We start from the raw sequence: 55,733 nt of genomic DNA on the forward strand, positions 1-55,733 counted from the left end.
ATCGTCCGGAGTGGCCCCGGCGGCTTCCAGCGCGGCCCTGAAGTTACGAAAGGCCTGCTCGGCCTGCGCTTCATGGTCTCCAGGTCCGACGAGCTCGCCGTCGGAGTCGAGCGCGATCTGCCCGGCGATCGCGATGAAGCGGGTGCCCGTGCCGATCGCCGCGTGGGTGTAGAGGCCCTGGATCGGGGGCGTGAGAACATCCGGGTTCACTCGTTGAATTGGCATTGCGTCTCCACTCTTGTTTCAGGGTCGGCGCACACACGTCGGCATCTCCGTCACTCCAGGACGTCGGGTTCCTCGTCCACCACGAGTCCGGCGAGGAGGTTGAAGTTGTGCCGCGCCATGTTGGCGTTGCTGAACTGCCGGTGAGCCAGAGTCACTTCCTCGTCGCTCATGATCCGCGGCTGTCCCGCCGCGTCGGCCAGCAGTTGCATCTGGCAGGCCCGGTCCATCGTGATGAACCACCAGGCCGCCTCCTCGACGGACCGGCCCACGGTGAGCAACCCGTGATGGCGCAGGATCGCGGCCCTGCTGTCTCCGAGCCGGTCGGCGATGCGCACGCCCTCCGCCTGCTCCAGCACGAGGCCCTTGTACTCGTCGAAGAGCACGTGGTCCCCGGCGAAGGCGCACGATTCCTGGACGATCGGGTCGAGCAGCTTGTTCAGCGAGGCGAACGCCCGGCCGTGGATCGTATGAGCGTGCGCGACGGCGACCACGTCGGGGCGCGCGTGGTGAATCGAGGAGTGGATCCAGAAGGCGGCCTTGTTGGTGCGGCGATCGCCCTCGATCACCTGGCCCTGCTCGTCGATGAGCAGCAGATCGCTCACCCGGATCTTCGAGAAGTGCACGGCGTACGGGTTGACCCAGAACCGGTCGGGGAACTCCGGGTCGCGTGCCGTGATGTGTCCTGCGATGCCTTCGTCGAACCCGTACCGCGCGAAGACGCGGAAGGCGATCGCAAGCTGTTCCTTGCGGTGCCGGCGTTCGGACTCGACCGAACCCTTCACGTCCGACAACTGCGGTATGTCGAGCTCACCGATGCTGTCCAGATCCTCTGCGCCGGCGCTCTCAGTCGACACGGACATGTGCTCATGCCTCCCTGATCGGTGCTGTTGGGCCTCCTTCAGCGTGCGCCGGGCAAACCAGGGAAGTCAACCCGTGAGGCAAATTCATATGCCTCACGGGCAAATATCGTGCCGTGCTTCCGCCGCATCCGAGGTTACGGGAAAGGTGGCGAGACGCCCGATGCGGCTCGTCGGAGTTGCTGGATCAGGCTCGGCCGTCCCGGCGCCAAGCACCCAGCACCATCAAGGTCTTTGTCCCGATCACCGGCCCTGAGCGGCGCAGCCGGTCGATGACATCCCGCAGATGCTGGACGCCGGACACGCGGACCCGGACCAGCGCGTCTGGGTCCCCGGCCACCGTGAAGACCTCGAGGACCTCCGTGACGCTGGTGGCCGCCATGGTGATCATCTCGACCTTCACGTCCCCCGCGAACCTCAGCTCGACGAACGCCTCGAAGCTGGACCCGAGCTTGCCGTGATCCAGGATGACCGTGTAGCCCGCGATCACCCCGACCCGTTCGAGGCGGTCGATGCGCCGCTTCACGGCGGAGGGGGACAGGCTGACCTGCTCCGCGATCTCCGTGACCGTCCGCCTGCCGTCCTGCACCAGCAGGTCGATGATCATCGTGTCGACGCTGTCGACGTGCTCGGTATCCGGCATGGTCGCACCTCACTCGCGAGCAGGTTCTTTGCGTAGAACCTTGATCCGACTCAATAAAGTTTGCGTGCACAACAAGATCTCAGCAGGTTAATTGCACCATGGGGAGCGAGCTGTCGACTGTGGTCACCCACGAGGACGTGACCGACAGGAGAGGGCCCAGCAGTGAAAGTAGAACGCGAACTGCCATCCCGCGAGGCCAATGACCTGCTGGAACTGGTCACGGACGTCGCGGACAAGGAACTGGGGCCACGGGCCGCCGAGTTCGAGGACGAGGGCCGGTTCCCGCGCGACGTTTTCGGTCTCCTGGGCGAGATCGGGCTGCTGACTCTGCCGTTCAGTGAGGACGTCGGCGGCGGGGGCCAGCCCTACACGGTCTACCTACAGGTGCTGGAAGAGATCGCCGCGCGTTGGGCCGCGGTGGCCGTCGGCATGAGTGTGCACACGCTGTCCTGTCACCCGGTGACCACGTTCGGCACCGAGGCGCAGCGGGCCGAACTCCTGCCGCGGATGCTGAGCGGCGAAGCCCTGGGCGCGTACTCCCTGTCCGAAGCCCACGCGGGTTCCGATCCCGGGGCGCTGCGCGCGTCCGCCGCGCAAGCGCCGCACGGCTGGACCGCACGGGGCACGAAGGCCTGGGTCACCCATGCCGGTCAGGCCGACTTCTACACCGTGTTCCTGCGGACCTCCCCTGACGAGAGCGGGGGCATCTCCTGCTTCCATGTCGACGCCGACACGGCAGGGCTTGTCGCGGGGACACCGGAACGCAAGATGGGTCTACGCAGCTCGACCACTGCTGAGATGCACTTCGAGGATGCGGTCATCCCCGAGGACAGACTCGTGGGCGCCCCTGGCCAGGGACTGCAGATCGCCCTGTCGGCTCTCGACGCGGGCCGGCTCGGGATCGCCGCGGTCGCCGTCGGCATCGCGCAGGCCGCGCTGGACTACGCCGTCGACTACGCCCAGGAGCGGCAGACGTTCGGGCGACCGATCATCGACCACCAAGGCGTCGGATTCCTGCTGGCCGACATGGCCGCCAGGACCGAAGCCGCCCGGGCGACCTACCTGGTCGCCGCACGCCGCAAGGACAACGGGCAGCCGTACACCCGGCAGGCCAGTATCGCCAAGCTGATCGCGACCGATACGGCGATGGCGGTCACGACCGATGCGGTGCAGGTGCTCGGCGGCGCGGGATACGTGCTCGACCACCCGGTGGAACGGTTCATGCGGGAAGCGAAGATCACGCAGATCTTCGAAGGCACCAACCAGATCCAGCGCCTCGTGATCAGCCGTCAACTCGCGGGTTCCGCACGCTGACCATCGCCGCGGCGCCAACGCCTTCGTGCCTTCATGTGAGGAGAACTGCCATGCAGTATCGCGATGCCGTAGCCGTCGTCTCCGGCGGCGCTTCCGGCCTCGGGCGTGCTGTGGCCGAGAGGTTGCACGGGCAGGGAGCCACCGTGGTGGTGCTGGACCTGCCCACCGGAGCGGGCCGTGAGTTCGCCGACCACCTCGGCAGCCCGGCGCATTTCGCAGCGGCCGATGTCACGGACGCATCCGAGGTGCGGGCCGCGTTCGCCGCGGCCGCTGAACTCGGCCCGCTGCGGGTGGCCGTCAACTGCGCCGGAGTGGCCACACCTGGGCGGATCATCGGCAGCCGGGGTGTGCTCCCGCTCGACCAGTTCCGCCGCGTGGTGGACATCAACCTCGTAGGGACCTTCAACGTCCTCAGCAACGCCGCGGCGGTGATGGCGGGCAACGACCCCGTCGACGGCGACCGCGGGATCATCGTCTGTACCTCCTCCATCGCCGCCTACGACGGACAGATCGGGCAGGCCGCCTACGCCGCGAGCAAGGGCGGCGTCGCATCGCTCACGTTGTCCGCCGCACGGGACCTGGCGGACAAGGGCATCCGCGTGGTCACCGTCGCGCCCGGCCTGTTCGACACCCCGCTCATGGCAGGACTGCCGGAGCGGGCGCGTGCGGCCCTGGAGGCCTCAGTGACCCACCCCTCCAGGCTGGGTGCGCCGGACGAGTACGGCGCGCTGGTCGAGCACATCATCGACAACCCCATGCTCAACGGCTGCGTGATCCGCCTCGACGGAGCGCTCCGTATGGCACCGCGCTGACAGGCAGCGGTGATTGCTGTCCAGCCATCCGCCGGCGCCCTGATCGGCGGCGCATCCGAAACGCGAGCATCCGAATCGAGAGCCGCCATGCCACGTAAGCAAGCCAAGACGACCGAGGGCGCCCAACCCGCCGACGGTCCGATCCAGTTCCTCTCCCCCGAGGGTGTGCTCGGGCCCGACAGCAGACTCGAACTCCCTTCCGCGATCGATCTGCCCGCGCTCTACCGGGACATGGCGCTGGTACGCCGCCTGGATTCCGAGGCGATCGCGCTACAGCGTCAGGGGGAACTGGGCCTGTGGCCTTCACTGCGCGGTCAGGAGGCGGCCCAGGTCGGTGCGGCCTATGCGCTGGCCGAGCAGGACATGGTGTTCCCCACCTACCGTGAGCACGGCGTGGCCTGGTGCCGCGGACTCGATCCGGTGTCGCTCCTCGGCCTCTTCCGCGGTTCGACACTGGGCGGTTGGAACCCGTACGAGCGTCGCTTCAACCTCTACACCCTGGTCATCGGCGCACAGACCCTGCATGGGGTCGGCTACGCCATGGGCCTGGTCCGAGACGACGTGATCGGCTCCGGGGACGACACACGCGACACCGCCGTACTGGTCTTCCTCGGTGACGGAGCCCTGAGCGAGGGCGAGACCAACGAAGCGTTCCTCTGGGCCGCTGTCCAGAACCTCCCCGTGGTGTTCTTCTGCCAGAACAACCAGTGGGCCATCTCCGCTCCGTACAGCGTGCAGAGCCGTGTCCCCGTCGCTCAGCGCGCGGCCGGCTTCGGCTTTCCCGGCGTGCCCGTCGACGGCAACGACGTGCTGGCCTGTCTCGCGGCGACCCGTGCAGCGCTGGCACGTGCCCGGTCCGGCAGCGGGCCGACCCTGATCGAGGCGGTGACCTACCGGATCAACGCGCACACCACCGCCGACGACGCCACCCGTTACCGGCCGTCCGCCGAGACCGACGAGTGGATGGCCAAGGATCCGCTGGAGCGTCTGCGCCTGCACCTCACAGCGAGCGGCGAAGTGGACGAGGAGTACTTCGCCGATATCGAGCGACGAGAACAGGAACTGGCCGTACACCTGAGGGCTGGCTGCCGGTCACTGCCCGCGCCGGACAACGCGTCGCCCTTCGAGAACACCTACACGGACATGCCGGCCGAGCTCAGGCGCCAACTGGCCGAGCACGCGGAGTTCCTCGCCTCCGGCCAGGAGATCGGAGCCACTCGATGAGCATCTCCATGGTCAAGGCCCTCAACAACGGGCTCCGCAAAGCCCTGGCGGACGATCCCAAAGTCCTGCTGATGGGCGAGGACATCGGACGCCTCGGCGGGGTGTTCCGCGTAACCGACGGCTTGCAGAAGGAATTCGGAAGCCTGAGAGTCATCGACACCCCCCTCGGTGAGGCAGGCATCGTCGGCTCCGCCATCGGTCTCGCCCTGCGCGGATACCGCCCGGTGTGCGAGATCCAGTTCGACGGCTTCGTCTACCCGGCCGTCAACCAGATCATCAGCCAGCTCGCGAAGCTCCGGCACCGCTCGGGCGGTGTGATCACCCTGCCCGTGGTCATCCGCATCCCGTTCGGCGGCGGCATCGGCTCCATCGAGCACCACTCGGAATCACCCGAGGCCTACTTCGCCCACACCCCCGGACTCAAGGTCGTCACCTGTTCCAACCCGCAGGACGCGTACGACATGATCCGCCAGGCCGTGGACGACGACGATCCGGTGATCTTCCTCGAACCCAAGCGGCACTACTGGACCAAGGGCGAGGTCACCGACGGGACGCCGGCGCCGTTCGCCCGAGCCTGCGTGCTGCGGAGCGGCACCGACGCCACCCTCATCGCGTACGGCCCCATGGTGCCGGCAGCTCTCGAAGCAGCCGATGCCGCTGCCGAAGAGGGCCGCAGCGTCGAGGTCATCGACCTGCGCAGCCTGTCACCGCTGGACCTGGACACCGTACGGGAGTCGGTCCACCGCACCGGCCGGGCCCTGGTCACCCATGAGGCCTCCCTGTCCCACGGGTTCGGGGCGGAGCTGGCCGCGCGGATTCAGCAGGAGGAGTTCCACTTCCTCGAAGCGCCGGTGCTCCGGATCACCGGATATGACACCCCGTACCCGCCGAGCCGTCTTGAGGCGGACTGGCTTCCGGGGGTCGACCGGATCCTCGACGCCCTTGACCTCAGCATGAGTTACTAGAGAGGAGGTGCGGGTCACCGTGTCGAAAGAGCAAGTTTTCCTGCTGCCCGATGTCGGCGAGGGCCTTACCGAGGCCGAGATTCTCCAATGGGCAGTGCGGGTGGGCGACTCCGTGGAGATCAACCAGATCCTCGTCGAGGTGGAAACGGCCAAGGCCGCCGTCGAACTGCCTTCCCCGTATGCGGGTGTTGTTGGGACGCTGCACGCGCCGGACGGGGAGACCCTGCCCGTGGGCGAACCCCTCATCACCATCCTCGGTGACGCCAGCGACACTCCCGATGCCACGGATCCTCCGGCCGCATACACGGACATGGCAACGGCCTCCGACCGGGAGGCGCTGCTGGTGGGGTACGGACCGCAGGAGGGCGGTGGTCGCCGCAGACGCCGTCGGCCCGGGGCTCCGCCGTCGCCGACCCCCGTCCAGGCACCGGCCACAGAGCGGACAGCGGCCAAGCCTCCCGTCCGTAAACTCGCCAAGGACCTGGGCGTCGACATCACGACCGTCACACCCACAGGCCCGGTGGGCACCGTCACCCGCGACGATGTGCGTCGGGCAGCGGAGGCCGGGCTCGTGGCGGCGGCAGCTCCGAAGCCCAGGACGCCGGAGCCTGCGGCCGAGACCCGCATCCCGATTCGCGGCGTCCGCAAGCACACCGCGGCCGCCATGGTCGCTTCCGCGTTCACGGCACCGCACGTCACCGAGTTCATGACGGTCGACATCACCGCGACCATGCGGCTTCGGGACACGGTGGCCGCCCGCCGCGAGTTCCGTGAACTGCGCGTCACGCCCCTGCTGTTCCTGGCACGGGCACTCCTGCTGGCCTTGCGCAACACCCCCGAAGCGAACGCCAGTTGGGACGGTTCGACGCAGGAGATCGTGCTCAAGCACTACGTCAACCTGGGCATCGCCGCCGCGACCGGGCGAGGGCTCATCGTCCCCAACATCAAGCACGCCGACCGGATGTCGCTGCGTGAACTCGCCGAAGCACTCGCCGCGCTCACCAGCACGGCCCGCGACGGCAGGACAACGCCCCAGTCGATGATGGACGGGACCATCACCATCACGAACGTCGGCGTGTTCGGTGTGGACACAGGAACGCCGATCCTGAACCCGGGTGAGGCGGCCATCCTGGCCTTGGGCGCCATCCGCCGCACCCCCTGGGTCGTGACCGACGCGTCGGGGACCGAGAAGATCGAGCCCCGGTGGGTCACTCAGCTGGCACTGTCCTTCGACCATCGACTCGTGGACGGCCAACAGGGCTCCCAGCTACTGGCCGACCTGGCCGCCGTCCTGCACGACCCCGGGCTGGCGATGCTCTGAAGCGGCATGAGTGCGCCGGACGCACAGGCTGCGTACGACCGCGTGGCACGTGACCTTGTAGCTCCTGCTGATAGAGGCGCAACCACACGAACGCGTCTGCCGACGCCAGTACTTGCTGCACGGCCCGCAGGCCCAGACGCACCAGTCGCGGTGGGAGGGCAGCGCAGCGAACAGCGCGCCTCCCGGCTGCGGACCGGCAACGCACCCCGCGCCATGGCGACCTGCCGCAACCTCGCCGTCGGCGCCCTGCGGCTGAACGGCGTCAAGAACATCGGCGGCGCCCTCCGCCGCAACGCGCGACACCCGCCGACCCCTCGAACTCTTCGGCCTCGCCTGACCACGAAACGGACGCCCGCTGACTACGCCTAAACCCCGGGACACACGGGGCTACGTGTGCACGGGACACGACTACGCCCGATACACCCGCTGACCTGACATGCGCATTTGGCTGCCACGGAGCTATATCCAGCGCCGTGGTCGTCGTTCGGGCTCATGCCGGCGCCTCCTCCTTGCCCGTGTCCGGCCCGTCCGGCATGGCTCAACGGGCGAGCTGACGCGGTCAGTTGACACCGCGTGAGGCCGGACGGGCGGAGCCGTATGACGGCCTCCACTGCGTTGGGCGTCTGCTGGCGCGCTTGCCGGCCGCCTGTCCCGGGCGTGGCGTGGGTTGTTCAGGGTGAGGAGGCGGGTTACTGAACAACTGGGCGGGCGCTGGAATCGGTGCAGCGGGGCACCAGCCGGCCGGCTCGGGTCCGGGTGCACCAGGGCGCCCGGGGCTCCGACGGCGCAGGAACTTCCCCGCCGTACCGTTTCCGACCCACCGAAAGGGCGATGACGTGAACCGTAACCGTACGGGCCGACAGACAGCCGCCATTCCTGTGACCACCGCCGGCATGCGCCGACGGGCCGCGACGACTGCCGTGACGCTGACCATGGCGGGCACACTCGGGTTCGGCCTGATGACGCCGGTGGCGTCCGCCGCCAACGGGCCCTGCTACGACGGGCGGTGCAAGACCACCGTGTCCGCGCCCAAGACCATCACGGTCAACAGCCGTACGTTCGGCTTCGGGAAGCTGAAGATCACCAGCATCAGCTCCCGGACCGTGAAGATGTCGGCCGCCGGCGGAAGCCTCACCGGCAGCACCAGCCCGGGCGGCACCGTCCAGTTCAACAACCTGAAGATCTGGGTGAAGTCGGTCTCCGGCAGCAAGGCCAAGCTCCAGCTCTTCCCCACGCGGTACTGAGCCTGCCATCGAATCCCGGCGCGGTCGTCCCGCGCCGGGATTCGCCGTTGCCCGGACGGCCAGGCCTCGCCCTCCCCCGCACTTCGAGACGTGGAGTAACCGAGCACGAGAGAAACGGCTGCTGTCCTGACGGTCAGGCGTGCGGGCTGTAGAGGCCGTGAGATCGCCGGTGATGACGGGCGCCTCGTCGGTCATTGCCGCAGCGAGGACGCTTCCCCGTCGGCCGGGCTTCCCGCAGAGTGCCCGTCAGGCGGGGAGCGGTCAGGGACGGCGCACGAGTGTCATCCCTCTCCGGTCCAGCTCCCCCTCACCCCGCCCCGAGTCCACACCAGCAAGCACCAACGGCCCAGCCCCGCCCAGGAGTCCAGCACTCTTCGGCCGCTTGCGCCTCATCGTGGCCGAAGCGTTCGTCCCGGACCAGACGGAGCCTCAGCGCGTACAGACGTACCGCTCGTCCTGAAACGAAGTGGCGTCGGAGCTGCTGCCGCCGTTGCGGATGCTCCATACGTTGTCGTCCTGGCTCGGATCGAAGAAGTCGACGTAGACGGAGAGGTTGTTGCGGTAGGACCCGACGTTGGTGATTCCGAAGTCGAGGAGGTTCCGGCAGTAGCCGTGCCGCTGAGTCATGTAAGCCATGTCGGTAAAGTTGCGGCCCTTGTACAGGCACAGCCATCCGGCACCGCACGGCTCGGCGGCGGATGCTGTCGGGGCGAGTACAACTCCGCCGGCCGTCATGGCGAGCAGCGTGAGCAACAGGGCTGGAAGTCTCAGCTTCCGAACGGGCATCTCCTTGGTTTGTCCTCGCGCCCTTTTTGCGAGACGGGCTATTGAGGGACTGATCAGAGGAAGCCGGGACGTACCGTGGGCCGGAATGTGTGCCGGGGCATCGCGCCGCCCTCGCCGGCGCCGTCCTCGCACCCTCAACGCCCCCTCCCGGGGACACCACGCCCGCGACGCCCGGCCGCGAACAGGCCGCTGCAAGGGCGCAGGCGGACCGTATGTCCCGGGCCGGGCGCACCCCGTGCACGGGAACCCCGTGGGCCGGCCCGTGCGTTTCCCGCAACACAATGTGCAGCTTGCCCACGCCATCCACGGAGGAGCCCGATACACCGTGACCCGCATACTTGTCATCGGCGGCGGGGTCGCCGGTACGACGGCGGCCCTGGCCCTGCACAAGGCCGGCTTCGACGTCTCCGTCTACGAGGCACACCCCGACTCGGCCGAGGACATCGGCGCCTTCCTCACCCTCGCGAGCAACGGCATGCGAGCCCTCGCGCAGATCGACGCCTCCAGCGCGGTCACCGGCACCGGCTTCCCGCTGACCTCGATGCGTGTCCTGGACGGTGCGGGCACCGAGGTCGCGCACAGGCCGCTCGGCGAGTCCGACAACCCCGTGCTCCGCTACCGGTGCCTGCGTCGCGGCGAACTCAACGCCGCGCTACAGGCCGAAGCCGTCCACCGGGGCATCACCATCCGGCACGGCGCCCCGCTCGCGTCCGTCCAGCACGGCACCGACCGCGTCACCGCACACTTCACCGACGGCAGCACGACCACGGGCGACCTGCTCATCGGCGCCGACGGCCTGAACTCCACCGTCCGCCGGACGATCGCCCCGGCCACACAGCCGCGCTACGCGGGCGAGTACGTGCTCTACGGCTACACCACTCACCTCTCTCTGGCCGAGGAGGCCGACGACGAACGCATCACCATGGTGCGCGGCAGCGCGGCCGCCTTCGGCTACGCGGTGTCGCCCGGCGGGCGGACGTACTGGTTCGCACGCGTGGCCGGAAAGCCCCTGGCCACCGATGACATCGCGCACGGCACCCACGGCCAGTGGCGCGACCTGCTGCTGGGGCTACTGCGCGATGACGCCACCCCGGCCGCCGGCATCGTCGCGGCCACCACCGACGACATCCTCGTCACCAACGCCACCGAGATACCGACGGGAGCACCCTGGCGCTCAGGACGGACGCTGGTCATCGGCGACGCCGCCCACGCGGCCTCTCCGGCAACCGGCCAAGGCGCCTCAATGGCCATGGAAGACGCCGTCATTCTTGCCAAAGCCCTGCGCGACACACCCGACACCGACACCGCACTGACCGTCTACGAGACACTCCGCCGCCCGCGCGCGGAACACAACACCAGCGTCAGCGGCAACATCTCCCGCGGCGTGCACACACCCTCCCGCACCGGTAGAACGCCCACGCCGCCGACCGGGGATGACGAACTGGCCCGCCTGCTGGAATGGAACCGGCCCATCGCAACGCCCGAGCCGTGAACGGCAGTTCCCAGGACAGATTCCTGATCAGACGGTGACCCGGCCGGATGACGAATCACGGACGGCCACCCTGCACCTGTTCGAGGTCTTCGCCGTGTCGCGGGCCGGTGGAGCCAGGCGTTTCACGCCCACCCAGGGGCACGTCATCCGCCCGCGGCGTCCTCGGCCTCCCAGCGCAGAAGGTCGCCCGGCTGGCACTTGAGCACCTCGCAGAGAGCGGCGAGCGTCGCGAAGCGAACCGCTTTGGCGCGGCCGTTCTTGAGTACGGCCAGGTTGGCGGGCGTGATCCCGACGCGGTCTGCGAGCTCGCCCACGGACATCTTCCGCCTGGCCAGCATCACGTCGATGTCGACGGCGATCGGCATCAGATCACCTCGTCCAACTCAGCCTGCATCTGCGCCGCTTCGACGTCGCGCGCGACGGCCTGGGCGAGCAGCATCCGCAGCACGAGCACGATGAGCGCGACCCCCAGGATGGCCATGGCAATCCCGCCCATGATGACGGTGACGCCCGGGTCGTCCCGTTGGCCCGGCGCATTGATGACCGTGACCGCGAACCACACGAGGGCAGCCGCCACGATCGCGCCGATCACGCCGTCCACGTACCGAAAGGCGGCGTGGGAGAACACGGTTCCGCGTCGCACCATCGTCACCAGCCGCCATACGCAGACCAGGGCGACCTGGACCGAGACCAAGCCCAGGATCGTGATCACGCGCAGCGGGGTCAGCGGGAGCGACCCGTCCTCCGGATCGCTCCCGCTGGCCAACGCCCACACCATGAATGCCTGTACGAGCACGGTGCCGGCGAGCACCACCACGAGCACGGCGCGCAGCGCACGCACTGTCAGCTTTCCCACAACCCATCCTCCCATCGAGTCACGATGGGAATCTATCGATTTTCGATAGGAGAAGCAAGGGGTGGGAAGCCCTGACCAACGACGGTCCGCCACCACGGCTGGCTGCCGTAAGCCGTGGTCAGCTGGTGGTGGAGGGTTCCGTGGCGTCGGCTTCTCGGGTGGCGGCCCAGGACGCGAGGAGGCGCAGGCCCTCATCGGAGGGTGAGCCGGGTTCGGCGGTGTAGATGGTGAGGGTGAGGCCGGGTTCGGCGGCCATCTCCAGGCCCTCGAAGGCGAGGGTGAGTTCGCCGACGGCCTGGTGGTGGAAGCGTTTGGTGCCGGTGCCGTGGTGGCGGACGTTGTGGGCGCCCCAGCGGGTGCGGAACTCGTCACTGCGGGTGGACAGTTCACCAACGAGGTCGTGGAGTTCCTTGTCGTGGGGATTGCGGCCGGCCTCGGTACGCAGGATGGCGACGGTGACGTCGGCGGCCTGGTCCCAGTCGGGGTAGAAGCGGCGGGAGGCAGGGTCGAGGAAGTTGAAGCGGGCGAGGTTCGCCTGGTTGAGGGGCGCGGCGTAGACGTCGGCGTTGAAGGCGCGGGCGAGCTGGTTGGTGGCGAGGAGGTCCAGGCGGCCGTTGCGGACGAATGCCGGGCCGGCGGTGATGGCGTCCAGCGTCCATTGCAGGCTGCGGTGGGGCGTCCACTGCCGGGTGGCGCGGCGTCGGGAGCGGGTGAGGGCGTCCGAGCCGTCGGCGGCCTGCGCCAGGTGGAGGAGGTGGGCGCGTTCGGCGTCGTCGAGCTGGAGGGCGCGGGCGACGGCTTCGAGGACGGCCGGAGAGACGCCGGCGAGGTTGCCGCGTTCGAGCTTGGCGTAGTACTCGACGCTCATGTCGGCGAGGGCGGCGACCTCGCTCCGGCGCAGGCCGGGCACGCGCCGTCGGCTGCCGGACGGCAGCCCCGCCTGCTCCGGGGTGATCTTTGCTCGGCGCGAGGTCAGGAACTCGCGGATCTCTTCACGGTTGTCCACGTCTCGACGGTAAGGCCGAGAGCCCCGAAGAGGGGTGTACCGCCGGTACACCCCTCACTGGTGCCTCGCTGTCCGCGCGAATAGGCGGTTACCTGGATGAAGAGGCATCCAGGTAGTTGCCCCAGCGGCAGCTCGCGGTATGCCCGAGCCCGGCCACGGAGGAGCGGAACGCTTCCCCTTCCGGGCAGGCAACGGCATCCGGCGCCATCCGGTACCACCGCGTACCGGGGCGCCTCAGCAAGTAAGGAATCCCCTCATGCGCGGCGCAATGATCCACGCCCCCGGCGACATCCGCTTCGAAACCCTGGAGGATCCGAAGATCCTCCACCCGACCGACGCGATCATCCGTACGGCCGTCACCTGCGTGTGCGGCTCCGACCTGTGGCCCTACCGCGGCCTGGAACCGACGGATGAGCCACATCCGATGGGGCACGAGTACGTCGGCTTCGTGGAGGAGGTCGGCTCCGCGGTCACGTCGGTCAAGCGGGGCCAGTTCGTCATCGGCTCCTTCGCCACCTCCGACAACACCTGCCCGAACTGCCGAAACGGCTTCCAGTCCAACTGCCTGCACCGCGAGTTCATGAGCACCTGCCAGGCGGACTACGTGCGCATCCCCAACGCGCAGGGCACTCTGATCGCCACCGACGAGATCCCTGATGAGCGGTTCTGGCCCGGGCTGCTGGCCGTCTCCGACGTCATGGGCACCGGCTGGTGGGCCGCCGACGCCGCCGAGGTGAAGCCCGGATCCACAGCCGTCGTGGTCGGCGACGGCGCCGTCGGCCTTTGCGCGGTGATCGCCGCGAAGGAGATCGGCGCCGAGCGGATCATCGCGATGAGCCGCCACGAGCCCCGGCAGAAGCTGGCCCGCGAGTTCGGCGCGACCAACATCATCACCGAGCGCGGCAAGGAGGGAGTGGCCCGGATCAAGGAGCTGACCGGCGGCATCGGCGCCGACAGCGTCCTGGAGTGCGTCGGTACCGCCCAGGCCATGCAGCAGGCCCTGCACTCCGCCCGGCCCGGCGGGAACGTCGGCTTCGTCGGCGTCCCCCACGAGGTCGCCGTCGACGGCCAGGAGCTGTTCTTCTCCCACGTCGGCCTGCGCGGCGGTCCCGCCCCCGTACGCCGCTACCTGCCCGACCTGATCGACCGCGTCCTGTCCGGCGCCATCGACCCGGGCAAGGTCTTCGACCTCACCCTCCCCCTGGACCAGGTCGCCGAGGGCTACAAGGCCATGGACGAGCGCCGCGCCATCAAGGCCCTCCTCACGCCCTGACCCAGCCCTCACCGCACACGGGACCGGCACCACACCGCGCGCCCCCGGTGCGCTCCCGCGAAAGACTCGTCATGACCACATTCGCTCTCATCGGGGCCGGCCCAGGCCTGGGTCTGGCCACCGCCCGCCGCTTCGGGAAGGCGGGGCACAGCGTCGCGCTCATCGCGCGCAACCCCGGCCGTCTCGACCAGCTCAAGAAGATCACCGACGAGCACGGCGCCTGACACGGACACGGCCCTCCCCGATACCGCCAAGGAACTGCAATGGAACACATCACCGAGACCCCCACGATCAAGGCCCCGGCCGAACGCTTCACCGGCGACGTCTACCTCAACATGATCGACGTACCCACCGAACCCGCCCGCCTCGCCTCCGCCCTGGTCCGCTTCACCCCCGGCGCACGCACCAACTGGCACTCCCACGCCAACGGCCAGACCCTCTACATCACCGACGGCGTGGGCCTGGTCGGCACCCGCGACGGCAACGTCGTACGCGTCGGCACCGGCCAGACCATCAAGTGCCCGACCGGTGAGGAGCATTGGCACGGAGCCACCGACACCACCCTCATGGCACACATCGCCATGGTCGTCGGCGACGGTACCGGTGACGGCACCACTTGGCTCGAACCCGTCACCGACGCGCAGTACGCCAACGCCCTGAACAACAACAGCTGACACCCAACACCTGCCCGATCCTGAACGACAGCGAGTCCGCATCCGCCGACCGCGCCCAAATCCACCGAACGCCGCCTGAGCCGTCTCTCCCCGTCCCGCGCAAAGGAGTTCCACGATGCACACGCGCACCCTCGGCCAGGGTCTTCAGGTCTCGGCGATCGGCCTGGGCTGCATGGGCATGTCCCAGAGCTACGGCCCCAATCCCGGAGACCGCGGCGACATGATCGGCGTGCTCCGCGCCGCCGTCGATCGCGGCATCACCTTCTTCGACACCGCCGAGGTCTACGGCCCCTACGCCAATGAGGAACTGGTGGGCGAGGCGCTGGCTCCCGTACGCGACCAGGTTGTGATCGCGACCAAGTTCGGCTGGCGCATCGAGAACGGTACGTCGGTCGGCCTCGACAGCCGTCCCGAACAGATCAGACGCGTCGCGGACGCCTCACTGCGCCGCCTGCGCACGGACACGATCGACCTCTTCTACCAGCACCGGGTCGATCCGGACGTGCCGATCGAGGATGTCGCGGGCGCGGTCGCGGAGCTCGTGAGGGCAGGCAAGGTACGGCACTTCGGCCTCTCCGAGGCGGGCGCGGCGACGATCCGCAGGGCGCACGCCGTGCACCCCGTCAGCGCCGTCCAGAGCGAGTACTCCCTGTGGACTCGCGACCCCGAGCCCGAGGTGCTGCCCACACTCACCGAACTCGGCATCGGATTCGTGCCGTTCAGCCCGCTCGGCAAGGGCTTCCTCACCGGCACCGTCGACACCACGACCGCGTTCGCCAAGGGTGACATCCGTACGACCATCCCGCGGTTCGACGAGGACAACCTCGCCGCAAACCGGGCCCTGGTGGACCACGTCGCCGCGCTCGCCCATACCCGCGGCGCCACCCCGGGGCAGGTCGCCCTGGCCTGGCTGCTCGCCCAGCAGCCCTGGATCGCGCCGATCCCCGGGACCCGCCGGGTCGAGCGCCTGACGGAGAACGCGGGCGCCGCGCAGGTCGCCCTGTCCGCCGACGACATCGCGGACCTCGACGCCACAGCGGCCCGCATCGGCGTGCACGGCAACCGCTACAACGAGATGCACATGGGCCTAGTGGGCAAGTGAGACGACCGCCTCCACTCGAACATTCCGCGCGGGCCCCTGAGACCGAGAAGCGCAAAACCAGTGTTCAGAGGCGTGTCTGATGACGCGACCGACGAGACCCTACAGCCAAGCTGTAGGGTCTCAAATTTCGTGTCCCGAAATCGACGCAGCGCTGATACGTGCAGGTCACACCTGTACCTCGTTCCCCTTGAAACGCCGAACGCCTGCAAGATCAAGCGGCCGCGCCGGGAACAGCCGGTAAGGCCTGCACGGTTGCATCGACCGAGGGACCGGCGCCGCACGGGCGGGGAACACGGAGACCGCAAGGTCGTCCGCCCCACCAGGATCCGGGCCCCAAGGTCGCGGTACGCCCGCCGCGCACTCGGACCAAGACATATTTCTGCAGGAGGACTGTTTCATGACTGACCGGCCCTTGACGCTCATGGCAGTACACGCCCACCCCGACGACGAGGCCACCGGAACCGGAGGGGTCCTCGCGCGGTACGCGGCGGAAGGCATCCGCACGGTTCTCGTGACGTGTACCGACGGCGGTTGCGGTGACGGACCGGGGGGTGTCAAGCCGGGCGATCCCGGGCACGATCCGGCGGCCGTCGCCTTGATGCGCCGTCAAGAACTCGAGGCGAGCTGCGAGGTCCTGAAGGTCAGCGATCTGGAGATGCTGGACTATGCCGACTCCGGGATGATGGGCTGGCCGAGCAACGACGCCCCCGGGTCCTTCTGGCAGACCCCCGTGGAGGAAGGCGCCGCCCGGCTTGCGGAACTCATGCGGCACTACCGACCCGATGTGGTCGTCACCTACGACGAGAACGGCTTCTACGGCCACCCCGACCACATCCAGGCCCACCGCATCACCATGGCGGCGCTGGAGATGACCGAGCTGACACCGAAGGTTTACTGGACGACGATGCCCCGCTCGGGGATGCAGCGGTTCGGCGAGATCATGCGCGAGTTTCATCCGGACATGCCGGAGCCGGATCCTGCCGAGGCCGCCGCGATGGCCGAGATCGGCCTCCCCGACGATGAGATCACCACGTGGGTGGACACCACCGCATTCAGCGGTCAGAAGTTCGATGCGCTGGCCGCACACGCCAGTCAGGGCGAGAACATCTTCTTCCTCAAGATGGGCAAGGAGAGGTTCGGCGAGTTGATGGGCATGGAGACCTTCGTACGTGTCAAGGACGCCACCGGCACGGCCGCACCCGAGAACGATCTCTTCGCCGGACTGCGCTGATCCGCCCGTCAGACCGGGGCCCGCCGAGGAAGCCATACGAAGCTGAGGCTCCGAGGACCGACACGCCCTGAGGAAGTCGGCCCTCGGGGCAGCAGCTCGGGTTGCGTTCGAGACGGTGCCCCAGTCCGGCGTTTCGCGTCCTATCGTGGGCAGCGGGCACGGGGTGGGTCTGGCGGGGCGCAGGCTGAGCCTCACGCCGGTGACGCACCGCCGTCCCTGGCGCACGCGCTCCGGTCATGGATTTCGACGCCGTCCCAGCTCCCCCACAGGTCGAAGTAGACGATCGCGTCGAGGATTGAGTAACGGAACGGGTTGGCTGCACCCTCCAGGCCCGATCAGCTGTCGTGGTGCCCGTTGTCGTGGTGACCGCTGTCGTGGAAGCCATCCGGGCCACCACCGTCAGACACACCTCCCTGTGAAACCGCAGGGGTCCTGTGCGAGTCCCAGGGCATGGGAGCGGCCAAGGCACCTGGGCCGAGGACGCTGCAGGCTGCTGTGACCAGGAATACGGCGGCAACTGAACGCTTGCGCGAACGCATCTGCTCTCCTTCGTGGACTGGATGAATGACAAGCCGCGTGAGATCGGCGGTGGTAACGCGGGTCGACGGTGGTCTCCGTCGACGTGTGAGGGCGGCTGACGGTACAAGCGGGCACGACGGGCAGCGACAGCGAGGTGGCAGCCGCGATCCAGATGCCATCAGGGCCCAACCGGCCGGCTTCGCCCGGCCCTTGGCGGGGCCGAGAAGGCTGGTGCTCCCTCGGTGTCGCGGTCCCGTTGTCCCTACGGTGTGGCGTGAACGTGGGCAGGAACCTTGCGTAAACCTTGCTTCCCTGGTCAGCGCGGGTCGGGTCGTGAAGCTCGCGGGGCGGCGCCCCGGTGCGCGGATGGTGCAGAGCGACGGCGGGGGAAGGGCCTGACGGAGTTCCCGCTGTTGGGCACGGCCGAGATACGGGGCGCGGACGGCACCCACGCAGGTCCGCAGCTGTGGCGCGATCCGGGCGGCTACCTGCTGGACGTGCCGACCGGCCAAAGAGATGTGCACCGGTTCCGTGTCGACGAACATGCAATTCCCAACCGGCTTGACGTATTCCGATATGGGAATACGATGGCTGTCATGGCACGAGCAGCGACGACGTCGGACGTCTTCAACGCGATCGCCGAGCCGCAGCGCCGGGACATCCTGGCGTTGCTGCGGGCGGGTGAGCGGCCGGTGACCGACCTGGCCCAGGAGCTGGGGATGAGTCAGCCGGGGGCGTCCAAGCACCTGCGGGTGCTCCGGGAGGTGGGGCTGGTGCGGGTCCGCGGGGCGGGCAAGCAGCGCCTCTACGGCCTGGACGCCCGAGGGCTGCGGCCGGTCCACGAGTGGGTCGGCGGATTCGAGCGGTTCTGGAACGAGAGTTTCGACCGGCTGGACACCTACGTGCAGGACCTCAAGCAGACACGCCAGGAGGAGTGACCGATGGCAGGGGCAAGGCGAGAAACGCGGGCGGAGCCGGCGACGGCCGACCGGGAGATCGTGATCTCCCGGGTCATCGACGCCCCGCGGGAGCTGGTGTTCGAGGCGTTCACCGAGGTCCGGCACCTGTCGCGGTGGTGGGGTCCGGAGGGGTTCACCACCACCACGCGGTCCTTCGAGTTCCGCGTCGGCAGGGAGTGGGACTTCGTGATGCACGGACCGGACGGGACGGACTACCAGGAGTGGATCTCCTGGACCGAGATCACCCCACCGGAGCGGATCGCGCTGCTGCACGGTGAGTCCCGCGACGACCCGAACGCCTTCGAGTCGGTCCTGACCTTCGCGCCGGACGGCGCGGCGACCCGGATCGTGATGCGCACGGTGTTCCTCACCAAGGAACAGCGCGACGAGGCGGTCGAGAAGTACCACGCGATCGAGGGCGGCCAGCAGACCCTGAGCAACCTGGCGGCCTACGTCACCGACCTCGCGCAGAAGGGGGCGAAGGGCTGATGGCCGGGAAGGTGTTCTTCAGCGTGTCGATGTCGCTGGACGGCTTCGTCGCGCCCGAGTCCGTGCCCGTTGAAGACGAGCTCTTCGCGCCCGAGAAGCAGGACGACCCGGACGTCCAGCGCTGGATGGCGCAGTGGATGGAACTGCATCAGTGGATCTTCCCGCTGCGGTTCTTCCGGGAGAACCTGAAGCTGGGCGAGGGCGGCGAGGAGGGCCGCGACAACGACATCGCGCGGGAGACGTTCGAGCGCACCGGTGCGAGCGTCATGGGCAAGCGCATGTTCGACCTCGGCGAGCAGTCATGGCCGGAGGAGGCACCCTTCCACACCCCGGTCTTCGTCGTGACCCACACCAAGCGTGACCCGTGGGAGCGGCCCGGCGGCACCACGTTCCACTTCGTCAACGACGGCATCGAGCACGCCCTCGACCAGGCCCGCGACGCCGCCGGCGACCGCGACGTCCGCATCGCCGGCGGCGGCGCGACGATCCTGGAGCACCTGAACGCCGGCCTGGTCGACGAGTTCTCGATCACGCTGTCACCGGTGCTTTTCGGCACCGGCACCCGCCTGTTCGAGGGCGTGGACGCGTCCAGGGTCGCGCTGGAGCCGGTCCGTTCGGAGCCGTCGTCGCGGGTGACGCACCTGACCTACGCCGTGCACCCACGGAGCCGATGATCCCGGGCAGCGGTACGGCGCGGACGGTATTGATCCAGTCCAACAGGTCAGCGCCGGTCCGCTGGCTGTGAGCATCTGGGCGAACCGCCGTAGGAGGCCATGGGTTTGCTCCCGCTCCGGACAGGCGTCGAGCACCGTCTTGAGCTGGCGATTCTCGTCCGGGCCACTGCAAGCGGCTGCGGGCCCAGTCTCGAGGGCTGCTGCAAGGCACCGAGCGACCCTGGCTGGCGCGGCGAGCGATGGCACGAAGCCCCATCCCCTCGCTCAACAGGCCCTGGATGAGGGCATGATGGGCGCGCATCCGCTCCGCCCGCCTCCCGCCAGGCAAAGCGAGTGAGTGCCGCTCAACGCCGGAGGCCGCGTCGGAGTCTTCCCCGGCGGCCGCCTGGTCCGGCTGCGGTGCGCTGGAGCGCAGACAGTCACGGTGCGCCGCGACTCACAAAGTTGCCTGGAACTGGCCCGCTTGGTGCTGATGGCCGAGCGCGGAAGTGCTGCGCGGTGGCTCACCAAGGTGGCTGGAGGCATGAGGATTTCCGCAACGCCGTTGGGTTGATGAGGCGCATGCAAGGATGTCGTCCGTGACCGGATCGTCTTCCTCGCCTGTCGTCGAGGGTGCGCCTCGCAACCACGGCCTGGGTCCCCGCGCCGCTGCCGTGCTTGTGTTCGGGTCCTCGGCCGCAGTCCTGGTGGTCGAGATCGTCGCTCTGCGGCTGCTGGCTCCCTACCTCGGCCTCACCCTCGAGACCAGCACCATGGTGATCGGCATCGCCCTCACCGCGATCGCCATCGGCTCGTGGCTGGGTGGGCGCATCGCCGACCAGGTCAATCCACGCCGGCTCATAGGCCCCTCGCTCGGGGTGTCAGGAGCGGTCGTCGCGCTCACCCCTGCCGTACTGCGCACGACTGCGGAGTGGGCACCAGCGATGCTCCTGTTGATCGCATCGCTGACCATCCTCGTGCCGGGCGCGCTGCTCTCCGCGGTGACGCCGATCGTGACCAAGTTGCGTCTTACCAGCCTCGCCGAGACCGGAACGGTTGTCGGCCGGCTGTCCGGCGTCGGCACCGTCGGCGCCATCGCCGGCACGGTCCTCACCGGTTTCGTCCTCGTGTCGCGGTTGCCGGTCAGCGGCATCCTGATCGGCCTCGGAACACTGCTGGTGGTCGGCTCGGCGCTGGTCGAGTGGCGAACGCGCGGGTGGAGCGGCACTCCTGCCCTGACACTCGTGGTCGTTGCCGGCGGCCTCGCCACCACGGTCGCGCCCGGTGGCTGCGACACGGAGACCAAGTACCACTGCGCACGGGTCGTCGCAGACCCCGACCGGGGCAGCGGCCGCACCCTCATTCTGGACGGCTTGCGGCACTCCTACGTCGATGTCGACGACCCGACCTTCCTCGAGTTCGAATATGTTCGCGCCATCGCGTCGGTCGTCGATGCCGCCTTTCCCAAAGGCGAGCCACTTGTTGCCCACCACTTGGGCGGCGGCGGGCTCACCCTTCCCCGCTACCTCGCGGCCACGCGGCCAGGGACGCGCAGCCTCGTGTCCGAGATCGACAGCGGGGTCGTACGCATCAACCGCGACCAACTCGGTCTGAGATCAGAAGCCGGTATAGACGTACGCACTGAGGACGGCAGGCTCGGCCTGCGGCGACTGGACGCCGACAGTCGTGACCTCGTCGTCGGCGACGCCTTCGGCGGCGTCAGCGTGCCGTGGCACCTCACGACGGTGGAATCGATGACTGACGTACGGCGGGTGCTCAACGAGGGCGGCCTGTACGTTGCCAACCTCATCGACCACGGTGGCATGGCCTTCGCACGAGCCGAAGCAGCCACCCTCAGCGAGACCTTCGAGTACGTCGCCCTCGTCGGCGATCCCGCCGATATCGGCCTCGACCCGACCGCCATCTCCGAGGGCGGCAATCTGGTGGTGCTCGCCTCCGACCGACCAGTCGACGTACGCGCGACCCAGGAACTGCTGGACACCCGGCAGGCCGGCTGGAAGATCGCCACCGGCGACGACCTCACCTCCTGGATCGGCGATGCCCGACTGCTCAGCGACGACTACGCACCCGTCGACCAACTCCTCCAGCCCTCCAGCACACGGAACGGCCAGTGACAGGACACACGTCCAAGCCACGTTCCCCGGGTATTCCATGCGTTCCGAGAGGGACACCCGGCCGAAACACGGCGCCCCTATCTTGATGTGAACCGATCGGTTCAACATCGAGGAGTCAAGGATGGACGTCAGCTCCGCAAGCTTCGTTCCACGCCGGGTATCCAGTGCCGAAGAGGCCCGTGAAGTGCTCGCTGCCGAAGGCGCGGTCATCGTGACCGGCCTCGCCGACGAGCGGTCCGCCGTCGCGTACGGCCGTGAGGTCATGGGCGACAAGGCGATCCGCATCGGTACGCAGTTCGAGGCCACCAAGGCGCACGGTGAGCGCGAGGCGGAACAGGTGGCCGCGCAGCCTGCCGACTCCCGTGGCCGCAAGCGCAGTTTCGCTCCGACCGAGGAGCGCATGGTCGCCCACAACGACGGCTTCGCGTTCGGCGACTACGCCCCCGACCACCTGTTCCTGTGGTGCGAGCGGCCGGCGGCCGTGGGCGGTGACTCCTTCCTCGTGGACACCTCCCGGCTGCTCGACCTCCTCGCCGCCGACCCGGAGTGGGCCGCCGTGGCGGAGTTCTGCCGCACCACCGACATCGACCACTCCGAGCCCAACTACCCGCAGGACACCTACGCACCGATCGCCCGAACCGTGTCCTCCGGACGTTTCCAGGGCCGCTACCACCCCTATCTCGCGCCGGTCGAGGGCCCTTCGGAGGACGAGCACATGGCCTTCGTACGCAAGTGGGAGGAGGCCGTGCTCGCGGCCCGGGACACCGGGCCGATGTTCCGGGTCGAGGCCGGCGAGATGATCTGCCTCGACAACTACCGTGTCCTGCACGGCCGGGACGGGCACAGCGATCCCGGGCGCCGCGTCTGCTCGATCTGGGGCTGGTCCAAGGACGCGGTCGCGATCCCGGACGGTCCGCTCGACATCGTCGTACCGAAGATACCCAAAACGCCGAAACTGCCTCTGAGCGCGTAACCGTCCGTCGAACGAGGAGTGGCCGAGGGCCGCGCCCGTCGGCGTCAGCCGGGCGAACGGCTGCTCGCCGCAGCCCCGGCTCTGGCGGCGAAGGCGGCGGCCGCCGCCGCGTTCACGCGCAGGGTCGCCGCGCGGTCCCCGGCAGTGAGCAGGTCCAGCTGGAGTCCGCGCCAGAGCGAGACCAGCTCGCGCGCCAGGTCGTCAGCCTGATCCGCCGGTACCCCCTCGGCACGCAGCGCGGTCGCGACGCGGCCGCGCCAGTTGGTGGCGACGGCGTCGAGGAAGGCGTCGAAGCGTCCGCGCTGATAGCCGGCGAGGCCCAGTACTTCGAAGAAGACGCGGTGGAAGGGGAGGTTCTCGTCCGCGGAGAGCAGCTCCCAGGCCGCCTCCAGACGGGTGCGCAGTGGCTGGTCGCGGTCGTCGAGCAGTTCGAAGATCCGTTCCAGGAGCGGGAAGCGGCCGCCCGCGTCGGTGAGAACCGCCGCGATCAGCTCCTCCTTCGACCCGAAGTAGTACAGCAGCATGCGGTTGTTGCTGCCGACGGCCTTGCCGATGCCGCGCAGCGACAGACCGGCGACACCGTGCGCCAGGATGTGGTCGGCGCTCAGGCGCAGCAGCCGCGTGCGCTCGGTCTCCTCCGGGGGCTGGGACATGGTTCGCACTTTATCCGGGCGCGATCCAATGAATCGAATGATCGGCAACCGGTGACCTGCCCAGGTGGAGTACGCCCGGGCAGCTCGCCCCAGTTGCCCGCCGGACGGCCGGCGTCCCTCACCCGGAGGGCCCGAATCGCCCGGACGAAGGGGCGTAACGGCCCGGCCCAGCTCCCGCAATGCCGGTGAAACGGTGCGGCCCTACCGTCCATGAACCGAATGGTTCATGAGCGAGGAGGGCCTGCATGGCCACCACGGGAATCAGTGAGTCCCCTCCCGAAGCAACGCCCCGGACCCCTCCCGCGGCGCTTGAACTGCGCGGAGTGACCAAGGAGTTCAGGCTCCGTCGATCACGTACCGTCACCGCGCTCGAGTCCGTGGACCTCACCGTCGGCAACGGCGAGTTCGTCGCACTCCTGGGACCGTCGGGCTGCGGCAAGTCCACGGTGCTGCGCATCTTCGCGGGCCTCGACACCCCCACACACGGCGAGGTGCTCGTCAACGATGGTGCCCCCGCCGACCTGGTGCGCGGCCACCGTCTGGGCATCGCCTTCCAGGAGCACGCGCTGCTGCCCTGGGCGACCGCCTACGACAATGTCGCGCTGCCCTTCCGGGTGGCGGGCCGCCCGGTGGACGCCGACCGGGTCAACATGTTGCTGAGCCTCGTCGGGCTCGACGGGTTCACCGACGCCCGGCCGCGGCAGCTCTCCGGCGGGATGCGTCAGCGCGTCGCCATCGCGCGGGCACTGGTGCTCCAGCCCGAAGTCCTGCTGCTCGACGAGCCGTTCGGGGCGCTGGACGCGGTGACCCGGCGCCGTATGAACTTCGAACTCGCCCGCATCTGGGCCGACCAGCAGATAACCACGCTGCTGGTCACGCACGACGTCGATGAGGCCGTGCTGCTAGCCGACCGGGTCGTCGTCCTCACCGGCCGGCCCGGCACCGTACGCCATATCGAGGACATCACGCTGCCGCGGCCCCGCGACAAGGCGCTGACCCGGGACCCGGAGTTCCATGACATCGTCGACCGGCTGACCGCGCTCCTCGACGAGGGGGCCGAGTGAACCGCGCCCGCAGCACTGTGCTCACCGTCGCCGGAACACTGCTGCTGCTCGCGGCCATGGAGGGCGTCGGGCGGCTCGGCGTCCTCGGTGAGAGCTGGCCCCCGCTGACGCAGGTCGTCGCAGCACTGGACGATCCGATCACCCGTGACCTGTTGGGCCGCGCACTCTCCGCGACCGCGACCGCCGCGGGCACCGGCTTCGTCGCGGGCACGCTCATCGCCCTGGTCGTCGCGATCGTCGGCGCCCTGCTGCCGCCGTTGCAGCCGGGGCTCGACCGGCTGGCCGCCGTCGTGCACGCCGTGCCGCTCATCGCGCTCGGCCCGCTGCTGATCACCACGGTCGGCCGGGACGGCACCCCCGCGGTCATCGCCGCGCTCGCCGCCGGTTTCGCGGTGTTGGTGGCCGCCACCTCCGGGCTCGGCGCGGCCGGTGCCGCCCACCGCGACGTGTTCCGCGCGCTGGGCGCCCCACGGCGAGTGACGCTCCGGCGTCTTCAACTCCCCGCCGCCGTCCCCCTGTTGGTCGACGGGCTCGCGCTCGCCGCACCGGCCGCGGTGCTCGGCGCGGTCGTCGGCGAATGGTTCGGCGCTCCGCGCGGTCTGGGCGTCCTGCTGGTCAGCTCGATGCAGAACTTCCAGACCGATCTGATGTGGGCCGCGGCCCTGTCCGCCGCCGCCATCTCCCTCACCGCGTACGCCGCCCTGGCCGGCCTGCGCGTGGCGGCCGCCCGGAGGTTCGCATGAGCAGCAGCGAAGGCGCGGTCGTCGAGGGCGCAACTGCGGGGCAGCACCCGGTCGTAGAAGGCGACAGGACGGCGCTCCGCGCCGACGCCGAAGACGGCGGCAAACAGCCCTGGCGCATCGTCCTTCGCACCCTGACCCGCCTGCTGTCCCGCTACTGGACCGTGCTCGCCCTCGTCGCCGCCTGGGCGCTATGGGTCCGCACCCAGCAGCTGAACCAGATCGTCGCGCCCACACCGGCCGCGGTCTTCGGTGACGTCCTCGGCCACCCGGGCGCCTACCTCCCCGACCTCGGCTGGACGCTTCTCAACGCGGCCGTGGGCCTCACTCTCGGCCTGGTCCTCGGGGTGACGGGCGCGCTGCTGGTGTGGGCCTCTCCCCTGCTGTCGGGGCTGATGACACCCATGGCCCTGATCATGCGCTCGGTCCCCGTCGTCGCGATGATCCCGGTGATCGCCAGGGTCGTCGGATTCGGCATCACCGCGGTGCTGACCGTCACCACCGTGGTCTCCTTCTTCCCCGTCTTCGTGATGGCCGGCTCGGGGCTGCGCGCCGCGCCCGCCGCCACCCGCGACGTCTTCACCGTCCTCGCCGCCACCCGCCTCACCCGGCTGCGGCTGCTCCTGCTGCCGCACGCCGTCCCGGCGGTCCTGGTCGGCCTCCGGCTCACCGCGTCCACCGCGGTTCTGTCCGCGATGCTCGCCGAGTACCTGCTCGGTACGCACGGCCTCGGCCTGCTCTTCGCCCAGTCCGTCACCTTCATGGACCCGGCCCGCGCCTGGGGCACCGCCCTGGTCGCCACCGTCGTCTCCGTTCTGTGCTTCGTCGGCGCCCGGGCCGCCGAACGCCTCGGCTCGGCCCGCTTCAGCTGATCAACCGTCATCACCCGGGCCGGACCCGGACCCGCTCCCCCTGCGGAACTCGTCGAAGTTGCGGAACCTGTGAAAGGAACCACCGTGGCACCACGCACCGATCCCGCCCGTCTGCCCCACCTCTCCCGTCGAAATCTCCTCCGTGCGGCGGGAGCCTCAGGGCTCGCTCTCGGTGCCGGCGGGCTGCTCAGCGCCTGCGGCGGCGATTCCGACACCGCCTCCTCGTCCGGATCGGGCGACGGCAAATCCACCACCGTGAAGGTCGCCCTCGGCTGGATCAAGAACGTCGAGTTCGCGGGATTCTGGCTCGCCGACGAGAAGGGCTACTACGCCGACGAGAACCTCACCGTCGACTTCCAGGCGGGCGGCCCCAACACCCCCGACCCCACGCAGTCCGTCTCCGCGGGCTCCGCGGACCTTGGCGTGCACGCCAACATGCAGACGCTGCTCCAGTCGATCCCCAAGGGCAACGACTTCTCCCTCCTCGGCGCCGTCTTCCAGACCAGCCCCGGCGGCCTGCTCTCCCTCGCCTCCGACCCGGTGAAGGAGCCGAAGGACCTGCTGGGCGCCAAAGTCCTCGGCCAGCAGGGCACCCAGCCCCTGATCGACGCGATCCTCACCAGTGCCGGGCTCAAGAAGTCGTACGACTTCACTCCTGTCGGGTACGACGTGAGCCCGCTCGTGCAGAAGCAGGGCAAGGCCTACACCTGCTTCCTCACCAACCAGCCGATCACCCTGGAAACCAAGTACGGGATGAAGAAGGGCAAAGACTACGACGTCGTCACCTACAGCGACCTCGGGCTGCCCTCGTACTCCTCGATCGTGTTCTGCAAGCGCACCATGCTGACCGGCAAGGCGGACGTCCTGGAGCGGTTCATGCGGGCCACCATCCGTGGCTGGCAGGACAACGCGAAGGACCCCGAGGAGGCGGCCAACCTGGCCGTCACCAAGTACGGCGTGGACCTCGGCCTCGAACTCAAGCAGCAGGTCCGGGAGAACGAACTCCAAATCCCCTTCACACAGAGCGCGCTGACCAAGAGCAAGGGGCTGTTGCGCATCGACGAGAGTCTGCTGGGCGGCGACATGTACGACGGGCTGAAGGCGGCCGGCGTCAAGGAACTGCCGGACGCGGCGAAGATCGTCGACCACTCCGTACTGGACGCGGTGTTCGGCAAGAAGGCCACGGTGTGACGGCCGAGGCCGTCGCCGGCGGCGCGGGGGCGACGGAGCCGTTGCCGGGGTTGGCAGCCCGGCCGCCGGCGTCAGGTGTGGCCGAGGGGACGGGATCGGCGGGAATGCCGGCGGCACTCCCCCGCGATCTCCGCCGGCTACCGAAGGCGCATCTCCATCTGCACCTGGAGGGCTCCATGCGGCCCGCCACTCTCGCCGATCTCGCGCGCCGGCACGGTGTGCCCGTGCCGGACATGAACGCGTACAGCGGCTTTGGCGAGTTCGGGCTGCGCTACGACGAGGCTGTGTCGCTCGTCCGGTGCGAGGACGACCTGCGACGGGTCGTGCGCGAGGTCGTGGAGGACGCGGCCACGGACGGAGCGGTGTGGCTGGAGCCGGCCGTCAACCCCGTGCGGTACGGGCGGGCCTTCGGCCGAAGCTCCGCCTACGTCCTCGACCTCCTGATCGACGAGGCGTGCGGCGCGGCGGCCCGGGCCGGCATCGGCTGCGGGCTCCTCGTCACCGCCCTGCGCCACCTCGACCCCCGCGAGGCCGTGGACCTGGCGCGGCTGGCGGCCACGCGCGCGGATGCCGGAGTGACCGGATTCGGGCTCGCCGCGGACGAATCGCTGCACCCGCCCGAGCCGTTCGCCGATGCGTTCGCGCTCGCCCGCGCCGCGGGGCTGATCGCGGCGCCGCACGCCGGCGAGCTCGCGGGTCCCGCCAGTGTGCGGGGCGCTCTGGACGCGCTGGGAGCCCAGCGCGTCCAGCACGGCGTACGAGCGATCGAGGACGCCGGTCTCGTGGCACGCCTTGCCGACGAGGGCATCGCTCTCGATGTCTGCCCCACGTCCAACTTCCGTCTGGGCATCGTCGATTCCGTCGCGGCCCACCCTCTGCCGCGGCTGCTCGACGCCGGTGTCCGCTGCACGCTCGCCGCCGACGACTCACTGCTCTTCGAGTCCGGTCTGCTCGACGAGTACGAATCGGCCCGTCGGGTGCTGGGACTCTCCGACGACTCCCTGGCCGGGATGGCCCGCAGTTCCCTGGAGGCGTCGGGAGCTCCGGAGGAGACCGTGCGGGCGGGGGTCGCAGGAATGGCGGCCTGGCTGACGGGAGTGGGCGCGGCCGGCCAGTAGGGACCTCCTCGATCCGGTCCCGGCTTCGCGTCGCGCTCAAGGCCTGGCGCTCCGTCCCCGTAGACACCCCGGCGACGTCGAAGGGGGACTCCGCCCCCGGCGAGCGCGGCGCCTGCAAGCTCCAACACCCGCCCATTCGGGAGGAGGGCGCAGTCGGCGCCGAACAGGTCCTTGGACGGCAGACTTACGCTGCCCGGGATGTGCCCGCGCCGCCCCCCGGTGGCGGCGCCCTCGGTACGACCTGGCCAGAGCTCCGCGTGCTGACCACCGACGACGGCAGACGAACCACGCCTTTGTCAGCGCCGCGGCATTCAGGCTGCTGCGGCTTCGAGGAAGGGGGATATGCGACGGTTGGCTCGCTCAGCTGACCGACTGGGCGGCCTTCTTGATCAGATCGGCGACGGCGGCCGGCTGCGAGACGTACACAGCGTGGCTGCCGGAGGACTCGACCGTGGTCGCGGCGGCTCGTTCGGCCATTGCCCGCTGGGCGGGCGGGGGGATCATGCGGTCGTCGGCAGCGACCAGGTACCAGCTCGGCTTGGTGCGCCACGCGGGCGCGGAGACGGTGCCCGCGAGCGCGTCGACGCCCCACGGGAGCTGGGAGTCCGCCATGAACGCCGCCTGGCTGGCGGGCAGGTCGCCGGCGAACGACGTGGCGAAGCGCTCACGGTCCAACAACAGGAAGCCGTCGACAGGCGGCAGGATCGGCGGCACCGGTGCGTCGGGCGGCGGGTCGGCGATGAGCGTACTCACCGACTCGCCCTGGTCCGGGGCGAACGCGGTGATGTACACCACCGCCGCCACGCCGTCGTGGGTACCGGCCTCGGTGACGACGACTCCTCCGTAGGAGTGCCCGACGAGCACGGAGGGGCCGTGCTGGGCGTCGAGGACCCGGCGGGTGGCCTCGACATCGCCGGCGAGCGAGAACGTGGCGTGCTGCACGATGCTGACCCGGAAGCCGTCGGCGGTCAGCAGGTCGTAGACGCCCTGCCAGCCGGATCCGTCGGCAAACCCGCCGTGCACGAGTACGACGTTGGTCACGGGCAGACTCATAGGGAACCTCCTGGAGTTCGGATGTTGTTCCGGGCAGAGGGGCGACGTGGGGGCTCCACCGTCGGCGCGGCTTTGCTGGGCACGCCCGATCGATGTGGAGGCGGTCGTTGTCCTGAACGCCTTGCTCAGCGCTTGCCAACACCGCTGGTCGGTGGCAGCACGGCTCGCACGTGAGCCGTGCCACCCGGCACCTTCCTAGCGGTGGATGGCCTTGACCTCGAGGAACTCCTCCAGCCCGAACCGGCCCAGCTCCCGGCCGTTGCCGCTCTGCTTGTACCCGCCGAACGGCGCGGTCAGGTTGAACTCCCCACCATTGACGATGACCTGGCCGGTGCGCATGCGCTTCGCCACAGCCAGCGCGTGGTCCGGCTCGCCGAACACGCTGCCGCCCAGGCCGTAGATGGAGTCGTTGGCGATGGCGACGGCCTCCTCCTCGTCGGCGTAGGGGATCACCGAGAGCACCGGGCCGAAGATCTCCTCCTGGGCGATGACGGCGTCCGGCGCGACGTTGGCGAAGATCGTCGGGCGGACGTAGGCGCCGCGTTCGAGGCCCACGACCGGGCCGGCGCCACCGAACGCGACGGTGGCCCCCTCGGCGATGCCGCGATCGATGTAGCCGGACACCCGCTTCTGCTGGGCGACCGAGGACATCGGGCCGATCCGGGTGGCCGGGTCGGTCGGGTCGCCCACGCCGTAGGAACCGGCGGCGGCCACCACGAGCTCGACGATCTCGTCATGCCGGCTCGCGGGCACCAGCATCCGCGTCCATGCGGCGCAGGTCTGGCCGCTGTTCATCCAGGCGTACTCGAGGCCGACGTCGACGGCGCTCGGTAGGTCGGCGTCGTCGAGGATGACGTTGGCCGACTTGCCACCCAGCTCCAGCGCCACCCGCTTCACGGTGCCGGCCGCACCGATCGACACCCGCTTGCCAGCGCCGGTGGATCCGGTGAACGACACCATGTCGATGCCCTGGTGGCCGGAGATCGCTTCGCCGATCACCGACCCGGCGCCGTACACGACGTTGAAGACGCCCGCCGGGATCCCCGCGGCCGCGGTCACCTCGGCGAACAGGGCGGCGGTGAGCGGGGTGAGCACGCTGGGCTTGAGCACCACCGTGCAACCGGCGAGCAACGCAGGCGCGACCTTCGCGACGGTCTGATACAGGGGGGCGTTCCACGGCGTGATCGCGCCGACGACGCCGATCGGCTCGTGCACGAGCAGCGCGTTGCCCAGTTCCTCCTCCCAGGCGAAGCCGTCGGCCAGCGCGGCGAAGCTGCTCGCCACCTGGCAGGGCAGCCCGGCCTGCACGGTCTTGGCGTACGAGATCGGCGAACCCATCTCGGAGGTGACGGTGGCGGCGAAGTCGTCGATGGCGCCCTTGATGCCGTCGGCGATCCGGGCAATCGCGGCGGCTCGCTCACTGGCCGGCACCGCCGACCACTCCGGGAGCGCGCGCTGCGCGGCCGCGACGGCCCGGTCGACGTCGGCCGCCGTACCCGCCTGCGCGTCGGCGATCACGGTGGCGGTGGCCGGGTTCACGACCTCGATGCGCTCGCTCCCGCCACCGACGGCCGCAGCGCCGTCGATCCAGTGCTGGACAGCTCGCTGCTCGTTCATGCGCCGATCTCCTCGCTGTGGAACGGGTCGCAGGGCTCGGCGGTGTTGATGTGGGTGACGCCGAGGTCGGGCACGCGATGGATGGCGCGGATGGATTCGGCGTCGTCCAGGCCGCCGCCGGAGGTGTAGGTGTCGGCCATGGTCATGGCACCCAGGCCTATCCGGGAAACCCGCAGGCTCCCCAGCATGGCGTGCTGCATGAGAGAACTCGTTTCTCGTCGAGAGTGTCGAAGGACGGTGCGTCAGAGGTAGCGGCGAGGGCCGGTGTTCGCGGCGTCCGGGGGGGTACACAGAGACCCCCGCTACACGACCCTGGGCTTGTCGAGCATGGAGCCGACGTTGTGGTAGAATACCTGGTTCTCGACGATCTTGCCGTCCTTGATGGTGAATTGTTCGATGAAGTGGGTCAGCTCTCCGGTCGTGACGTCCGTGATGCCGACGCACGCCGCGACGCGGTCGCCGTCGGCGATGGTGTAATGCACCGTGATCGAGGAGACGTTGAGGTAGTTCGGCAAGACCTGGGCGAGGCCGAGGAATTCGTTCTTGCCGTGGTAGGCCTTCCCGAAGGGCAGGAACACCGGCTCGATGACCGCGACGTCCTCGGACAGGTAGGAGAAGACCCCCTCCACGTCTCCCCTGTTCGCCGCTGCGAACATGGCTTCGACTATCGCGCGGTTCTGCTCGGTCAGTGATGTGGCTGCGGACATGGCGTTTCTCCTCTGGGGCGAAGGCTCTCGTGCGTCGAGAACCCTGTTGGGGTCCGGTGTTCGGGATGGTTGCGGCACACTCGTCGACGCTGGGTTCAGCGGTCGATCGTGGACTCGTTGAACTCGTCGTGTCGGGCGCCGGTGGCCGGCGTGAGGGTGTTGAGCCGCTGCAACTGGTCGGCGGTCAGGACGACGCCGTCGGCTGCGGTGTTCTCCTCGACGCGAGCGACTCGCCGGCTGCCGGGGATCGGGGCGATGTCCCCGCCCTGGGCCACCAGCCAGGCCAGCGCGATCTGTGCCGGGGTGGCAGTCGCCTCGGCCGCAATGTTCCGTACCTCCTCCACGAGTTGCAGGTTCTGGTAGAAGGCCTCGCCGATGAAGCGCGGATTGGTCTTGCGCCAGTCGTCGTCGGGGATGTCGTCCGGCGTGCGGATCTGGCCGGTCAGGAACCCGTGCCCGAGCGGCGCGTAGGGGACGAGGCCGATGCCCAGCTCGCGCAGCAGGGGCAGCAGCTCGGTCTCGACGTCGCGCGTCCACAGGGAGTACTCGGTCTGCAACGCGGCGATCGGGTGCACGGCGTGCGCGCGGCGGATCGTGTCCGGAGAGGCCTCGGACAGGCCGAGGTGCAGGACCTTGCCCTCGGCGACCAGCTCGGCCATGGTGCCGACGGTGTCCTCGATGGGGGTGTTCGGGTCGACCCGGTGCTGGTAACAGAGGTCGATCCGGTCGGTGCGAAGGCGCTTCAGGGAGCCCTCGACGGCGGTGCGGATGTTGGCCGGACTGCTGTCGAACATGCCGGTTCCATCCCCGGCATGGGACAGGATGCCGAACTTCGTGGCGACGACGACCTGGTCGCGCCGGTCCTGGAGCGCCTGACCGACGATCTCCTCGCTGTGGAACGGACCGTAGCTCTCAGCGGTGTCGATGTGGGTGACGCCGAGGTCGAGCGCGCGATGGACGGCGCGGATGGATTCGGCGTCGTCCAGGCCGCCGCCGGAGGTGTAGGTGCCGGCCATGGTCATGGCACCCAGGCCGATCCGGGAAACCCGCAGGCTCCCGAGCGTGGCGTGCTGCATCAGAGAACTCGTTTCTCGTCGAGAGTGTCGAAGGAAGGTGCATCAGAGATCAGAGAGAAGCGACGAGGGGCGGCCTCCGCGGCATCCGGGCGTCGATCTCGATCTCGCCGACATCCAGCCAACATCGGTTCACCACATCCCGACAGGCACGGCGAAAAGGGGTACTCACAGGGACCCCTTACGGGATTGAGGCCGGGCCTATCCTTGATCTCATGGACGAGAAGGAGGCCGCGCGGGCGGCGGTCCGCGAGTTCCTCACCACCCGCCGCGCCCGGGTCACCCCAACCGACGCCGGCCTTCCTCCGCAGGGCACCCGCCGTCGGGTGAAAGGCCTGCGCAGGGAGGAGGTCGCGTTGCTCGCCGGGGTCAGCCCGGAGTACTACGTGCGACTCGAACGCGGCCAGGCAACCGGGCCCTCCGCCGGAGTCGTCGACGCCGTCGCCGACGTCCTGCGTCTGGACGATGACGAACGCGCTCACCTCGACCGGCTGCTCGCCGCGCTGACCCCCGCGTCCCGCAAACGGAGCCGCGGCGCGGCGAAGGACCTGGTCACCCCCGGAATCCGGGTGCTGCTGGACTCCATGGACCACCTACCCGCGGTGGTCTTCAACGGCCGGTTCGACATCCTCGCGGTCAACACACTGGGGCGCGCACTCATCGCGCCCATGTACGACCTGCCCGGACGGACGAACAGCGCCCGCTTCCTGTTCCTCGACGAGCCCAGGGCCCGGGACCTGTTCCCCGAGTGGGAACGGATCACAGCCGACACCGTGGCGATGCTGCGCATCGAGGCCGGCCGCTACCCCGACGACCCCGACCTGACCGAACTGATCGGACAACTCGCGACCCGCAGCACCGAATTCCGGACGCGCTGGGCGACCAACGACGTACGAATCCACCGAACCGGCACGAAGACCTTCCGGCACCCACTCATCGGCGAGGTCACACTGCCCTACGAGACTCTCCGCATCGACGCCGTCTCCGACCAGATCCTCAATGTCTACACCCCACAACCCGGCACCCCCGAAGCCGACGCGATCCGCCTCCTGGCCAGCTGGAACGCCGACGACCAGCGGGGCAACAACCCGACACCAGGAACAAGCGTCCGGAACTCCGAGGACTAACTGGGGACACGCGACTGGTCCAGCCCACTCCTCCGGTTCTGTCCGCTCTGCCGAGCAGCGAACACCTCAGGCGCACGCACCCGCTCCGCTGGTTGCAGGCCGGCCATCCCCGATCTGGACAGCGTGGCCCGGAGGAAAGGCCTGCCGGAAGGCCTCGACACCATCCGGGCGAAGTTCCTCAACGACCCAGACAGGGCGGCCTGACCACCTCACCCGGAGACCGGACGCCGCTGGGAAGGCGCAGCCCGTCAGGCGAGCAGGTTCATGAAACGATCAGCTTGCCGCTCCGCCGTGCCGGGCGGGTTCCTGGCGTTCTGGTTGTCGAAGTTCAGGAGGAACAGCCAGACCAGGGCGAGGAGCCGACGGCAGTCCTCAAGCCGTGCGGACTCGGATGCCGTCAGCTCGAAGTGCGCCAGAAACGACGGGACATCGAGCGGGTGCTCCACCCAGCTCCCTACGTGCTCAGTGATTTCCGCAAGCTCGAAGGCGCGGTCGCTGCGGCCCGAGTCCTCGAAGTCGACGACCCGGACGCGGGAGCCATCCCAAAGGTAGTTGGCGAGGTTACCGTCTCCTGGGCCGAAGACCGGCGGCACATCCAACGCTCCGTCGGCATTCAGGCCTGAGCGGGCAAGCCACTCCAGCCCGCGGTCCATGGCCAGCGCCACCGGGCCGACGCTCTTGGGACGGGCCGACACCGCCCAGGCATTGATGTGGGCGATGAGGTCCTGCTGCTGCCCGGGCCTGACCGGCACCTCACGGAGCGTGGCAGCGGGCACCGCGGCATACAACCCGCTTGCGGCTTCTGCCAGCGCCCTGACTTGCTCATCTCCCAGGACGCACCCCCGCAGCGGCACGCCGTCGAGCCGGGACATCACCACGGTCGACCCAGCAGTCGCGAGGTCCGCCTTCCACGGTTCAGGGGCCAGCCCAGGCGCATGAGCGGCCAGCAGTCTCAACGCGCGCCATTCGCGCTCAGCGCGCCCGATGTCCTCTCCGGAGAACCGCTTGACCACATGGTCAGCAGCCATCTCCACCGCGTGAGTGCTCCATTCAACAGAACCCATGGGCAAAGATCCTGCCAGGGGCTGATCCGCACTCCTGATCAAGAGTTTCAGAAGGGGTGTCGCGTGCGCGGCACCCCTTCGCCGTCGCACTACCCAGTCAGTGCGTAGGAGACCGTGGCCGACAGCCCACGCATCCGGGCACAGGGCGAAACCGAACGTGGCCGCACGCTGCTGGTGATACTCCATGCCAAACGCTCAAACCAAACCAAGCCCTTCGTATCGCCCTCCACCACGGCGAGCGCTTCACCCTGGCCGACACCGGCTACACCCCCACTCTAAACGTGCAGGTCAAGGGCGTTTTCTACGGTGAGTAGTCCTGGTGGCGTCTCGCACGGCATACTCGTGACATGGCCGACATCGAGATCGACGACACCACCAAGGCCACGCTGCAGGACCTGGCCGACGACGCGGGACTGTCCGTGCCGGACTACCTCGCCAAGGTGGCCGAGGAGAAACAGCACGAGCGCGCGCTGACCGTAGGTGCCGAGGTCTTCCGGCGTGTCACCAGCGACCCGGCGACCGTGGCAGCCTTCGACGCGGAGTTCGGCGCCCCCTCGCAGGCCAAGCCCGCCCCGCGGGCGGCCTGACCTGTGCCGGCTGAGTACTACGTCGACTACCGGTGGTTCCTGGAACGCCAGGAAGAGATCCTGCCGGACGACCTGACCGTCAACGACTTCTCCGTCCTCGTCGGCATGGCCGCCCGCCACAAGGTAGACCCGCCGCGCCACGACCAGAATCACCCTGACGCCTGCTGGCGAGCCGCCGTGTTCCTGGAAGAGTGCGTCCTGCTGCGACCGCTCCCCGCCCGAAACGAGCTCTTCGGCTACGGCCTGGCCGTCGCCTACCTCGAGCTCTCCGGGCAACGCGTCGACACGAAGTTCGAGCTGTGGCGCGACCTGATCAACGACATCCGCGCCCTGGGCCTGGACTCGTACGACGTGGCCGCGCGCATCCGATCCTGGCACCTCCCCTCACCCTGACCGTCACGCCACCTGCCCCGTCATGAGCAGCACCCGACCGAGCCGGATCGGCGCATTGGCTATGCACGTGAGAACGCAGATCATGCACACACTCCGTGACGACCATCACCTGGCCGAATCCGCGCCCTCGCCTGTCAGGAATTCGCGAGCCCCGCGCACCCTGGTGCGCAGACTGTGCTGGGTTGCTCTGCTGTCCAGACGCACGTCCAGCGATCCAGTGACGCCTGTGTCTGCCCGTCGCCCCGCAGGCAGAGTGGCCGGGTCAAGGCCATCGCGCCGAGCGATCAGGAGTCCGAGTTCGTGACGGCTGACCGCGTCTGGCCCTGCGACGTGACGGATTCCGGCGTGATCGGCGGACGCGAGTTCCAGAATCGCCGCGGCGAGGTCCGACACATGCACTGGGCAACGGACATCGTCGGTGAACAGGGCCCCGTCACGGCGCCCATCGGACAGCTCATGCACCAACGTCTCGTGCTCGGAATCCCCATCGCCGATGATCAGCGACGTTCGGGCGACGACTGCTGCCGGGGCCAGCAGGCGGATCGCGGTCTCGGCAGCGGCCTTTGCGGCACCATAAGGAGTGATCGGATCCGGTGTAGCGGCTTCGTCGTAGTAGACCTGGGCCCCGGAGAAGACCGCGTCGCTGGACACGTGCACCAGCCGTGCTCCCCGGCTGGTTGCGGCCATCGCCACCCGGATGGCGCCCTCCGCCGTTGTCGCCCAATCGGCCTTCCGGGAAGCCGCGTTGATCACAACACGTGGATGCACTTCGTCGAGCACCGAGATGATGTTCTCGTGATTGCGGAGGTCAAGTGGCAGCCACTTGACCCCGGCGAGGCGACCGGGGTTCCGCACAAAGGTCGCGGTAACGACGTGCCCGGAAGCTGTTGCCTGTCGTGCCAGTTCCCTGCCGAGGAAACCGCTGGCGCCGATGATGAGCAAGGTCATGGCCCGACACACTATGCCTCGGGGAAAACCCGCTTCACCAGCACGGAGTTGAGGTACGGGAACAGCATGCCGACAAGCTCATCACACCACATCACGGTCCCAGATGACGCTACGTCACCGCGCGCAAGGCACGGTGATAGTCCTCACGGAATGTGTGCCGGATCCGAGAACGTGAGCCGCTTGTCGACGAGTTCGGGAGTCATTTCCAGGTCCCGCCTCATGATCAGTGATGATGACTTCGGGAGGCACTACGGCCATCCTCGCGGGCCGCGTGCGGATGGCGGCAGATCCGTGCACGAGCGATGAGATCGGCGCCGCGATCCGGTCATACCGAACGACGCCCCCAGCGCGAAGGATGCGACCATGAAACTGACGACCGTAACGAACGTCTCCGTCGACGGAGTGACACAGGGACATCGACGGATTGATACACCAAACCGGCGCGGAGACGGCGCGCCGGACGAGGATGGCGGCGTCGGATTCGAGCGCTTCGGATGGGGCCCGCCACTGCTCGACGACGAGGCCTCGACGTTCATCAGCCAGGCTTTCCAGCGCGCTGACGCCTTTCTGTTCGGCCGGCGGACGTACGACATTTTCGCCGGCTCCTGGGGAGCAGGCATGGATCCTCAAAACCCCGTCGGACGGGCGTTGAACACGCGGCCCAAGTACGTCGCCTCGACCACGCTCACAGATCCGCAATGGGCGGACACCACCGTCCTGTCCGGTGACGTCGCGGGCGCCATCGGCGAGCTGCGAGCCAAGCCGGGCGGTGAGCTTCAGGTGTGGGGCAGTGGCACCCTGATCCGCTGGCTGCTCAACCACCGACTGGTCGACGAGATCGTGCTGCTCACCTATCCCGTGGTCGTCGGTCAGGGCACGCGGCTCTTCCCTGTCACCGGCTCGGACCTGGGACTTGAGCTGGTCGACTTGCAGTCCACCCCGAAGGGGCTGACGATCCAGACCTATCGCACCACCGGTCGCCCGCAGTACGAGACAGCCACGACCTGAAGCACGTAGGAGTCCGGGCCCACCTGGACCAGCAACCTCGCCGACGGCAAAGGTCCGCAACTTTCGTTGGCGCATTCCGCCACTCAGGGAACCTCATGCCATCGGCTCCTCGGAGGGCTCAGAGGACAACGAATGGGACGGCATCACCTCCGGGTCCGCCTCAGGATCAGCCCTCACCCACAGCAGATCCGCGAACTGCGCGACGATCCGGCTCCGGCCACCACAACGACCTCTGACCGAGGGCTGTGGCAGCCCCCGCCGCCGCCTGATCAGGAGACCACCGCCATGACAGACACCGCACACGCCACATCCGTACCCGACTGGGTCCTGAAGTTCATGGACGCCATCGACACCCTGGACTTCGATGAGGGCTTCGCGCCACTGACCGAGGACACCGACATGTTCTTCGGCACCGCGCACATCCACGGCGCCGAGGACATCAAGGCCTTCTTCGTCAAGATCGACGAGCCGCTGATCATCAGGCATGAGGTCCTGGAGTTCTGGGCCGCCGGCGACGGCGTCCGCCTGCTTCGTGGCGAGGCGACCATGGCCAAGAAGAGCGAGCCGGACCAGGTGGTGCGCGCCCCGTTCATGCACATCTTCTACCTCGACCGGGAGGAGCCGGTCCGCGTCCGGGCGCTCCGCGTCACCGCGGGCCCGCTCCAGACCGACGCCGTGATGTGACCCTGCGGAGAGCTTCCTGCGCTCGTACCCGCAGGATCGCGCAGGCGATCACGGCGAAGCTCTTCTCGGCAATCCGCTCTTCGGTGAGCCGGAGTTGGGACGAGTGCAGGCTCGTGAAGGGCCCGGGCCGAGAGTAGTTGGGCACGTCATCGGTCATAACCGGGCAGGGTAAGGGCCGGGGTTGACATCGTGAGCGACTCAAACTGATGAGCTCTGGTGTTCCTGAAACCCGCCGACATTGCTGCCGCCGGAGGATCTCGGACAACCCGTACCGGCCTGAGGGCACACCACCATGGGCGGGCTCCGGACCTGACCACGGACGTAAGGGCGTTACTGACGCCGTCGCTGCACCGCAGCTCGCCGGCCGCCGGCCGGGCGCGGGCCGGGGAGTCAACTTGATGTCAGCCGCTTCAATGAGGACACCCTGCTTCCGGTTGTCACTACCATCACTACAACAGGGCCCTGATGCATGTGTCGCCCGGCTGGCATCAGCCCGGCACAGTGCATGTGTGTGGCAGGCCCTTCAACTGCGGCCTTTTGGCCCGAGAAAGAGTGGTGCGGCCCCATGTCCGAGCATGCCTCCCCCACCGAACTGACCTCGCAGTACACCGCCCAGGTCACAGCCGACCTGGAAGGAAACGCCAAAGAACAGGAACGTATCGACGCGGAAATCACCGCTCTGCAGGAGCAGTTGACCGCTTTGCAGCGTGACCACCAGGTGCTGGTGAGCATTCAGCGGGCGATTGATGCGGCGCCGGCCGCCGCAGAGCCCACGGCGGACAGCGCCAAGATTCCCGCTGCCCGCAGGAAGTCGGCCACTGCCACTGCCCCGGGCGCCGGCGCGCGGGCGAAGAAGACCGCCCCTGAGCCCGGTCGTGACGCAGTCGCAAAGCCGACCGCCGCCCCGCGCGCGGGCAAGGCCGCCAAGACTTCGCAGCCGACACTGGTCGACCTGGTCCGCCGCTACCTCGGTGAACAGAGCGAACCGCGCTCGGCAGCGGAGATCGCCACCGCACTCGGCCAGGCCCATCCCGACCGCAACGTCAAGACGACCGTCGTGCGCACCACCGTCGAAGGGCTGGTGGCCCGCAATCAGGCACAGCGCGCCAAACAGGGCAGCTCCGTCTTCTACACCACGCCCGACACACAGGAGCAGGCCACACCGCCGCAGACCACGAAGGACTCTGCACCGGCCGACGCATGACACCAAGGCACTCCGGACGGCCGACCAGCACTGTTAGCCCTCCTGGACTCGGCTGACGCGTGCATCGGGAGCCCTGGGATCTCAGGGCTCCCGCGTGAGCGGCTGCGCCTGGCGTCAATGTGCGAACTTCTCGATGGCCGCCGGGGTGACCGGGGTGAAGAAGTTGACGACGTTGCCGTCGGGGTCGCGGAACAGCAGCGACCGGTTACCCCAGGACATCGTGGTGGGCTCGTTGACGAAGTCGGTGATGAAGCCGGTCAGGTTCTGGTGAACGCGGTCCACGTCCTCGACGCGGAACTCGGTGATCACGCTGTGGTTGTCCGCCGGGCGGGCAGAGCCCGGGGCGAACTGCGGAACGGTGCGGGTGCCGGCGATCGCGAGGGTGGCGTTGGGGGGTCGTGAGTTCGGCGAAGTCCTCAGTCCATGGTGATCTCCTCGGTTGATGGGTTGATGGGGTTGATGGAGTCGCTGCATGCCGCAGGCTAGGGCGTGTTTCGAAGTAGGCGTAGCCATTCGTTGATGGCTGTGACGTGCAGGGTGGCCAGGTAGCGGACCGCGAGTTTGTCGAAGCGGGTCGCTGCCGCCCGGTGGCGCTTGATGCGGTTGATGCCGCACTCCACGGCATGACGGCCGCGGTAGTCGAGGCGGTCGAAGGCAGGCGAACGTCCACCGCGGCTGCCGCGCCGGCGTCGGTGTCCGGCCTGGTCATCGGGTTCGGGGATGGTGCAAGCGATCCCGCGTCGGCGCAGGTGGCCGCGGATGGCACGGGAGGAATAGGCCTTGTCGGCCCGTACCCGCTCCGGCCGGGTTCGGGGGTGGCCACCGCCGGGTCGGCTGATACGGATACCGGCCATGACCGCCTCGAACCGCGGGGCATCGCCCGCCTGCCCGCCGCTGAGGACCAACGACAAGGGTTTCTGGCCGTCTTCGCAGGCCAAGTGCAGCTTGGTCGACAGACCGCCGCGGGAGCGGCCCAGCGCATGATCGTCGGGCTCACAAACCGTCCCGCCGGGCAGCTCGCTCTGCAAGTGCCCGTGGCGACGGGCTCCGGCCGCGTGCTGATGCGCCCGCATGATGGTGGAGTCCACGCTCACCTGCCAGCCGATCAGTCCCGCCGCATCGGCCCGGGCCTGCAGAGCGGCCAGGATGTGTGCCCAGGTCCCGTTGCGTTGCCAGCGGCGGAAGAGGGCGTAGACCGCATGCCAGGAGCCGTAGCAGTCCGGGACGTCCCGCCAGGGTGCGCCGACCCGCACCCGCCACCTGATGCCGTCGATGAGTTGCCGCTTGGTCCATTGCGAGGGTCGGCCCGGTCGCCTGGGAGCGGGTAACAACGGCTCCAGGATTGCCCATTGAGCGTCGCTCAGGTCGAACCGCCTCGTCACCGCTAAGGTGACCACGAGGTCTCCGGTGTCTGGTTCTTCTTGGTCGATGAACCCTCTACCGGAGACCTCGCTACTTCCCGCTCAGGACACGCCGCCGCTCAACACACTTCGAACCACGCCCTAACCGTCCACACGGGACCAGAATGCGGTCAGGGCGCGCGCCGCCGGGTGCGGGTTCGTCACCGGCCACCAGTGCCCGGCATTGGCGAGTTCGGCGATCTCGGCACCGGCGGCCTCGCCTGCGGACCGGTGCTGCGCAGGCGTTCCACTGGCTTGTTCGGCGTCCGCGAGGGCGATCAGGGCCAGGCCGGGCCGCTGTCGCGCCTTCGCGAGGCCGCGGCCCGCGTCGGCCATCACCGGCTGGACGGCCGACCGCAGAAGCGAGAGCACCGCCCGCCCCATGCCGTCGTCCATCCCGGCGGCCACGCGTTCCGCGGCCGGGCCGGTCATGCCGAGTGCGCCGACGACCTCCAGTCGCTGCGCCAGCGTGCCGCCGAAGAGTTCCTTCACCGAGGCCTCGCCTGCCCCTTCCTGTTGCCACACCTGGGCCCGCGCGTGCCAGACATAGTCCGGGTCGAAGAGGCCGAGTGCGTCCGATGCCCAACTGCGGATCAGATCCGGGCGGGTCATCGCGATCTGGACGACGTGCGCGCCACCCCAGTCGTGGCCGACGAGATCGACGGGTTCCCGGAACTGCTCCAGCCGCGCGGCGAGCCAATCGCGGTAGCCCTCGACGGTGGCGGAGAAGTCGTTCGACGCGGGCACCCCGAAGCCGGGCGGGGACAGCGACACCGCGTCGTCCCGGCCGAGCGCGGCGATCAGCGGTCCCCACACGCCGGGGCTCTCCGGATTGCCGTGCACGAGTACCAGAGGAGCAGGCATCATCTCTCCTTAGTTGCGTGTATGTATGCAAGTAAATGTAGCAGCGGCCGGTGCGGGAGACCACTGCCGGAAGCTACGGCGTGACAGCGAAGGCCGCGCGTACCGAGCGCGTCGCCTCCTGGATGAGGGCGGGGACGTTGCGAACCGGAGGTTGGGCGATGAGTTGCAGCCCGGTCCCGCGGACCAGGGCGACGATCAGCACGGCGGCCGCGGCCGGGTTCGCGTCGGGTCGGATGGACCCGTCGGCGACGCCCTGGCGGACCACGTTCGCCAGGAGCTGCCGGAAGTCGGCGTCCCGGCGGGCGAACAGTGGAGCCAACACGGGGTCGGCTGCGATCGCCTCGCCCCACAGTTGCAGGAACGCGCGCGCCGACGGTGTCCGCCGTGCGACGTTGCACAGGTACGCCTCGATGATCCGCACCAGGTGGTCCAGGCCGTCTCCCTGGTAGGCGGGGACGTCGAACCGCTGCGCCTCGTCGACCACGGCTTCCAACAGCCGTTCCCGGCTGCCGAAATGGTGGTAGACGATGCCGCGGCTGTACCCGGCGGCTTCCCCGACCTCGGCGAGCGTGACGGCTCGCGACCCGCTGCGCGCGATGAGCGCCATCGCCGCGTCCAGCACGCGCCGTTCGGTCTCGGCGCGTCGTTGCTCCTGCGTTCGCCTGGCCGGCCGATCGGTCATGCGTCATACCCCCTGGCCAGCCTCGTGGTCAACGAAGTGTGCCACGGCGTCCTCCCGCAGGTCTCCCGCCCTCTGACCTCGATGCCGTTTGCCGGCCACGCCGGGTGTGTCAGCCGCTATCCGGATCTCGTGGGTCAGCTGGATTCGACCAGCGTCCACGACTCGTCAGGGACCAGACGCAGCCAGCGTGCTGATCACGGCCACGCTCCGTCTTCGAGACACGGCCTAGGAGAAATAGTGGACAGAATCGGTCCAGTGGATCCGCAAGGTCACCTCATGCCGGTACCGGCGACGGACCAGTGTCGGCGCGCCCTCTTCTTTCGCGCGGACGTGGGAGCCGTCCACGCACGCGCGGGACCAGTCGAGTTCGCCGGCCGCGTTCAGCTCGGCGAGCAGGATGCGGTGCAGTTGGTCGAAGACGCCGGCCTGCTGCCACCGATTCAGGCGCCGCCGGCAGGTCTGTCCGGAGCCGAACCCCAGTTCCGGGGGCAGGAGTTACCAGGCTATGGCGTTGTGCAGGACGTACAGGATGCTCTGCAGACACAGCCGGTCCGCCACCGGCCGCGGGCCGTGGGCCCGGCGACTTCTCCGGCCAGGGCGGCAGCAGCGGCTCGATCAGCGCCCACAAGTCGTCGTCCACGATCCACGGCCGGGTGCTCGCATCCTCCCGAACGGCGGAATCGTCACACCGGTCACGCCGGACCAGGGCATTTCAACAAGATCAAGTTACGAGCTCGTAGGACACGGTCTGATACTGCAACGGTTTTCGGCGTGACTGATTGCCAGGCTGTTCGCCGGCCTGGGCATCGATGGGGATCTTGGTGATACCGGGGCGTAACGGGGAGGCTAGCGAGGTGCCGCGAGTACGTCCCGGAGTACGTTCTCAAGCGTGACGCGGGCCAGCTCGTGTCTCAGGGTCTCCTCGATGCCCTCGTAGATGCCCTGCATCGCCGGCTGGATGCCGTAACCCACCACGCATCCCTGGTCCGGGGTGGTGCGGTGCATTGCGAACAGCGGGCCGGGTTCCACTGCCTCGTACACGTCGAGCAGGGTCATCGACCCCAGCTCGCGCGCCAGCGACCAGCCCGCGCCCACGCCCCGCCGGGACTCCACGAGCCCGGCCCTGCGCAGCTCGCCGAGCAGCCGCCTGATCACCACGGGGTTGGTGTTCGCGCTGGCCGCGATCTGCTCGGATGTGGCGACCTCATGACCCTGGCGCTGATAGAGACCGATCCAGGCCAGCGCGTGGGCGGCAATGGTCAGCCTGCTGTTGGCACTCATGAACCCCTCCTCTCGGCCGCAACGCTTTATGTTACGACAGCACAGTCGTAACAGCGAAGGTTGCAACAGGCTGTCGTAACAATTAACGTTGCGACTGCCGGGAAGAGTCAATCAACGAGGTGAGAAGAATGAGCAAGCCACTCGCGGGCAAGGTCGCCCTGGTCACCGGGGGGTCGCGCGGACTGGGAGCCGCGACCGTACGACTGCTGGCCGAGCAGGGCGCCGACGTCGCCTTCACCTACGTCAGCTCCGAGAAGCGGGCGCAGGCCGTCGTCGACGAGGTGCACGGCAAGGGGGCCAAGGCCGTCGCCTTCAAGTCCGACCAGGCGGACATGAGTCGGGCGCCGGCGCTGATCGACGACGTGGTCGCGCACTTCGGCGGCCTGGACATCCTCGTCAACAACGCGGCGATCCCCGCGACTGGCACGGTGGACGACCCGGACGCCGACACCGCCGCACTGGACCGGATGCACGCCACCAACTACCTCGGCGTGATCGCCGTCATCCGGGCCGCCTCCCGAGTGCTGCGCACGGGCGGCCGCATCATCACGGTGAGTTCCGGACTGGGCTCCCGGGTCGGTGTCCCGGGAGCTGCCGACTACTCGGCGACCAAGTCAGGGATCGAGAGGTACACCATGGGGGCCGCACGCGACCTCGGGCCCCGCAACATCACGGCCAACGTCGTGGAGGCCGGACTGATGGAGGGCGGCATGCAACCGCCGGACCCCGAGACCCTCAAGGCCATGGTCAGCTCGCTGTCCCTGCAACGCATGGGGCACCCCGACGAAATCGCCGCGGCGATCGCCTTCCTGGCCAGCCCCGCCGCGTCGTACGTCACGGGCGCGGTGCTGGACGCCCACGGTGGCTACAACGCCTGAACCGGGAACCCCTGCCGCGCGCCCCGAAGGACATCGCGCCTTCGGGGCGCGCGCCGCAGACGACCCGCGCGTGCGTGGACGGCTCCCACGTGCGCGCGAAAGAGGGGGAGCCGCGACCGGTCCATCGCTGGCCTACCGGCGGACGACGGGCAGCAAGCGCCAGCTGATCTGCGACGGCAAGGGCACCCCGCTGCACGTCATCACGACCGCCCCCAACGTCTACGACATCACCCAATCCCTCGACCTCGCCGACGGCATTCACTGACGGATCAGGCCCGTGCGTTTGACAGTCGCCAGCAGCGGGGTGGTGTCGATGCCGGTGACCCCGTCGAGGGGGCCGATCGTGTCGGTGAGGAAGGCGTACAGGGCGTCGAGGTCCGCGGCGGCGAGTGCGACGAGCAGGTTGGCGGGGCCGGTGGTGGCGGCGCAGAAGCGGACCTGCGGGTGGGCGCCGAGAGTCCGCGCGGTCTCCTGGAGGTTGCCGGGGCGTACGGCGATCCACAGCAGGGCTTCGGCGCGCGCGCCCAACAGCGCGAGGTCGAGCTCGGTCGCCAGGCGCAGGACCTGGCCGCACAGCAACGTGTCCAGCCGCCGGCGGGCGGTGAGCGCGGTGGTTCCGGCGCGGCGGGCGAGGTCTGTGTAGGTGGCCCGCCCGTCCTCGGCCGGCGCCGTGATCAGGGCGGTGTCGATGTCGAGGGGCGCGGGTGGCGCCGTTCGTTGTGCCGGGTCTGGGGTGAGCCGGTCCAGTTCCTCAGGGGAGAGGAGACCGGCAGTCCAGCGCAGCGCGGTGGGGAAGACCCGTAGCAGGGTGTGCGAGGTCCAGGAGCCGACGGCGTCGGTGGCGGGCAGGTCGCGCAGCAGGAGGGTGTTGCGGGCCTCGGGGTCGTCGAGGAAGAAGACCGTGGAGATCTCGTCGCCGCCGCCGAGGATGTCGACCCAGACGGTGTCGGTGCGTCGGGCGAGTGCGCGGGCAACTTGATGGATCTTGTTGGGGCGACAGCGGATGCGCAGGGCGATGGGGATCAGGTGTGGGAAGCATGCCGGGTTGCGTACGGCCGTGGCGCGCAGGGTGCCGTCGGCGTACAGGGGTGTGACGCGACGTACGACGGTGCGCTCCGACAGGCCCAGGCAGTGGGCCAGCGTGCGCCATGAGGCGCGCGGTGAGGCGACGAGGGCCGCCGCGATCCGGCGATCGATCTCGTCGAGTGTCTGGCGCATGATCTGCATGATAGGGCGCCTGTGTGGCGTCTTTCCTGTTTCAGCTGCCGCCCAATGTCCGTGGATCGGCGGAAGGGCCGTACGTCTGTCCTTGTCAGTGCACGTGGTGAACGCCCGTGTCGAGACGGCAAATGGGAGAAGACGATGACCGATCACGGAGCCGATCTGCTGATCCGGGCCGGCGCGGTGCACACGCTGGTGCCCGGTCAGGCCCCGCAGCGGGCGCTGGCCGCGCGGGGCGACCGCATCGCGGCCCTGTCCCCCGATCCGAACGGCCTGGACGACTGGGTGAGTTCACGCACCTCGGTCCACGACCTGCCCGGTGCCACAGTGCTGCCGGCGTTCGACGACACCCACACCCACCTGATCTTCGCCGCACTGGGCGCACACGACGTCCCCGTCCACCAGGCCCGTACCATCCCCGAATTCCTGGACCTGATCCGGCAACGGGCGAAGGCCACCCCCGAGGGCGAGTGGATCCGCACCACCACCAACTGGCAGGAACTCAACCTGGCCGAGCGGCGCATGCCCACCGCGTCCGAACTCGACCGGGCCGCCGACCGGCACCCGGTGCTGGTCAAGCGCGGCGGCCACAACGACGTCGTCAACACCTACGCGCTACGCCTGGCGGGCATCACCGAGGACACCCCCGTACCGCCGGGCGGTGTCATCGGCCGCGACGCCGACGGCAGGCTCGACGGCCGGCTGATCGACAACGCCCTGCCTCTTGTGGAGCACCTCCTCCCCGCCCCGAACCTGTCCGAGCGCATCGACGGACTGCGCCTGGCCAGCAGCCAGTACGCCGCTACCGGCATCGGCACGGTGCGCGACTGCGCGGTCTCCCCCGCGGACTACGCGGCGCTCCTTGCCGCCCGCGAGGCGGGGGCACTGAGCACCCGGGTACGGGCCCTGATCCTGGCGTTCGACCTGACCAGCACGGCGCAGGTGGAGGACCTGCTCGACGTCATGGAGGACTGGCGCAACAGCTCCGACCCATGGCTGCGGGTATGGGGAGTGAAATTCCTCCTCGACGGCGGCCTCGAAGCCGGGGCGACCGAGGAGCCGTACGCCTGCGACCACACCTTCTCCGGAACGCTGACCACGGAGCCCGACGCGCTGGTCGAGGCAGTCAAGGCCGTGGTCCGGCGCGGCTGGCGGGTCGGCACCCACGCCTACGGCGACCGTGCGGTCCGTATCCTCCTGGACGTCTACGAACGCGTCCTCGAACGCAATCCCGGCCTCCCCGCCGGCACGCTGGTGATGGAGCACGGCGGCCTTGCAGGCTCCGAACAGCGCGCCCGCGCTGTCGCCCTGGGCATTCCCGTCACCATCCAGCAGCCGCTGCTGCACGACACCGCGGAGGTGGAGGAGGGCTTCTGGGGCCCGGAACGCGTCGCGCGCCTCTTCCCCGCCCGAGGCTGGGTCGACCTGGGCGCCCAGGTCAGCGCCGGGTCCGACTTCCCCGTCGGCCGGTTCGGCGCGATGCGCTCCGTCTGGGGCATGACCACCCGGCAGACCGTCATCGGCGTCAAGGGCCCCGAGCAGGCCATCACTTACGACGAAGCCCTCACCCTGCACACCACCAACGCCGCCCGCCTGTGCGGCGAGGAGATGCTGCGCGGCACCCTCACCCCCGGGCGCCTCGCCGACCTCGCCGTCTGGGACCGGGACCCCGCCCACTGCCCCGACGACACCCTGCGCGACCTCAACCCCACGCACACCTTCATCGGCGGCCTCCTCGTCACACCCACCGGCACGCAGTAAGCGGGACGTAGCGGGTGTCGGGACCGACCTCGTGGCTACCGCGGGTGCAAACGCCTGCGGTGGCTGACCGCAAGCGGCTTGTCCCTGCCCAAATCCGCCAACAGTCTGGTGAACTCCGGCGACACCGGACCCTCGCGGCGAGCCGCCCGGCCCGCACTTCGGTCAGCAGCGTGGCGAGTCGTGCCCGCCGCTGCCGGATCACGGCATCCCGCCCTCCGAGGTCTTCATCCAGCTCCGTCAGCACCTCCATCAGGTCCCGTGCTTGTCATCCGCGAGGACGTCCTGGACCTCATCAAGCCCGAGATGGTGGCAGTGCCGCACGGCCCGCGGGGTGGCCCCGACCAGGCGGCGATCTCGCCGATTCGCATAAGGCCAGTACAAACCGTGACGTCGCGGCAAGGTCAAGGGCGGCCTGACCGGCGGGTGGCCGGCCCGGCACAACCGCGTTGGAGGGCGCCAGGGAGAGCCCGGAGGCCTCCTTGACCTTGCCGCGACGTCAGCGTTTCTACTGAGTGGCATCCGGCCCGAAGCAATCACCGAGCTCGCGGGACGATCCCCCAGAGAGGACACGGAGATGACCACCACCCCCGAGAAGAACATGGCCCTGATACGCACCGCGTACCAGTTGGTGGAGAGCGACGACTTCGACGCCGCCGAGCAGATGCTGACCGAAGACTTCATCGCCAACGTCCCCGGGAGTCCCGACCCGCTGCACGGCCGGGAGGTCTGGCGGATGGGCACCAAGATCATGAAGGACGCGTTCCCCGACCTGAAGATAGACGTGCAGGAGATGTTCGGCGTCGGCGACAAGGTGACGGTGCTGGTCCACTTCCAGGGCACGCATCAGGGCGCGTTCCAGCAGTTCGAGGCGACGGGCCGCCATGTCAGCTTCCGGAGCATCGAGGTCTACCGCTTCGAGGATGACAAGATCGCCGAGGAATGGGTCGCTCCGGACATGCTCAACCTCATGCAGCAGATCTCCCCCACCGGCGCCTGACCCCGCCGGTCCATCCGCCACATGCCAGGGGTCCAGATGGGTCAGCTGCTTCTGCTGCTCCGGCTCTTCCGTGCCTGACCGACCGCCGACAGCGCGACAGACGCTCCTTCCCATCCAAGGAAGGGGCGTTTCGCCGACGTGAGCCGACGAGACGGCGCAGGGCTCCGGCGCCGGTCGCTCGGAGGTGCCTGCACTCGGCCCAGGCAGGCCCTCATGATCTTGGTAGAGGCCGTGGCCCCTTGGGCCTCTGGGGAATCCACAGAAATCTCGGCGATTGCAGCGTGGTTACACCGAAGACCAGCGGGCCGGATATTCCTATGCTCGCTGCGGAAAGCCCTCTGCACGAGTAAGGAACGACCCCATGCCCACGGATCTGATTCTCAAATCTGCTGATGCCTCGTTCCACCACGTCCGATCACTCAGAATCCAGCCAACTGATTACGGCACGAATACCCCGCCTGTTCGTCAGTCTGGAGAGTGAGTCGGGGTGACGGCGGAGACCAGCAGGACGGGGACCATGTCACTGCTCAAGAAGGCACTGGCAGCAGTGGTGAGCGCCGCATTCCTGGTTGCATGCGCAGCCGGCGGAGGCGAAGGCGGAGAAGAAGGCGCGGGCGACACGGCGAAGGCACAGTTCTCACTTCCGGAACCCACGGGGCAATATCAGGTGGGGACCCAGGAGATGCACTTGGTGGATCAGACGCGGCAGGATCCGTGGAATCCGGATCGCAAGCGGGAAATAATGATCAACGTCTGGTATCCGGCCAAGGACATCGAGCGTTATCCCCGGCAATCGTGGATGTCGGCCGGGTCGGAGCAGGCTGTTGACACGCTCATGGCGGCGGGGGGAATTCCCAAGGGATCCGTGGATTGGACTGCCGCGAAGACGTTCGGTCACGTCGACGCACCGCGTCAGGGCGGGAAATGGCCCGTTGTTCTGTACTCGCCCGGGCTTGGTGGACAGCGGGCGATGGGGACGGTTCTGGTACAGGAGTTGGCGTCGCACGGATATGTCGTGACGACGATCGATCACACGTTTGAGACCACCGTTGAGTTTCCGGGCGGACGGATCGAAAAACCCGTCGCCAATCCCAAGGATCAGCTGGGCAAGGCGACCGAAGCGCGCGTCGGCGATACCCGGTTCGTGCTCGACGAGTTGGGGAGGCGGGGGTGGAACCTCGACAAGGTCGGCATGTTCGGCCACTCGTTCGGCGGCTTCACCACGGCTGAGTCCATGCTGGCCGACGACCGGATCGACGCGGGCATCAATATGGACGGTCATTTGTTCACCGACCTCGGTGACGTCGCCAAACGAGGCCTTGACCAGCCGTTCTTCCTGTATGGCAGGCAGGAAATCGCGCCGGGCAAGAAGACCGTCGAGCACTCGCCCTTTACCGACTACGACCCGACCTGGGGCGTGTTCTGGACACACCAGAAGGGACCCAAGCGCTCCGCGGTGCTGCCACATTCAGGGCACCAGAGTTTCACCGATATGCAGATCATCCTGCCGCAGCTGGCCAAACCGCTGGGCCTCCCGGCCGACCGCTGGGCCGGCGCCATCGGCACGATCGATCCCGAGGAGTCGATCAAGGAGCAGAGCACCGCCGTGCTCCAGTTCTTCCAGTCCAGCCTCTCGTGATCGTTCTGGCCGGCTGGAGCCGCCCAGAACACTCACCAGGCACACGGTGACGCGGGGACGGATTCTCGCCGTCTTCTCCGTTCACCCTCAGGTCGGCCAACTGACAATCACGATCGGAGAATCGGGAAATGTTGGATGCGAGTGGCATCCGGTCGCTCTCACGGAAAGCGGGAGCCGTCGCGCTGATCGTCGCCGCGGTTCAGTACGTCGCCCTTGAAGCGGTGGCGGCGTCGGCCTGGAAAGATCCGCCGTATCAGTACAGCTTCAACTTCATCAGCGACCTGGGGGTGCCGTCCTGCGGGGGCGAGGTCGATGGCAGAACGGTCTGCTCGCCCCTGCACGTGGTCATGAACACGGGGTTCGTGGTGCAGGGCGTGTCGTTCGTCGTGGCGGCAGTCCTGCTGTTCCCTATGCTCCCGGACCGGCTGCGATGGATCTACCTGGCTCTGGCGGTGGTCCATGGCGCGGGCATCACGCTGGTAGGGCTGGTGCACGGCTCCCCGGAGGCGGCTGCGGACGGGTCGATGACCTGGCACATCCTGGGCGCGATGATGGCGATCTTCGGGGGCAATCTGGTCTCGATCGTGGTGGGGCGCCACCTCCTCGGCAGTGGCACGGCGCGGTGGCTGGGCATCACTGGGATCGTTCTCGGCGCCTTCGGGCTGGTGTGCGCGCTGCTGCTGCAGACGGTCATGAACGGGAACAATGTGGCAGCCGTGTTCGAGCGTGGTGGGGTCTACCCGATCATGGTCGCGGAGTTCGTCGCCGGAGTGGCGCTGCTGGCCTGGCGTCGGCCGGGAGCGCCTCTCCCCGCTGAGCCAAGGTCGGCCGGCGCGGCCGCGTAGACCAGCGGCGGATCTGCTCGGGGCGCATTCACTGCACCTCCTGCGGGATGTCGAGTTCAGACCTCCGTCCGGGGCGACTCATGGACTCGCCCGGCACGCCATTGCCGCGTTCCCTGGTGGATCCACCATCACATTGGGTGAGCAGATTTGACAGAGATCTATTGTCGATTCCACGATGACGTGCGTGACAGCGCCCAACGTACGGCCGGAGAGCGATTCGCTTCGCAAGCTGTGTGAGTCGCTGCAATCGCGCGTCGAGAGCATCAGTGACGAGATCACCGACCACGTCCGACGCGAGATCCCGTCGTATGCCGCGCTGCCGCTGCCTGAGCACCGTAGGACGGTGCGTGAGCAGTTTCGGGCCTTGCTACGGGGTCTCGCGCTCGGCGTGGAACCCACTGCCGAGCAGCTCCTTGTGGTGCAGTCCGCGGCGCGCCGGCGCGCTTACCACGGCCTGCCTGTCTACGACGTGATCGCGGCGTTCCACATCGTCGCCCGCCGGCTGTGGGACGACCTGCGTGCGGCCGCGCAGGCGACGGCGGCCGAGGACACCGTGATCGAACTGGTCGCGCCGCTGTGGTCGTGGATCGAGTCGTTGAGCGGTGTGGTCGCGGACGCCTATGCCGACGAGGCCGGCGCTCGGCACGGTCACGAGGCCGGTTTGCGGCAGCGCTTCCTGGAGCTGCTCCGATCGGGTGGGGCTGCCCGCGAACAGACCGCCGAGATCGCCCGCGAACTCGGATTCGAGCCGGACGGCGGGTTCCGTGCCGTGTGCACGCCGGCCGAGGTCTGGGCTGTGCAAGGACGCCTCGACCTGCTGCAGCGCGCAACACGGCAGGTTGCCGGGACGGTCTCGTGCGGCCTGCGGGGGCAGCTGATGATCGCCATCGTGCAGCGGGCCGACCCGGCCGACCTCGTCTCCCGTGTGATCAACTTGGGCGGTGTGGACGTCCACGTGGGTGTCGGCCTGGATCGGGCCGGTCTCGCCGGCGCCGAGATGAGCATCGGTGACGCCGAGCGCGCCTTGGTCGTTGCCCAACGCGGCGGCAGCGCCACGTCGTTCGAGGACGTCTGGCTGCATGCCAGCCTCGTCGACAGTCGCGAACGGCTGCACCCGTTGTTCACCGCGGTCCGCGGTGCCGCCGTCGAGCAACCGCAGTTGGCGGAGACGGTGATCGCCTTTGCCGACGCCGGGTTGTCACTGGTCAACGCTGCCGACGCACTGTTGATCCACCCGAACACCGTGGCCTACCGACTCGGCCAGTGGCACAAGCTCACCGGGTCCGACCCGCGCACCTTCGCCGGTCTCGTCCGCTCGGTCGTCGGCATTACCTGACAACCGATTGGGGAATCCACAAACATCTGCATGATCGCGAGTTGCTTGCACCGAAGTTCAGAGGCCAGGAGATTCCTACGCTCCGTAGTCGATGGCGCTCCACAACGGTGAGGGACCCACCCGATGCCCACTGATCTGCCCTTCCGTCCGGCTGATGCCGCATTCCATCAGGACCTCTACACGCCCGTTCTTCCTAGGACTCGGCGGACGAGCCGGCTAACGCGCCACGCGGTAGCGGAGGTAGACGACTTTCGAGCTGAAGGTGCGGGTATCGACGAGTTCGAGATCCACCCGACGCTCGTGCTGGGGGAAGAACGGGGTGCCACCGCCGACCAGCACCGGGTAGACCATGGCCTGGTACTCGTCGATCAGACCCAACGCGGCCGCCTCGGCGGCGAGAGCCGCGCCGCCGATCGCGATGTCGCCCTCCCCCGGCTCGGCTCGCAACCTCTCGATCTCCTCCGCCACGCTGCCGGAGGCCAGTCGGGCAGTGCCCTGCACGGCCGACAGCGTGGTGGAGAACACCACCTTGGGGAGCGGCTTCCAGAGCGCGGTCCACTCGCGATCTGCGTCGTCGAGCGTTGGATCCTGGTCGGCGGTCTCCCAGTACAGCATCGTCTCGTACAGCCGTCGCCCCAGCAGGTGGACGCCGACTCCGCGGATCTCCTCGATCCAGAAGCGGAAGACCTCCGCGTCGGGCGCCGTCCAGTCGAAGCCGCCATCCGGCCCGACGATGTAGCCGTCAAGTGAGACGCTCATCGAATAGGTCACGCTGCGCATCGCAAGCCCTCTCGGGAACGGGTTCGACAGTATGACCGCCGGACGCCGCAGGACTCATCGCGGCTCGCGGGATCCCCTGGGCCGAGTCACCTAACGAGACTATTCCGTTGAGAAGATCTCAAGTGAGCAGTTTCCAACCTGACTCATCGGCAGGCAAGTTGGCGTGGAAACGGTGTTCGGGACTGCGGTAACCGGGCACGCCACGCAATTGTCCGGCGCGGCGGTAGTGACCGTCGGCGTCGAGCGTCAGCCACGACCTGTGCAGGTCCCATCTCGTTGCCCGGGCCGCGAACGCCGTCCCTGCCCGGCTCAGGGCGTCAGCAAAACCCTGCCCACGACCTCCCCCACGTCCATCACGCGGTGGGCCCGCACCGCCTGGCCCAGAGGCAACACTTCGTGCACGACCGTGCGCAGTTTTCCGTGCGCAGCATCGGCGAACTGGGACGAGCGCACGGCCTGCCGGTCGAGGCCTGGCACGGTGTCAGAGCTGAAAGTGACGAGGGGAAGCTCGGGACCTCCGACGACATCGATCACCACGTCGAAGCCCGCCGGTGCGTCCGGGCCGCCCTCGCCGGAGCGGTCGAGGATGTGGGTCGCGCCCAGGTCTCGCAGGCGGGCGCCACGCTCCACCAACAAGGTGGTGACCGACACGGTGCCGCGTCCCCGAGGACTCCAACCGGATTACTCCAGCCGGGGGCAGGTACGGCGAGGCTCGGGACGACTCGCCGTACCTCCTCCTCATCCTGACCCGGCAGCCCCTCGCACTCGGCCGACTCCGAAGCGGACGCCCGCCCGCTCCCAGACACGACGGAGAACCATGCCAGCAGACGGCACGACCCCCGACACCGGCTCACAGGCGCGCGCCGCCACGCTTCTACACCGTCCCAAGCTGTGGCTTGTACCCACGGTTCTCACCGGGCTGCTCGTCCTGCTGCTGTCCCTGCTCTACATGGGCGGCATCGTCAACCCACAACGTGACCTGCACGACCTGCCTATCGCGCTCGTCAACGCCGACCGGGGAAAGCCGCTGCCGGGGCAGAAGGAGAACCTGGGCAGACAGATCAGCGCGGCCATCACCGCCGACACTTCGAACGACAAGGCTCAGTGGCGCACGCGCACTCTCCGGCAGGCCCAGGACGAGCTGGACTCCGGCAAGGTCTACGGCGCCCTCGTCATCCCCGCGGACTTCACCGACTCCGTCGCCGCGCTCACCACGGCCAAGGCGACGGAGCGTCCGGAGATCACGGTACTCACCAACCCCGGCAAGGGCAGTCTCGGTTCCTCCCTGGCGAGCCAGATCACCACGACGGCCGCCCACCAGGCCTCCCAGAACATCGGCAAGCAACTCACGACGGCTGATGCCGACTCCAGGACGAAGCTGCTGCTCGCCGACCCAGTGAACGTCACCACCGAGGTCGGCCACCCCCTGGGCGACCACAGCGGCCTCGGTCTGAGCGCCTTCTACTACACCCTGCTGCTCGTCCTCGCCGGCTTCCTGGGCTCCAACGTCATCAGCAACGGCGTCGACACCTCGCTCGGCTACGCGGACAACGAGATCGGCCCCTGGCACACCCGACTGCCCACGGTGCCCATCAACCGTACCCAGACGCTGCTGCTGAAGATGGCCATGACCGCCGGCATCACCCTCATCAGCGTCTCCATCGTCATGCTCGCTGCCGTCGGCATCCTCGGCATGGACGCGACCCACATTCCTCTGCTGTGGATCTACTCCTACTGTGCGACCCTCGCCGTCGGGCTCGGCGTGCAGGCCATCAACGCCGCCTTCGGCGGCATCGGCCAACTGGTGTCCATGTTCGTGTTCATCGTCCTGGGCCTGCCGTCCTCCGGCGCCACCGTCCCGCTCCAGGCGGTCCCCGACTTCTACCGCTTCCTGTCCCACTTCGAGCCCATGCGCCAGCTCAGCGACGGCGTCCGCGCCATCCTCTACTTCGACGCACGCGGCGACGCCGGACTCACCCGCGCCTGGACCATGATCGCGATCGGCGCGGCCCTCGGTCTCCTCTTCGGTTTCGCGATGACGGCCTACTACGACCGCAAGGGCCACAAACGCCTTACTCCCCAGCCCGCTTGAACAATGAGCACAGGGAGGGAGCCCGCCTCCGAAGAGGCGAGCCCCATCTCACGTATCCCTGGTCACGGAATGCCTCTTTCATGGGCTTCATCGGGCTTCAT

57 protein-coding genes and 3 pseudogenes (1 of these 60 running past the window's edge) are annotated in these 55,733 nt (G+C 68.7%); 37 read left to right on the plus strand and 23 right to left on the minus strand.

Going from position 1 to position 55,733, the window contains the following annotated elements; genetic code table 11:
- The 3 genes from KCH87_RS31675 to KCH87_RS31685 form a co-directional block, all read right to left on the minus strand.
- Positions 1-225, minus strand: the 5' portion of a protein-coding gene (locus KCH87_RS31675) for a RidA family protein (protein ID WP_210590211.1). 180 nt of this gene lie to the left of the window's left edge; only the first 225 of its 405 coding nucleotides appear in the window; the start codon lies at positions 223-225; its stop codon lies beyond the left edge, outside the window.
- Positions 226-275: 50 nt separating this feature from the next.
- Entirely contained in the window at positions 276-1,085 is an 810-nt protein-coding gene (locus KCH87_RS31680; RefSeq protein ID WP_210590214.1) for a class II aldolase/adducin family protein, read from the minus strand.
- Between the two features lie 184 nt (positions 1,086-1,269).
- Positions 1,270-1,725: an Lrp/AsnC family transcriptional regulator gene (locus tag KCH87_RS31685; protein WP_210590217.1), complete on the minus strand. Its 456-nt coding sequence runs from the start codon at positions 1,723-1,725 to the stop codon at positions 1,270-1,272.
- Between the two features lie 162 nt (positions 1,726-1,887).
- On the opposite strand from KCH87_RS31685, the gene KCH87_RS31690 reads away from it, so the two are divergent.
- From KCH87_RS31690 to KCH87_RS31720, 7 genes are all read left to right on the plus strand, one after another.
- A complete protein-coding gene (locus tag KCH87_RS31690; RefSeq protein ID WP_210590219.1) occupies positions 1,888-3,039 on the plus strand; it encodes an acyl-CoA dehydrogenase family protein in 1,152 nt (383 codons plus the stop codon).
- 50 nt (positions 3,040-3,089) lie between these two features.
- Positions 3,090-3,851, plus strand: a complete 762-nt coding sequence (locus tag KCH87_RS31695) for an SDR family NAD(P)-dependent oxidoreductase (RefSeq protein ID WP_210590221.1) — start codon at positions 3,090-3,092, stop codon at positions 3,849-3,851.
- Positions 3,852-3,938: 87 nt separating this feature from the next.
- On the plus strand, positions 3,939-5,075 hold the full coding sequence (locus tag KCH87_RS31700) for a thiamine pyrophosphate-dependent enzyme (RefSeq protein ID WP_210590224.1): 1,137 nt from the start codon (positions 3,939-3,941) through the stop codon (positions 5,073-5,075).
- On the plus strand, positions 5,072-6,040 hold the full coding sequence (locus KCH87_RS31705) for an alpha-ketoacid dehydrogenase subunit beta (protein WP_210590227.1): 969 nt from the start codon (positions 5,072-5,074) through the stop codon (positions 6,038-6,040). The genes KCH87_RS31700 and KCH87_RS31705 overlap by 4 nt, the downstream gene beginning before the upstream one ends.
- Before the next feature lie 19 nt (positions 6,041-6,059).
- Entirely contained in the window at positions 6,060-7,361 is a 1,302-nt protein-coding gene (locus KCH87_RS31710) for a dihydrolipoamide acetyltransferase family protein (RefSeq protein WP_210590229.1), read from the plus strand.
- Between the two features lie 150 nt (positions 7,362-7,511).
- The gene (locus tag KCH87_RS49425) at positions 7,512-7,730 is read left to right on the plus strand and encodes a hypothetical protein (protein WP_247197120.1); all 219 of its coding nucleotides are present in this window, start codon (positions 7,512-7,514) and stop codon (positions 7,728-7,730) included.
- Between the two features lie 524 nt (positions 7,731-8,254).
- Entirely contained in the window at positions 8,255-8,605 is a 351-nt protein-coding gene (locus KCH87_RS31720) for a hypothetical protein (RefSeq protein WP_210590233.1), read from the plus strand.
- A 429-nt stretch (positions 8,606-9,034) separates the two neighbouring features.
- Here KCH87_RS31720 and KCH87_RS31725 read toward each other — a convergent pair whose 3' ends face one another.
- Complete coding sequence (locus KCH87_RS31725) at positions 9,035-9,391, minus strand: peptidase inhibitor family I36 protein (RefSeq protein WP_210590236.1); 357 nt, start codon at positions 9,389-9,391, stop codon at positions 9,035-9,037.
- 325 nt (positions 9,392-9,716) lie between these two features.
- On the opposite strand from KCH87_RS31725, the gene KCH87_RS31730 reads away from it, so the two are divergent.
- A complete protein-coding gene (locus KCH87_RS31730; protein WP_210590239.1) occupies positions 9,717-10,883 on the plus strand; it encodes an NAD(P)/FAD-dependent oxidoreductase in 1,167 nt (388 codons plus the stop codon).
- A gap of 143 nt (positions 10,884-11,026) precedes the next feature.
- Here the strand turns inward: KCH87_RS31730 and KCH87_RS31735 are convergent, their stop codons facing one another.
- The 3 genes from KCH87_RS31735 to KCH87_RS31745 form a co-directional block, all read right to left on the minus strand.
- Complete coding sequence (locus KCH87_RS31735; protein ID WP_010981499.1) at positions 11,027-11,248, minus strand: helix-turn-helix transcriptional regulator; 222 nt, start codon at positions 11,246-11,248, stop codon at positions 11,027-11,029.
- On the minus strand, positions 11,248-11,739 hold the full coding sequence (locus tag KCH87_RS31740) for a DUF2975 domain-containing protein (protein WP_210590242.1): 492 nt from the start codon (positions 11,737-11,739) through the stop codon (positions 11,248-11,250). Before KCH87_RS31740 ends, KCH87_RS31735 begins: the two co-directional genes overlap by 1 nt.
- 118 nt (positions 11,740-11,857) lie before the next feature.
- Positions 11,858-12,745, minus strand: a complete 888-nt coding sequence (locus tag KCH87_RS31745) for a helix-turn-helix transcriptional regulator (protein ID WP_210590244.1) — start codon at positions 12,743-12,745, stop codon at positions 11,858-11,860.
- A gap of 256 nt (positions 12,746-13,001) precedes the next feature.
- Here KCH87_RS31745 and KCH87_RS31750 point away from each other — a divergent pair, with 256 nt between their 5' ends.
- From KCH87_RS31750 to KCH87_RS31795, 10 genes are all read left to right on the plus strand, one after another.
- Complete coding sequence (locus KCH87_RS31750; RefSeq protein WP_210590247.1) at positions 13,002-14,018, plus strand: zinc-dependent alcohol dehydrogenase family protein; 1,017 nt, start codon at positions 13,002-13,004, stop codon at positions 14,016-14,018.
- A gap of 71 nt (positions 14,019-14,089) precedes the next feature.
- Complete coding sequence (locus KCH87_RS31755) at positions 14,090-14,242, plus strand: SDR family NAD(P)-dependent oxidoreductase (RefSeq protein WP_282613024.1); 153 nt, start codon at positions 14,090-14,092, stop codon at positions 14,240-14,242.
- 39 nt (positions 14,243-14,281) lie between these two features.
- Positions 14,282-14,692, plus strand: coding sequence for a cupin domain-containing protein (locus KCH87_RS31760; RefSeq protein WP_210590250.1), 411 nt, complete (start codon positions 14,282-14,284; stop codon positions 14,690-14,692).
- A gap of 115 nt (positions 14,693-14,807) precedes the next feature.
- Positions 14,808-15,794, plus strand: coding sequence for an aldo/keto reductase (locus KCH87_RS31765; RefSeq protein WP_210590252.1), 987 nt, complete (start codon positions 14,808-14,810; stop codon positions 15,792-15,794).
- Positions 15,795-16,191: 397 nt separating this feature from the next.
- Positions 16,192-17,025, plus strand: a complete 834-nt coding sequence (locus tag KCH87_RS31770; protein ID WP_210590255.1) for a PIG-L family deacetylase — start codon at positions 16,192-16,194, stop codon at positions 17,023-17,025.
- A 1,115-nt stretch (positions 17,026-18,140) separates the two neighbouring features.
- Positions 18,141-18,482, plus strand: coding sequence for a helix-turn-helix transcriptional regulator (locus tag KCH87_RS31775; protein WP_210590259.1), 342 nt, complete (start codon positions 18,141-18,143; stop codon positions 18,480-18,482).
- Between the two features lie 3 nt (positions 18,483-18,485).
- Positions 18,486-18,992: an SRPBCC family protein gene (locus KCH87_RS31780; RefSeq protein ID WP_210590262.1), complete on the plus strand. Its 507-nt coding sequence runs from the start codon at positions 18,486-18,488 to the stop codon at positions 18,990-18,992.
- Entirely contained in the window at positions 18,992-19,666 is a 675-nt protein-coding gene (locus KCH87_RS31785) for a dihydrofolate reductase family protein (protein WP_210590265.1), read from the plus strand. The genes KCH87_RS31780 and KCH87_RS31785 overlap by 1 nt, the downstream gene beginning before the upstream one ends.
- Positions 19,667-20,244: 578 nt before the next feature.
- A complete protein-coding gene (locus KCH87_RS31790) occupies positions 20,245-21,780 on the plus strand; it encodes a fused MFS/spermidine synthase (protein ID WP_308298964.1) in 1,536 nt (511 codons plus the stop codon).
- Positions 21,781-21,901: 121 nt separating this feature from the next.
- Entirely contained in the window at positions 21,902-22,753 is an 852-nt protein-coding gene (locus tag KCH87_RS31795; RefSeq protein WP_210590270.1) for a TauD/TfdA family dioxygenase, read from the plus strand.
- A 44-nt stretch (positions 22,754-22,797) separates the two neighbouring features.
- On the opposite strand, the gene KCH87_RS31800 is transcribed toward KCH87_RS31795, so the two are convergent.
- Positions 22,798-23,406: a TetR/AcrR family transcriptional regulator gene (locus KCH87_RS31800; protein ID WP_210590273.1), complete on the minus strand. Its 609-nt coding sequence runs from the start codon at positions 23,404-23,406 to the stop codon at positions 22,798-22,800.
- 245 nt (positions 23,407-23,651) lie between these two features.
- Between KCH87_RS31800 and KCH87_RS31805 the strand changes: the two genes are divergently transcribed.
- The 5 genes from KCH87_RS31805 (at position 23,652) to add (ending at position 28,391) form a co-directional block, all read left to right on the plus strand.
- Positions 23,652-24,470, plus strand: coding sequence for an ABC transporter ATP-binding protein (locus KCH87_RS31805; RefSeq protein ID WP_210590275.1), 819 nt, complete (start codon positions 23,652-23,654; stop codon positions 24,468-24,470).
- The gene (locus tag KCH87_RS31810; protein WP_308298965.1) at positions 24,467-25,213 is read left to right on the plus strand and encodes an ABC transporter permease subunit; all 747 of its coding nucleotides are present in this window, start codon (positions 24,467-24,469) and stop codon (positions 25,211-25,213) included. Before KCH87_RS31805 ends, KCH87_RS31810 begins: the two co-directional genes overlap by 4 nt.
- Positions 25,210-26,082, plus strand: coding sequence for an ABC transporter permease (locus KCH87_RS31815; protein ID WP_210590277.1), 873 nt, complete (start codon positions 25,210-25,212; stop codon positions 26,080-26,082). The genes KCH87_RS31810 and KCH87_RS31815 overlap by 4 nt, the downstream gene beginning before the upstream one ends.
- 84 nt (positions 26,083-26,166) lie before the next feature.
- Positions 26,167-27,273, plus strand: coding sequence for an ABC transporter substrate-binding protein (locus KCH87_RS31820; RefSeq protein ID WP_210590279.1), 1,107 nt, complete (start codon positions 26,167-26,169; stop codon positions 27,271-27,273).
- On the plus strand, positions 27,270-28,391 hold the full coding sequence (add, locus tag KCH87_RS31825; protein ID WP_308298966.1) for an adenosine deaminase: 1,122 nt from the start codon (positions 27,270-27,272) through the stop codon (positions 28,389-28,391). The genes KCH87_RS31820 and add overlap by 4 nt, the downstream gene beginning before the upstream one ends.
- Before the next feature lie 360 nt (positions 28,392-28,751).
- Here add and KCH87_RS31830 read toward each other — a convergent pair whose 3' ends face one another.
- The 5 genes and pseudogenes from KCH87_RS31830 to KCH87_RS31850 form a co-directional block, all read right to left on the minus strand.
- Positions 28,752-29,444, minus strand: coding sequence for an alpha/beta fold hydrolase (locus KCH87_RS31830; protein ID WP_210590280.1), 693 nt, complete (start codon positions 29,442-29,444; stop codon positions 28,752-28,754).
- Between the two features lie 195 nt (positions 29,445-29,639).
- Positions 29,640-31,061 (minus strand): aldehyde dehydrogenase family protein, encoded by a 1,422-nt coding sequence (locus tag KCH87_RS31835; RefSeq protein ID WP_210590282.1) that lies wholly within the window; start codon positions 31,059-31,061, stop codon positions 29,640-29,642.
- Positions 31,062-31,066: 5 nt separating this feature from the next.
- Positions 31,067-31,261, minus strand: a pseudogene (locus KCH87_RS31840) (aldo/keto reductase); the annotation flags it as partial.
- Between the two features lie 102 nt (positions 31,262-31,363).
- Positions 31,364-31,768, minus strand: coding sequence for a nuclear transport factor 2 family protein (locus KCH87_RS31845; protein WP_210590284.1), 405 nt, complete (start codon positions 31,766-31,768; stop codon positions 31,364-31,366).
- Positions 31,769-31,863: 95 nt separating this feature from the next.
- The gene (locus KCH87_RS31850; protein WP_210590286.1) at positions 31,864-32,844 is read right to left on the minus strand and encodes an aldo/keto reductase; all 981 of its coding nucleotides are present in this window, start codon (positions 32,842-32,844) and stop codon (positions 31,864-31,866) included.
- A 212-nt stretch (positions 32,845-33,056) separates the two neighbouring features.
- Between KCH87_RS31850 and KCH87_RS31855 the strand changes: the two genes are divergently transcribed.
- Positions 33,057-33,968: a helix-turn-helix transcriptional regulator gene (locus KCH87_RS31855; RefSeq protein WP_210590289.1), complete on the plus strand. Its 912-nt coding sequence runs from the start codon at positions 33,057-33,059 to the stop codon at positions 33,966-33,968.
- Positions 33,969-34,216: 248 nt separating this feature from the next.
- Here the strand turns inward: KCH87_RS31855 and KCH87_RS31860 are convergent, their stop codons facing one another.
- Positions 34,217-35,032 carry a phosphotransferase family protein gene (locus tag KCH87_RS31860; RefSeq protein WP_210590291.1) on the minus strand — a complete coding sequence of 272 codons (816 nt, stop codon included), beginning with the start codon at positions 35,030-35,032 and terminating at the stop codon, positions 34,217-34,219.
- Positions 35,033-35,379: 347 nt separating this feature from the next.
- Between KCH87_RS31860 and KCH87_RS31865 the strand changes: the two genes are divergently transcribed.
- Positions 35,380-35,619 carry an antitoxin MazE7 gene (locus tag KCH87_RS31865; protein WP_210590294.1) on the plus strand — a complete coding sequence of 80 codons (240 nt, stop codon included), beginning with the start codon at positions 35,380-35,382 and terminating at the stop codon, positions 35,617-35,619.
- A gap of 3 nt (positions 35,620-35,622) precedes the next feature.
- The gene (locus KCH87_RS31870; protein WP_210590297.1) at positions 35,623-36,012 is read left to right on the plus strand and encodes a toxin Doc; all 390 of its coding nucleotides are present in this window, start codon (positions 35,623-35,625) and stop codon (positions 36,010-36,012) included.
- Between the two features lie 105 nt (positions 36,013-36,117).
- Here KCH87_RS31870 and KCH87_RS31875 read toward each other — a convergent pair whose 3' ends face one another.
- The gene (locus KCH87_RS31875) at positions 36,118-36,960 is read right to left on the minus strand and encodes a sugar nucleotide-binding protein (RefSeq protein ID WP_210590300.1); all 843 of its coding nucleotides are present in this window, start codon (positions 36,958-36,960) and stop codon (positions 36,118-36,120) included.
- Positions 36,961-37,323: 363 nt separating this feature from the next.
- Here KCH87_RS31875 and KCH87_RS31880 point away from each other — a divergent pair, with 363 nt between their 5' ends.
- The 3 genes from KCH87_RS31880 (at position 37,324) to KCH87_RS31890 (ending at position 39,856) form a co-directional block, all read left to right on the plus strand.
- Positions 37,324-37,968: a dihydrofolate reductase family protein gene (locus tag KCH87_RS31880; RefSeq protein WP_210590302.1), complete on the plus strand. Its 645-nt coding sequence runs from the start codon at positions 37,324-37,326 to the stop codon at positions 37,966-37,968.
- Between the two features lie 285 nt (positions 37,969-38,253).
- Positions 38,254-38,652 (plus strand): nuclear transport factor 2 family protein, encoded by a 399-nt coding sequence (locus tag KCH87_RS31885; protein WP_210590306.1) that lies wholly within the window; start codon positions 38,254-38,256, stop codon positions 38,650-38,652.
- Between the two features lie 565 nt (positions 38,653-39,217).
- Positions 39,218-39,856, plus strand: a complete 639-nt coding sequence (locus KCH87_RS31890) for a hypothetical protein (RefSeq protein ID WP_210590309.1) — start codon at positions 39,218-39,220, stop codon at positions 39,854-39,856.
- A gap of 114 nt (positions 39,857-39,970) precedes the next feature.
- On the opposite strand, the pseudogene KCH87_RS31895 reads toward KCH87_RS31890, so the two are convergent.
- The 5 genes and pseudogenes from KCH87_RS31895 to KCH87_RS31915 form a co-directional block, all read right to left on the minus strand.
- Positions 39,971-40,280, minus strand: a pseudogene (locus KCH87_RS31895) (VOC family protein); the annotation flags it as partial.
- Between the two features lie 58 nt (positions 40,281-40,338).
- Positions 40,339-41,238 carry an IS5 family transposase gene (locus KCH87_RS31900; protein WP_210590550.1) on the minus strand — a complete coding sequence of 300 codons (900 nt, stop codon included), beginning with the start codon at positions 41,236-41,238 and terminating at the stop codon, positions 40,339-40,341.
- 120 nt (positions 41,239-41,358) lie between these two features.
- Positions 41,359-42,120, minus strand: coding sequence for an alpha/beta fold hydrolase (locus KCH87_RS31905; protein ID WP_210590312.1), 762 nt, complete (start codon positions 42,118-42,120; stop codon positions 41,359-41,361).
- 73 nt (positions 42,121-42,193) lie between these two features.
- Positions 42,194-42,802, minus strand: coding sequence for a TetR/AcrR family transcriptional regulator (locus KCH87_RS31910; protein WP_210590315.1), 609 nt, complete (start codon positions 42,800-42,802; stop codon positions 42,194-42,196).
- A gap of 846 nt (positions 42,803-43,648) precedes the next feature.
- Positions 43,649-44,083 carry an Rrf2 family transcriptional regulator gene (locus KCH87_RS31915; protein ID WP_210590317.1) on the minus strand — a complete coding sequence of 145 codons (435 nt, stop codon included), beginning with the start codon at positions 44,081-44,083 and terminating at the stop codon, positions 43,649-43,651.
- A 128-nt stretch (positions 44,084-44,211) separates the two neighbouring features.
- Between KCH87_RS31915 and KCH87_RS31920 the strand changes: the two genes are divergently transcribed.
- The gene (locus KCH87_RS31920; RefSeq protein ID WP_210590318.1) at positions 44,212-44,961 is read left to right on the plus strand and encodes an SDR family NAD(P)-dependent oxidoreductase; all 750 of its coding nucleotides are present in this window, start codon (positions 44,212-44,214) and stop codon (positions 44,959-44,961) included.
- Positions 44,962-45,031: 70 nt separating this feature from the next.
- Positions 45,032-45,226 carry a hypothetical protein gene (locus tag KCH87_RS31925; protein ID WP_210590320.1) on the plus strand — a complete coding sequence of 65 codons (195 nt, stop codon included), beginning with the start codon at positions 45,032-45,034 and terminating at the stop codon, positions 45,224-45,226.
- Here the strand turns inward: KCH87_RS31925 and KCH87_RS31930 are convergent.
- Complete coding sequence (locus tag KCH87_RS31930; protein ID WP_308298967.1) at positions 45,220-46,179, minus strand: Lrp/AsnC family transcriptional regulator; 960 nt, start codon at positions 46,177-46,179, stop codon at positions 45,220-45,222. The two genes, KCH87_RS31925 and KCH87_RS31930, sit on opposite strands and share 7 nt — an antisense overlap.
- Positions 46,180-46,323: 144 nt before the next feature.
- On the opposite strand from KCH87_RS31930, the gene KCH87_RS31935 reads away from it, so the two are divergent.
- The 5 genes from KCH87_RS31935 (at position 46,324) to KCH87_RS31955 (ending at position 52,760) form a co-directional block, all read left to right on the plus strand.
- Positions 46,324-47,943 carry an amidohydrolase gene (locus KCH87_RS31935; protein WP_210590326.1) on the plus strand — a complete coding sequence of 540 codons (1,620 nt, stop codon included), beginning with the start codon at positions 46,324-46,326 and terminating at the stop codon, positions 47,941-47,943.
- Between the two features lie 574 nt (positions 47,944-48,517).
- Positions 48,518-48,940, plus strand: coding sequence for an ester cyclase (locus KCH87_RS31940; protein ID WP_247197122.1), 423 nt, complete (start codon positions 48,518-48,520; stop codon positions 48,938-48,940).
- Positions 48,941-49,457: 517 nt separating this feature from the next.
- Positions 49,458-50,579 (plus strand): lipase, encoded by a 1,122-nt coding sequence (locus KCH87_RS31945; RefSeq protein ID WP_210590329.1) that lies wholly within the window; start codon positions 49,458-49,460, stop codon positions 50,577-50,579.
- 128 nt (positions 50,580-50,707) lie between these two features.
- Positions 50,708-51,424 (plus strand): DUF998 domain-containing protein, encoded by a 717-nt coding sequence (locus tag KCH87_RS31950; protein WP_210590332.1) that lies wholly within the window; start codon positions 50,708-50,710, stop codon positions 51,422-51,424.
- 184 nt (positions 51,425-51,608) lie between these two features.
- Positions 51,609-52,760, plus strand: a complete 1,152-nt coding sequence (locus KCH87_RS31955; protein ID WP_210590335.1) for a CdaR family transcriptional regulator — start codon at positions 51,609-51,611, stop codon at positions 52,758-52,760.
- Between the two features lie 216 nt (positions 52,761-52,976).
- Here the strand turns inward: KCH87_RS31955 and KCH87_RS31960 are convergent, their stop codons facing one another.
- Together KCH87_RS31960 and KCH87_RS31965 are read right to left on the minus strand one after the other, a co-directional pair.
- Positions 52,977-53,540 carry a dihydrofolate reductase family protein gene (locus KCH87_RS31960; protein WP_210590338.1) on the minus strand — a complete coding sequence of 188 codons (564 nt, stop codon included), beginning with the start codon at positions 53,538-53,540 and terminating at the stop codon, positions 52,977-52,979.
- A 309-nt stretch (positions 53,541-53,849) separates the two neighbouring features.
- A pseudogene (locus KCH87_RS31965) lies at positions 53,850-54,203 on the minus strand (NADPH:quinone reductase); the annotation flags it as partial.
- A gap of 154 nt (positions 54,204-54,357) precedes the next feature.
- Between KCH87_RS31965 and KCH87_RS31970 the strand changes: the two are divergent.
- A complete protein-coding gene (locus KCH87_RS31970; protein WP_210590340.1) occupies positions 54,358-55,632 on the plus strand; it encodes a DUF3533 domain-containing protein in 1,275 nt (424 codons plus the stop codon).
- Positions 55,633-55,733 lie beyond the last annotated feature (101 nt).

Origin of the sequence: Streptomyces sp. GESEQ-35 (assembly GCF_017948485.1) — a bacterium.
Classification (GTDB): domain Bacteria; phylum Actinomycetota; class Actinomycetes; order Streptomycetales; family Streptomycetaceae; genus Streptomyces.

What these genes read in the sequence shown, in the direction of transcription:
- KCH87_RS31680 (WP_210590214.1), bottom strand. Translation starts at nt 1,085, where the DNA reads ATGTCCGTGTCGACTGAGAGCGCCGGCGCAGAGGATCTGGACAGCATC.
- KCH87_RS31685 (WP_210590217.1), bottom strand. Translation starts at nt 1,725, where the DNA reads ATGCCGGATACCGAGCACGTCGACAGCGTCGACACGATGATCATCGAC.
- KCH87_RS31695 (WP_210590221.1), top strand. Translation starts at nt 3,090, where the DNA reads ATGCAGTATCGCGATGCCGTAGCCGTCGTCTCCGGCGGCGCTTCCGGC.
- KCH87_RS31700 (WP_210590224.1), top strand. Translation starts at nt 3,939, where the DNA reads ATGCCACGTAAGCAAGCCAAGACGACCGAGGGCGCCCAACCCGCCGAC.
- KCH87_RS31705 (WP_210590227.1), top strand. Translation starts at nt 5,072, where the DNA reads ATGAGCATCTCCATGGTCAAGGCCCTCAACAACGGGCTCCGCAAAGCC.
- KCH87_RS31720 (WP_210590233.1), top strand. Translation starts at nt 8,255, where the DNA reads ATGCGCCGACGGGCCGCGACGACTGCCGTGACGCTGACCATGGCGGGC.
- KCH87_RS31725 (WP_210590236.1), bottom strand. Translation starts at nt 9,391, where the DNA reads ATGCCCGTTCGGAAGCTGAGACTTCCAGCCCTGTTGCTCACGCTGCTC.
- KCH87_RS31735 (WP_010981499.1), bottom strand. Translation starts at nt 11,248, where the DNA reads ATGCCGATCGCCGTCGACATCGACGTGATGCTGGCCAGGCGGAAGATG.
- KCH87_RS31750 (WP_210590247.1), top strand. Translation starts at nt 13,002, where the DNA reads ATGCGCGGCGCAATGATCCACGCCCCCGGCGACATCCGCTTCGAAACC.
- KCH87_RS31755 (WP_282613024.1), top strand. Translation starts at nt 14,090, where the DNA reads ATGACCACATTCGCTCTCATCGGGGCCGGCCCAGGCCTGGGTCTGGCC.
- KCH87_RS31760 (WP_210590250.1), top strand. Translation starts at nt 14,282, where the DNA reads ATGGAACACATCACCGAGACCCCCACGATCAAGGCCCCGGCCGAACGC.
- KCH87_RS31765 (WP_210590252.1), top strand. Translation starts at nt 14,808, where the DNA reads ATGCACACGCGCACCCTCGGCCAGGGTCTTCAGGTCTCGGCGATCGGC.
- KCH87_RS31770 (WP_210590255.1), top strand. Translation starts at nt 16,192, where the DNA reads ATGACTGACCGGCCCTTGACGCTCATGGCAGTACACGCCCACCCCGAC.
- KCH87_RS31775 (WP_210590259.1), top strand. Translation starts at nt 18,141, where the DNA reads ATGGCACGAGCAGCGACGACGTCGGACGTCTTCAACGCGATCGCCGAG.
- KCH87_RS31780 (WP_210590262.1), top strand. Translation starts at nt 18,486, where the DNA reads ATGGCAGGGGCAAGGCGAGAAACGCGGGCGGAGCCGGCGACGGCCGAC.
- KCH87_RS31785 (WP_210590265.1), top strand. Translation starts at nt 18,992, where the DNA reads ATGGCCGGGAAGGTGTTCTTCAGCGTGTCGATGTCGCTGGACGGCTTC.
- KCH87_RS31795 (WP_210590270.1), top strand. Translation starts at nt 21,902, where the DNA reads ATGGACGTCAGCTCCGCAAGCTTCGTTCCACGCCGGGTATCCAGTGCC.
- KCH87_RS31800 (WP_210590273.1), bottom strand. Translation starts at nt 23,406, where the DNA reads ATGTCCCAGCCCCCGGAGGAGACCGAGCGCACGCGGCTGCTGCGCCTG.
- KCH87_RS31805 (WP_210590275.1), top strand. Translation starts at nt 23,652, where the DNA reads ATGGCCACCACGGGAATCAGTGAGTCCCCTCCCGAAGCAACGCCCCGG.
- KCH87_RS31815 (WP_210590277.1), top strand. Translation starts at nt 25,210, where the DNA reads ATGAGCAGCAGCGAAGGCGCGGTCGTCGAGGGCGCAACTGCGGGGCAG.
- KCH87_RS31830 (WP_210590280.1), bottom strand. Translation starts at nt 29,444, where the DNA reads ATGAGTCTGCCCGTGACCAACGTCGTACTCGTGCACGGCGGGTTTGCC.
- KCH87_RS31835 (WP_210590282.1), bottom strand. Translation starts at nt 31,061, where the DNA reads ATGAACGAGCAGCGAGCTGTCCAGCACTGGATCGACGGCGCTGCGGCC.
- KCH87_RS31845 (WP_210590284.1), bottom strand. Translation starts at nt 31,768, where the DNA reads ATGTCCGCAGCCACATCACTGACCGAGCAGAACCGCGCGATAGTCGAA.
- KCH87_RS31850 (WP_210590286.1), bottom strand. Translation starts at nt 32,844, where the DNA reads ATGCAGCACGCCACGCTCGGGAGCCTGCGGGTTTCCCGGATCGGCCTG.
- KCH87_RS31855 (WP_210590289.1), top strand. Translation starts at nt 33,057, where the DNA reads ATGGACGAGAAGGAGGCCGCGCGGGCGGCGGTCCGCGAGTTCCTCACC.
- KCH87_RS31860 (WP_210590291.1), bottom strand. Translation starts at nt 35,032, where the DNA reads ATGGGTTCTGTTGAATGGAGCACTCACGCGGTGGAGATGGCTGCTGAC.
- KCH87_RS31865 (WP_210590294.1), top strand. Translation starts at nt 35,380, where the DNA reads ATGGCCGACATCGAGATCGACGACACCACCAAGGCCACGCTGCAGGAC.
- KCH87_RS31875 (WP_210590300.1), bottom strand. Translation starts at nt 36,960, where the DNA reads ATGACCTTGCTCATCATCGGCGCCAGCGGTTTCCTCGGCAGGGAACTG.
- KCH87_RS31880 (WP_210590302.1), top strand. Translation starts at nt 37,324, where the DNA reads ATGAAACTGACGACCGTAACGAACGTCTCCGTCGACGGAGTGACACAG.
- KCH87_RS31885 (WP_210590306.1), top strand. Translation starts at nt 38,254, where the DNA reads ATGACAGACACCGCACACGCCACATCCGTACCCGACTGGGTCCTGAAG.
- KCH87_RS31890 (WP_210590309.1), top strand. Translation starts at nt 39,218, where the DNA reads ATGTCCGAGCATGCCTCCCCCACCGAACTGACCTCGCAGTACACCGCC.
- KCH87_RS31905 (WP_210590312.1), bottom strand. Translation starts at nt 42,120, where the DNA reads ATGCCTGCTCCTCTGGTACTCGTGCACGGCAATCCGGAGAGCCCCGGC.
- KCH87_RS31910 (WP_210590315.1), bottom strand. Translation starts at nt 42,802, where the DNA reads ATGACCGATCGGCCGGCCAGGCGAACGCAGGAGCAACGACGCGCCGAG.
- KCH87_RS31915 (WP_210590317.1), bottom strand. Translation starts at nt 44,083, where the DNA reads ATGAGTGCCAACAGCAGGCTGACCATTGCCGCCCACGCGCTGGCCTGG.
- KCH87_RS31920 (WP_210590318.1), top strand. Translation starts at nt 44,212, where the DNA reads ATGAGCAAGCCACTCGCGGGCAAGGTCGCCCTGGTCACCGGGGGGTCG.
- KCH87_RS31930 (WP_308298967.1), bottom strand. Translation starts at nt 46,179, where the DNA reads ATGCGCCAGACACTCGACGAGATCGATCGCCGGATCGCGGCGGCCCTC.
- KCH87_RS31935 (WP_210590326.1), top strand. Translation starts at nt 46,324, where the DNA reads ATGACCGATCACGGAGCCGATCTGCTGATCCGGGCCGGCGCGGTGCAC.
- KCH87_RS31940 (WP_247197122.1), top strand. Translation starts at nt 48,518, where the DNA reads ATGACCACCACCCCCGAGAAGAACATGGCCCTGATACGCACCGCGTAC.
- KCH87_RS31945 (WP_210590329.1), top strand. Translation starts at nt 49,458, where the DNA reads ATGTCACTGCTCAAGAAGGCACTGGCAGCAGTGGTGAGCGCCGCATTC.
- KCH87_RS31950 (WP_210590332.1), top strand. Translation starts at nt 50,708, where the DNA reads ATGTTGGATGCGAGTGGCATCCGGTCGCTCTCACGGAAAGCGGGAGCC.
- KCH87_RS31960 (WP_210590338.1), bottom strand. Translation starts at nt 53,540, where the DNA reads ATGCGCAGCGTGACCTATTCGATGAGCGTCTCACTTGACGGCTACATC.
- KCH87_RS31970 (WP_210590340.1), top strand. Translation starts at nt 54,358, where the DNA reads ATGCCAGCAGACGGCACGACCCCCGACACCGGCTCACAGGCGCGCGCC.